We start from the raw sequence: 50172 nt of genomic DNA, 5'->3' as shown, positions 1-50172 counted from the left end.
GAATGCATTGATCGCCATGAGTTCACCAGCAAAGCTCACGCGTGGTCAATTATCTTTGATTACATTGAAGGATGGTACAACACTAACCGCATTCATACTACACTAAAAGGACTAACTGTCCGCCAAGAGTATGAACGAAAGACGAAAACTAAAGTGCCAACTTGATCAGAAGTAACTGTCCACTTTTGTGAGGAGGTGCAACCCAACTTCCACCATTATGGGATGGAAATGTATTCAATCCTTCCATCATTCAATCCTTCCATCATTCAATCCTTCGCTCCTTTCGTCCTGTACATGGCACCTGCGCGCTAGCGCCCTCGTGCTCTGCCGGGGTCCGCGACAAAAGGTCGGTGCTCTACCGGGAAATACACCAACGAATGCGTTACACGTAATCCACCATCACCTTGTAGGTCGGGTCTTCGATCACGTTCACGTCGATGATCTCATCGGCCTTGTTGAGCAGCTTGCGGCAATCCGGAGAAAGATGCTTCAGGTGGACTTTCTTACCCACCTTTGCGTAGCGCTCGGTGAGGCGGTTAACGGCTTCGATGGCCGACATGTCCACCAGGCGACTCTCGTAAAAGTCAATCACCACTTCATTGGGGTCATTAAGCACGTCAAACTTCTCGTTGAAGACCTGCACGGAGCCAAAAAACAGCGGACCGTAGATTTCGTAGTGCTTCACGCCGTTTTCGTCGATGCGCTTCCGGGCCCGGATCCGCTTGGCGTTTTCGTAGGCAAAGACCAGGGCGGAAATGATGACGCCGATGAGGACGGCCAGCGCCAGATTGTGCAGGAAGATGGTGACCAGGGTCACGAGAACCAGGACAAACAGGTCCCACTTGGGCATCTTACCGAAGGCCTTCAGGCTGGCCCATTCGAAGGTGCCGATGGAGACCATGATCATGATGCCGGTCAGGGCCGCCATGGGCAGCTGTTCGATGACCGGAGCCCCGAACATGATGAAGACGAGCAGCATCACGGCGGCCACGATCCCCGACAGTCGGGCCCGCGCGCCCGATGAGATATTAATCAGACTCTGACCGATCATGGCGCATCCCCCCATGCCGCTGAAGAAACCGGAACAGACATTGGCTACTCCCTGGGCGACGGCTTCCTTGTTGCCCCGGCCCCGGGTTTCGGTAATTTCGTCGACGATGTTCAGCGTCAGCAGGCTTTCGATGAGCCCGACGCCCGCCATGATGCCCGCATAGGGGAAGATGATCTGCAAGGTTTCCCAGCTGAAGGGAACTTTGGGGATGTTGAAGGGAGGGAATCCACCGGAAATGGAGGCGATGTCCCCCACGGTTTTGGTCTCAATGCCGAAGGCCACCACGAGGCCGAAAACCGCCAGGATACCCACCAGGCCGGCGGGCACGGCCTTGGAAATTTTGGGTAGTCCCCACATGATGAGCATGGTCAGGGCCACCAGCCCCAGCATGGTAAACAGGGGCGTACCCACCAACCAGTTACCGGATGCATCCTGAAACTGGGTCAGCTGGGCCATGAAGATGATGATGGCCAGCCCGTTTACAAAGCCAAATACGACGGGGTGGGGGACCAGCCGCATCAGCTTCCCTAGTCGGAACACCCCGGCCAGGATTTGGATCAGTCCGGCCAGAATGACGGTGGCGAAGATGTATTCCGGTCCGTGGGAAAGGGCGAGGGCCGCGATCACCACGGCCACGGCGCCGGTGGCGCCGGAGATCATGCCCGGCCGGCCGCCGAGCAGAGAGGTGACCAGTCCCATCACGAAGGCCGCGTAAAGCCCCGTCAGGGGCGAAAGCCCGGCAATCAGCGCGAAGGCAACGGCTTCGGGAATCAGCGCCAGGGCTACCGTCAGTCCGGAAAGGATTTCCGTGCGGTAATCGACGGGTTGGCTGAGGTCAAAGAGGTTGAACATCTTTTTCATCTGGGGAAGCAGTGGGGTGATGCATCCGGCGCGGGAAAGCCGGAAGCAGTGAGGAATAATGATCGACGGTAAGTGAAAGGGGCCGGTAAATGGCCTGGTCAGGGATACCCTCTGGCGAAAAAAGGTGCAAAGGTACCGCGGACGGCGGACCCGTACAAGCTTATGGCTAAAGCATTTAGCCAGTACCGAAAGGTGAGGGAGATTATTGCCGCGAGGGCGTCCGCCTTATGGATAGGGTATCCTTGGGAATAACCCGACGCTCGGGCTCCAGTTGGGGTACAATTCTGATGCCTTCGCGGTTCGGGTCAGCGTCCACCGGCTTGACGGAGCGCGTACTCCACCGAAAACTTCCCGCGCGGAGGGACTCCTGCTTTTCCGGAACCTTACCACGCTGCAGTTGCGCCGAAGTAGTGATTTTATCTTCGGGAATATCCTTGATGAGCAGGTCCTTGATTTTCTCGGCCCGGTATTGCCCCATGTTCTCGTATCCGGCGGGTGCGCTTTCCGTAGCAAAATAGTTGCCGTAAATGATCAGTTGCTGCTCCGGATTTTCGCGGTACTGCCGCAGGAGGTCCTCCCGGACGCTTTGCCACTGCTGCCCGGTTTGTACCTCGGTGGACTGCAGGCGGGTAGAGACGGGGTAACTGCTGCTGACGTCACCGGGGGTAACGGGATTATTCTTCCAGTTCTCGTTCGGGAGCAAAAGAAAGGTAGCCACGATCAGGAACAGCAGGGCACCGGCGATTTTCAGCCAGGGGCGGGAACTTCGTCTGGGCGGAGTTGCGGTTGGTGCGGGAGCCGGCACCGGCCGTGGTGGGGGAACCCTTCCGGGCGCCTTGGTGTCCACCCGGCCCATAATGGGTGGGATGGGTTCGTAATCTCCTTCCTCCTCCCAGATTTCTTCTCCGGCCCCCGCACCGGGAGGCGTTGTCTGCACCCGCCGGAGGGGCGTTATGCTTGCGGATTCTGCCCCTACCTCGATGGAGCGGGTAAACACCAGGTTTTTGGTCCGCTCCTTTTCGTTGACCGTAATGAGCACGGAGACCTTAAGGATCAGCTCCTGCGCACCGGTCCGCAGCGGACGGACGTAGAAGACCCATTCGGTATAGCTGTATTCGTCCACCAGTTGTTCTCCGTCCGAAACCAGTAGAATGTCAAAGGCTGGATCATCCGCCGCGCTGGGGTCGATGATCTCCACTTCCATGACTTCGGCCACCGGGACGGCTTCAATTTCGTGGTGGATGGCCGGGTCCAGGTTTTCCAGCAGCTGGCTGAGCCGGTGCGCGATGCGCACCCGGCAGGCGTAGCGTTCCCGGACCTTCATTTTGTCGGGGATCTGGTAGAGGAGATGACCGGGTCTCAGTTCGGGGCGTCCGGCCGGGGCAGCCGCAAAATCGGAGAGCGAAAGGTGGTCCGTAAACAGTAGAATGTCCTGCCGCAGCTCATTTTCGAGGACGAGCAGCTGGTCTACGGCCAGGGTGTTATTGGTCTTGTATCCCACCAGGTTGTGGTAGCGGCCCCGCAGGACGAGCAGTTGCCGGTGCTTCGGCCGGTCCGCGGGCAGCGCGGCAAGCAAGCGGGAGAGCCCTTCGTCCAGGGAGGTGACGGTGGCTTCCCGCACGTTTTGCTTGAGATTCTCCAGGGCAGTTGCGTCCATGGTTGGTATGGGTAAGGGGCACCGAAGCCCACTTGGTGAATAACAAGTTTACAAAAATCCGGCTACAAAAAGGAGTGGAGCTCCGTAGTGCCCGGCACCCGAATAGTGGATAAATCACCGGATAACGATATATTGCAGGAGAATTCCCTCGAGATTTTACTGGTCTGGACCACCCGCTAGGCGGCGAAAATTCAGGTCAAGGATAGCACATAAGTTTTTCCAACACACTTTCTGATACGCAAACCTACCATGAATTTTCTGCTCTATTCCCTTAAGCCGGAATATGAAAGTACTGTCTGTTACTTCAGGATGGATAGCCAGCTGGCGTCCGTATACAGTCCTTTCTACGCCGACCGGGCAGCCGCCCTGGCGGCCATGCGTGGGTTAATCCTCCGGTTTCGCTCCTCTAATGATTCCGTGGAGTCCGTACTGGAGGAGGAGGAAGACCAATGGTTGATTCAGCTGTTCAACGGCCAGGCCCCGGCGGTGGGCAACGGCCTGCTGGTGGAAAGTGAGGAACTGGCCGCGAAGATTTACGGTGATTGGGAACATGACGCCAAGGCCGATACCTTCCCGGTAGCCTTCTGGGAATCCGCCGAAGATATCCCGGAAGACGGTAGCCTGAAGGACCTGGATCTCAGCGTCTCCGATGATCAGTACGCCTGGGAGGCCGCCGGAAGCACCGTGCTGACCTTTGAAAAGAAGAAGGGTGGTCTTTTCGGAGAGTTGCCCAACCTGGGCCTTCAGGCCAACCCCATCCGCAAGCCCTGCGAACCCGTCTTTAACGCCCTTTCTCCCTTCGTTTCCGCAGATCTTCCCTTCTACCACGGACGGCAAACAGAAGTAGACGAAATCTACGATCTGCTCCATCACAAATCCGTGTTGCTGCTCTACGGCGACGATCGGGTGGGGAAAACCAGCCTGCTGCAGTGTGGACTGGCCAACCGGCTGGAGTCCGACGCGGAAAGACTGATTATGGTCCGGCGGGAAGAAGAAAGCCTGCTTACGGCCCTCTCGCATCAGTTGGGCCGCATCCTGGCGGAGGAATACGGCGAAGAAGTATCCGGCGCCGAAGACCCCGTCACGCTGGCCCGCCACCTGGAGTTACTCGACGATACGCTGACCTTCCTGGTCTTTGACCAATTGGAACTCCTCTTTTCCGAAGACATCACCCACGAAGAACGAACGGCTACCTTCCGCTTCGTCCGGGACCTGGTGGCGCCCGAGAAGAACCGGTTTCGGGTCGTCCTGTCCGTCCGGGAATCCTTCCTGGCGGCGGCCGCCGACTACGAAGACCAGCTACCGGTGCTGCTCGAGAACCGCTTCCGCCTCCTACCCCTGAAGCAAAACTCGATGGTGGATGCCTCGGTGAACCTGCTGGATATCCTCAATCTCCGCGGACTCCTCGCGGTAGACGACTCCGAGGGGTTGGCGGAGCGCATTTGTGCGGAGCTGGCGGACGAAAATGGCAACGTCCCGGCGCACTGTCTCCAGATTTATTTGCACCAACTGCACCAGAAAAGCTGTGGGGAAACTACGCCGGGTAACCCCGTGCCCCTCAACCAGGAAGTCGTCGACAAATTCGGGCCGGCGACCATGCTCATCGATGAGTATTATACCGAGAAGCTGGAGGTCCTGGAGGCCAGGAAAAGGGAAGACGACGACGGACCGGTAAATCCCGTGCTGGCGAAAGAACTCAACGAACTCAAGACGGGGAGAACCGACTGTGGTTGCGAAGAGAAGAAGAACCAAAAGGCCGTTGCGGCGGCGGCCGTGGCTCCGGTACCGGCGCCGATGGTGCCCTGGTGGCTGACGGGCTTGTTCATCGTCACCCCGCTGGCGCTGTTTGGCTACTGGTGGATGAATCAGAACGGAAGTGAGTCGCCTTCGGTGTCGGCCTGTGAAATCACGCTGGCCGCCGGCAACTGCGAGGCCTTTCTGGATTACCTGTGTATCTACGGAGAAGAGGGCGTCTGTACGGCGGCCTTCCGCGACAGCATGGACGCCCAGAATTGTGCGATCTGGCGGGACTATAAACTCCTGCGGCGCAGCCAAAACTGTGCTTCCTACGAGGCATTCTACCGGAAATACCGCGACAGTGGTGCCTGTATGGACGACGTCCGGGCCAGCCTGGTGGATTGGGGTTGCGCCCTGGTGCGCGATACAGTACAACTCACCGTGCGGGATACGATTATCCAGGAAAAACCGGTGCCGTCAACCTACGGAAGCCCTCCGGCTACTCCGGCCCCGGGGCCGGACGGTCCGCCCTGCCAGACCTTCGGAACCACCAACTTCAAGCGGATCGGCCCACTCTGGGTAATGACCGACGCGCTGGCCGGTGGACCCTACCGCTGGGAGGACGCCCTTGATGCCTGCGTGATGCGGGGCTGGCGCCTGCCCTGTGTGGGGGAGATCGACTTCCTGATCGAAAAAATATACCGCGATGACCCCCAGCGCGCCTACGCGATGCTCACCGGCACGAGCGATTGCTACCTGGTCAATCCGGCCGAGGCGCCCTCGGGAAAAATTGAATTCTGGACGGCCACCGAAGCCAACGACGCTAATGCCTGGACCTACGTCTTTGACGTTCAGGCGAAGACCATTGATCGGGAGTCGGCTACCCCAAAGTCGGCTCGCCTGCCCTGCCTGTGCGTGCAGAAGGACCCGGTACAACAGGGGTCGGGGGTACCTCCCTGTTACCAGAAGCGCGTGGATCGCCGACCGGGAAAGTAATTTATTCCGTCCCCTCTAGGGTTTCCAACTGGGCCAATTCCTCTTCGGTTAGGAGCCGCGATTCGATCACGAACCGTAGGCCCAGTGGTATTTCTGCGGAAAAGCTGGCACCCCTGCCGGGCACTACGTGGAGGGTCAGATGGGTGTGTTTCCAGTATTCAAACTGGAAGCGGGACATGTAAAAGGGACAGTCATGGACGGTGCCGAGCAAGACATCATTGTCGTCGATGAAAAACTCGTCCTTGGGGAAACACATGGGGGCCGACCCATCACAACAGCCTCCGCTCTGGTGGAAAATCAGTTCGCCGTGCGTCTCGCGTAACTGATCGATGACTGTGATGGCTTCCGGACTAATGGCAACTCTTGGCATAATCGGTTGGTTTTGGGCGCGTCGCGCGGGTGCAATGGATAAGGAATGAAGGAAAGAATGATTGAATGATGGAATGGCGGAATAGCCGAATTATTCAATCCCTCAATCATTCAATCCTTTGCTCCTTCAGCTATTTCATGGCACCTGCGGTGACGCCAAAGCGAAAAAAGGCCGGCACCTTAAAAAGACGCCGGCCCGTAGTATACAAGCTAAAAGTGATTACTTCATCTTAGCAGGGGGGAACTAGAAGAAGCCAAGTGCCTTCTTATCGTAGGAAATGAGCATGTTCTTCGTCTGGCGGTAGTGGGCGAGCATCATCTTGTGATTTTCGCGGCCGATGCCCGACTTTTTGTATCCTCCGAAGGGGGCGTGCGCGGGGTAGAGGTGGTAGCAGTTTACCCAGACGCGTCCGGCCTCGATTTCGCGGCTCATCTGGTAGGCCTGGTGCATGTCGCGGGTCCAGACGCCGGCGCCCAGTCCGTAGAGCGTGTCGTTGGCGATTTCCAGGGCCTCGGCTTCATCCTTGAAGGTGGTGACGCACACCACGGGACCAAAAATTTCCTCCTGGAATACGCGCATTTTGTTGTTTCCCTTCAGGATGGTGGGCTGGATGTAGTATCCTCCCTCCAGGCCTTCGATGAAGGCGGCTTCGCCGCCGGCCAGGACCTCACAACCTTCTTCCTTGCCGATCTTGATGTAATTCAGGATCTTCTCGAACTGGTCACTGGAAGCCTGGGCGCCCATCATGGTATCGGGAGACATGGGGTGGCCCAGCTTGATGGCCTTCACCCGCTCAATAACGCGCGCAATGAAGGCTTCGTAGATGTCTTCCTGTACGAGCATGCGGGAGGGACAGGTGCACACTTCCCCCTGATTTAGGGCAAACATGGCGGCACCCTCGAGGCACTTGTCGAAGAACTCATCGTCGGCGTCCATCACGCTGCTGAAGAAGACGTTGGGGCTCTTACCGCCAAGTTCCAGCGTCACGGGAACGATGTTCTTGGAGGCGTACTGCATGATGAGCTGACCGGTGGTGGTTTCACCGGTGAAGGCTACCTTCCGGACGTCGGGGTGGCTGGCCAGCGGTTTACCCGCCTCGACGCCAAAGCCATTGACGATGTTGAGCACACCGGCGGGAAGCAGGTCCTGAATCATTTCCATGAGGATGAGGATACCTACCGGCGTCTGTTCGGCGGGCTTCAGCACCACGCAGTTGCCCGCGGCCAGTGCGGGAGCAATCTTCCAGGCGGCCATCAGGATGGGGAAATTCCAGGGGATGATCTGGGCCACTACGCCCAGCGGTTCGGGGACGTTGATGCAAACGGTGGTCGCATCGTGCTCGCTCATGGAGCCTTCCTCGGCGCGGATGACGCCGGCGAAGTAGCGGAAGTGGTCCACGGCCAGGGGAAGATCCGCCGCGCGGGTTTCCCGGATGGCCTTACCGTTGTCCCAGGTCTCGGCCCGGGCCAGGGCCTCCAGGTTCTCTTCGATACGGTCGGCAATCTTGTTGAGGATGTTGGCCCGTTCTGCGGCGCCGGTCCGGTTCCAGGTTTTGGCGGCCTTCCAGGCGGCCGCTACGGCCTTGTCGATATCCTCCTTGGTGGAGCGGGGGATGCGCGTAAAGCTCGCGCCGTCGACGGGACTGATGTTGTCGAAGTATTGTCCGTTGGTGGGGGCGACCCATTCGCCGCCGATGAAGTTTTCGTATTGGGCCTTAAAGTCGGGGCGGCTGACAACCTCAGCTGCATTACTAATGGTAGTTGGCATGATCTAAAAATTAGATGATTTATGTTGTTTTTCTAATGCTTGGTAAAATTATATTCGGTCAATGAGGGTTATTTGCACAATTCTGCACGAATTGTGAACTATTCTCCCGAAGCGGGACTATTTTGTTGTAGCCAGTTTATAATTAAGGAATTTCGACGCTACTTACCGTATGCAATTACCCCGTCAGCCCCTTCGTGGCCGTGATTTACAGACTCTGGTGGAGAACCAAACCACCTACGGGCTCCGCGATGCGGAGCTTCATCTCTTTGAAACCCACACGGTGGCGGCTGGCGTGAAACTGGATTTTGACCACCCCGTTTTGGCTACGATGCTTCGGGGCAAAAAGGTGATGCATCTGCGGCAGCGACCGGGCTTTGAGTTCGTTCCCGGCGAATCCATTATGCTGCCCGCCGAAGAACTGATGACCATTGACTTTCCCGAGGCTACGATGGAGGACCCCACCAAATGCCTCGCCCTGACGATTGACGATGAGCGGATTCGGCGGGTGGTGGCCCTCATGAACGAGCGTCGCCCCAAAACGGATAATGGGGAATGGACCTTCACCGACTACAATTTCCACTTCCTCAACAATGTGGCGATCCATCAGATCATCCAACGGCTGATCTTTCTTTGTGCCGAAGACCACGAGTCTAAGGACATCTTTGTGGACATGATGCTGCAGGAATTGCTGATCCGGATACTGGAGACGGAATCCCGGGAAATGAAGCTCATTACCGCCCAGACCAACGCTGGTCACGATCGTTTGGCCTACGTACTGACCTTCATCCGGAATCACCTATCGGCCAAACTATCGGTCAGGGAGCTCAGCAAGCGGGCTTATATGAGTGAGACCCAGTTTTACCAGGCGTTCAAAAACGAAATGGGCTGCTCTCCGGTCGAGTTTATCAACCAGGAACGGCTGAAACTGGCGGCCAACCTGCTACAGAACAGTCCGGCCTCCATCGGGGAAATTTCGGCTCGCTGTGGCTTCAACAGCGTCTCCTACTTCACCCGCATTTTTAAGCGGCATTTTCGGCAGTCGCCCAGTAGTTACCGGCACAAGCGGCTGGGGTGAGGTAGTGTTTGGTTGGGGTGGGATTTTTCCAAATTCCGTCGACAGAGTCTACATGTAGACTCTGTCGACGAAGCTAAATTTTTCCCAAAAAAAATCCCCCCAAATCACCCCCTACTCATGCCCGATCGAACTACAAATATGGTCGGGTATCACCCCCGTCGACTCAATTTCCCGCAGCGCGCTGTTCCGGGGGGTATTTCCGGAAAGTACCAGGGCGGTGTGGATCCCAAATTTATTCCCTCCCAGGATGTCCGTATGTAGCGTATCCCCCACCATCAGCACGTCACGTCGGAGAAAATCCCCCTCCTCCTGAATGGACGTGAAGGCGTAGTTAAACATCTGGGTATCGGGTTTGCCAAAGTGGATAAACCGCCGGCCCAGAATGCTTTCCACCACCCGGGCTAAGCCCCCCGTGGCTACCGCCACGTCGTTCTTGGCCACGGGATACAGTTTGTCGCTGTTGGCGACAATGGCCGGGATACTCTTCTTGCGCAAGAGGTTGATCGTCTTGTTGATGTCCGTATTCCAGTCGTACCCCTCGTCGTCCAGAAATACCATGGCCGATATATCGTCGATATCGTCCAGGTCCAGGTCACTGATCGAAATGGGCTGCAGTTTTGCCTGGACGATGTATTCGGCGGCATCCTCCGTTCCCAGGTAGGCCGCCCGCCCGCCCGGTGCTTTTTCCTCCAGGTACTGCCGGGCCATCATGCCCGAAGTGATGATCTCTTCGGGAGCAAAACCAGGCAAGCCCAGACTGGCCAGCCGCCGGGCGGCCCCTTCCTGGCTGCGGGCCGCATTGTTGGTCAGTACCCGGATGGTCTTGCCGGCCTGACGCAGCGACTCAATGGTCTCCCGCGCTCCCGGAATCATCCCCCGGTGATTTCTCAGCACGCCGTAGGAGTCAAAAAATATCACCCGGTAGTCCGCAGCGACTTCCCGGAAATCTTTAATGTTCAGCTCACTCATAGTTGGAGGGCATTTAGCAGTTTTTCGGTATCGAACCGGCGATCGATGGAATCAAAGTGGTAATTCAGCGTGTCCTCCCGGAGTTTGGCCCCGATATCGGGCCGGAAAAAGTACTGCCCGAGACGGAAGACGTAATTCAGTAGGAAAAAGCGGTAGGCCTCCCGGATAAACTGAATTTCTGATCGCTGCAGCGGGAAAACCTCATGGTAGGACTGCAAGAATAAAATAAAGCGGTCCTCCATCAGCCGGTCAATTTCGTAGGTGAAGTCGGTCCGGTCGCCTACGTCCGACACCACCCGGCTGAGGAAGTAGAAATCTACCACTCGCGTCGTCATCCTGAACCAGTCATAATCCCAGCGGGAGGCCAGTTTACCGTCACCATCGACCGAGAAGTTCCCGATGTTCCAGTCGACGAAAACCGGGATTTTATCAAAGCCGTAGGCGTTGATGGCGTGGGTATTGTCCAGGAATTTCTTGCACTGCTCTTCAAGAATTTCGTGGCAGTCCGGAAAGTCCTTGCGGGCGACCTGCATCAGGGCGCTCACGTCGTCGGTCATGTCCCGACTGGGTTGGGGGAGGGTGTTTTTCACTGTGGCACAAGCACGGTGGAATTCGGCCATCTCCCGGCCGAGGAGCCTCACCCCTTCCTGATCAAAGCGCTTCGGAGGCGGTTGGTCGATGTGGATTGGACGGTAGAATATTACCCAGGCATCGTCCGTGTCGTCAATGTATCGGTGGAAGAAGATGTTGGAACCCTTCATGAGGGCCCGCGAAAGAAAATTGGAATACCGTACGGGCAGGTTATTCGCCAATACATTGATGATGGTGTGGTCCTCTACGAAGGTCTCGTAGGAGCCGAAGACGGTCAGCTTGGCGATGATCTCGTAACCATCCTCGAAGGACACCAGGTACACCCGGTTGGTGGACACGTTGGCGCTAACGTTCTTTATTCCAACGATTTTTCGACTGTGGTCGAAGGCCCGCCAGGCGTAGTTGATGATCTTTTCGTAATTCATGAAACACGGTTAGGGATTCCTCGGGCTAAATGTAGCCTTAAATTATTTCCAGGTACCGCCGCAACTCCCAGTCCGTTACGGCCACTTCATGCTGTCGGACCTCCCATTCCCGCGTAGCGATGAAGTGACGGCAAAACGCATCTCCCAACAGCTGGCCCGGAAGCTCGCTGGCCTTCATCCGGCCCACGGCTTCGGCCAGGGTGCGGGGAAGTGATGGTTGATCCTGATCTGCGTACGCATTGCCCTGGATGGCTTCGGTGGTCAGGGGAAGCTCCCGCTCAATACCGTAAAGGCCCGCCGCCAGGGCGGCGGCGATGCTCAGGTACGGATTGGCGTCCGCCCCGGGAAGCCGGGTCTCCAGTCTGGTGCTGCCCGGGTCTGCGGCGATTACCCGCAGGGCCGTCGTCCGGTTGCCGATTCCCCAGTTCATGCCCGTAGCGGCCCAGCTTCCCGCCACGTAGCGCTTGTAACTGTTGATGGTCGGGGCCAGTAGGGGCATCAGTTCGGGAAGGCAGTGCAGCTGTCCGGCCACATAATGCTCCATCAGTTTACTCATTCCTCGCGGATGCTCGGCCGATCCGAACTGGTTTTCTCCGTCCCGCCACAGGCTCTGGTGCAGGTGCCCGCTGCAGCCCGGCAGGTCCTCCCGCCACTTGGCCATGAAGGTGGCCAGGAAGCCGTGGCGGTAGGCGATTTCCTTAACGGCCGTCTTGAACAGCACCGCCCGGTCCGCGGCGGACAGCACGTCATCGTAGCGGATGGCAGCTTCCAGCACTCCCGGTCCGGTCTCGGTGTGTAAGCCCTCCAGGGGAATTCGGAAGGCCCGGAGCTGATGAAGCAAATCCCGGAAAAAGGGAGCGTTCAGGGTGGTACGCAGAATGGAGTACCCAAACATGCTCGGAGAAATGGGTAGTGGCCGATGGTAGCCCTTTTCGACGAGGCTGTCGGGCGTTTCCCGTAGCGTAAACCACTCAAATTCCGGACCGAATTTTGGGGTGAAGCCCATACTTTCGGCTTTGGCGACGACCCGCTTCAGCAGCGTTCTCGGACAGGCATCGGCCAGACCGGACTGGTCGTGAGCAAAATCGGCCAGGCAAAAGGGAGTGCCATCTTCCCAGGGGATTTCCCGCAGGGTCGTTGGGTCAAGGCGCGCCAGGCCATCGGCGTAACCCGTATGCCATCCGCTCAGCGTAGCGTTGTCGTACACCTGATCGTTGCTGTCCCAGCCGAAAACAACGTTACAAAAACCGAATCCCCGTTTGGCGGCCTCCACTACTTTTTCCCGGGCCATATATTTTCCCCGCAGGATACCATCAATGTCGGTGATGGCCACTTTCACGAAGGGCTGATCGAGCTCCTCCAGGCGTTCAATAAATTCAGTCATGATCTTGGCTTGTCGTCACGGTAAATGACGTGGTCAGGGTAGGGCGAAGGTAAGACTTCTTGTGGCCCTTCTCGATCCGTGTTTACGGAAGCAGACCGATTTTTGCCTTTCTTCCCTGGGGCGCAAGCGCAGGTGCCCACTCATGGGTTTGAGGGCCATGTTGCCGCGAATCTACTTGCCGCTTCTGGCCCAGATGGTTTGACTGGACTGCCCCAGGTATCCGCTGCCCAGGTATCGCTCAAGCTTACGCTGGGCGGCCTCACCCGGTAATTGGCTCCCCGAATCCAGCGATACGTAGGATCCGGTGGGTAAGAAAACGCGCAGCGGACCGCTGTTCTGGGCGGCCACGATTCTGGGCCCCTCGGGACTGCTGGCCAGCACCAAAGACCGCCCCTCACCGGGAACGAAGAATCCGCTGTTTTCGGGCACCACGGGTTCGAAGTATCCGTTCCCCTGACCCAGTAGCAGCAGGCCATTTCCGCCGTTCAGGTGGCCCTGGCTGGTTTCCCCACCGTGGTCATTCCCGATGACCAACAGGTCGAGAAAGGCATCGTCGTTGAGGTCCAGCGGCAGCATCCCGAATACGGGGAATGCCTGAGCCGCCGGGGGGAGGGGGTGCATCATCAAACCATCCTCGGTCCGTTCCAGGTACACGGAGCGCAGTTCATCCACCCGAAACTGGTAGGCTTCCCGCCCCTCCGGAGGAAGGTAGTTGCTGGCGGGAGCCGCGGCAAACGACTTATGGGTGTTGTGCTGGGCCTTGATCTTGGTTAGCTGCTTGGCAAAATCATTCCGGTTAAAGAAGGGATAGGCCTCGTAGCTGCCGTCCGGCTCCCGGAAGTAGGTGAAGGGTACGAAATCAAGCGTTCCGTTATTGTCAAAATCGGCGAGGGTAGCCGTGACGGGCCGGTCTTCCCGGGGACGGAGAATGGTGTTTTCTCCGTAGTTCCCGACCACGTAATCCGTATCGCCGTCGTTATCAAAATCTCCGGCGACCAGGCTGTTCCACCAGCCGTGGGGTAGGCTAGGATCGGAGTCCACCGGATCGTAAAAGAGCCTGTCCGAGTGGTCTTCCCAACCCGCGGCCTGATTGATGAATAGTTTCGGGGCAGCCCATTCTCCCACCAGCAGGAGGTCCGGACGGCCATCATCGTTGTAGTCGGTAAAGAGGGCATCGCAGACGTTGGTCACCTCGGCCAGCACCTGACCGCCCAGTTCGTCGGGCACGAAGCGGGGTACGCCATCGACCAGCTCGTTTTTCAGTAGTCGGCTCTGTACGGGTTTGGGGTAGGCATAGGGTTCCACCCTGGCGCCTACGAACAGGTCGAGGTCCCCGTCCTGGTCGTAGTCGGCGGCACGTACACAGGAGGCCGAGAAGGGCGGAATCCCCTCCGTCGCAGCTGGCACCTGCGCGTAGCGCCCCCCTTCGTTGAGGAAAAACCGGTCGGCGTAATCGCCCTGGGCCAGTGGGAATTCGTAGCTCCCCGCGGCAATGTAGAGGTCGTCATCTCCGTCGCCGTCGGCATCAAAGAACAGGCACCCCAGTTCTTCGCTATTCACCGGTGGGTCTTCGGTGAAGCGGGATTCAACTTCCCGGAAGCCCTCCGGGCCTCCCTCCAGCCACCGCCCCCGATGGTCAAAGCTGCCACTCAGGTAGATATCGTCGTAACCATCTTTATTCCAGTCGGTTACGGCCACTCCCGGGCCCTGTTCACTTAGCTTCCGTAGCAGCATCGGCTGTACGTTGAAGTCGATGTAATCCCGCTCTTTATGGACAATCCCCGTTTCCAGCGGGGAAACGAAAGGTAAGCGGGAGCGCGCAAAATCTTCTCGTTCTTCCCCTTCTTCGGGAGAAAGGCTGATCGTCTCCCCGGCCATGAACGGCCCGTATAATCTTTTTGCTCCACCGACCCAGTCAACCTCCAGGAGGATATCCCCCTGGCCGGCCGCCGCGTGAATCTGGGGGCTGTGACTCGACAAGTACCCACGGTGCGGGTGCCAGTAATAGGTCTGCGTTGGCAGTCCGTCGGCCATCACCCGCACTTCGGTTCCCCAGTATTCCGCGGCCTTCATGCCTTCCGCGGGCCGGATCACGAGCGCCTGGTTTCCTTCTTGATTATTCCGGTACAAATGCGCCGGATCATCGATGTTGTTGACCACGTAGTCGAGGTCTCCGTCATTGTCCAGATCCGCGTAGGCAGCTCCGTTGCTGAAGCTGGTCACGTCGATGCCCCACAGTTCACTGACGTCATCGTAACGGGGAATGCCATCTTCGTTGGGCACGGCCCGGTAGGCCACGTTGGCCAGTTTGACGGAGGGGATTTTGGCCAGCATTTTATCCACCGCGAAGTAGCGGCTGTTGGCGGAATTATAGTCGCCAAAATCTTTATCCGTAATGTCCCGCGGGAAGCCATTCGTGATGATAACGTCCTTGTGGCCATCCAGATTGAAGTCCGCTACCACCGGCGTCCAGCTCCAGTCGGTCGCGGGTAAGCCCGCCTGCATGGCCACCTCGGAATAGAGGGGAAGATCCGTCAGCGTATCGGGCCGACTCCCCTGGCTGACCTGCAGCGTATTCCGCACAAACTGCGGCTGGTAGCCGTAGCGCTCCAGGTTGAGCAGGTAGGTGTAATTATTGGCGGGCAACATCATTTTACGCCGGTAATTATCCGCCGGTAGCATGTCCACGGCCAGGATGTCGGGCAGGCCGTCGTTGTTGAGATCCGCCACGTCGTTGCCCATGGCACTGTAGCTGGTGTGCTTCATGAGGGTAGGGGCGATGTCGACGAAATACCGCGATCCGTCCTCCCGTTCGGTGTTCAGGTAGGCCAGATCGTTGCTCAGGTAGTCATTGCTCACGTAGATGTCCGGCGCACCGTCCCGGTTCAGGTCGCAAATCGTGGCCCCCAGGGCAAAGCCCTGGTACAGAATCCCGGTTTCCTTACCCACTTCGGTAAAGCGTATTTCGCCGTTGACCTGATCCTGCCGGTAGAGTTTATCGGTACGGCTCCCCGTGCCGTCAACGATCTTCCGGCTAAAATCGTTGGGCCGCTTGTTGTTCACCATCTTGTTGACCAGGAGGAAGAGGTCCAGGTCACCGTCCAGGTCGTAGTCCAGCCAGGCGGCCTGGGTGTTGTGGTTGGTGTCGGCAATTCCGTAGGCCGGAGCGACGTCCTCAAAACGCGGAACGCCGTCTTCCCCAGGCCCCCGATTCAGATAGAGTTGGTTCGCCCGCTCGGCGGGATTCTCCCGGATGGACGCACACACGTAGATGTCGTCCAAACCGTCGGCGTTGACGTCGACAATGGTAACTCCGCCATTCCAGCGGCCCGTACCACCGATGCCGGCCACCTGCCCCACTTCTTCAAACTGCCAGTCGCCCCGATTCAGGTAAAGTTGGTTGTCGACGGCGTTTCCGCTGAAGAAAATGTCCTGCCGTCCGTCCTGATCGAAGTCCCCGATGCCTACGCCCCCACCATTGTAGATGTACTCGTTGGTCAGGATGTTGAAGCTGTCGCTTTCTCCCGTGCGGTTGACGAAGTCCACTCCGGTCTGTGCGGGATCCAGGCGGGTAAAGACACGTGGAGGCTCCTCGACGCAGGCCGTCAGGAAGAAGGCAGCCACGAGGGCAGTGGCAAAATATGGGAGTGTATACTTCATGTTCAGATAGGCAACAAGTCAACAAAAACGAATACTTGGGGGGGCTATTTACTCGACGAAGCGCGCAGGACGTAGGTTTGTACGGGTTCGTTATTGCACCCTACGATGAGGGACAGATCTCCGGTAGCCAGCCGTAAAAACTGGGCGTCACGCACCTGGCCACGGACCGATATTCCACTGGCCTCGTTGGACACGTAGGACCACTGCCGGTCGCCCTCGTTGAGCAGTAGGGTGCCGCGGCCGGCGTCAGACCGGCCCACCTGGGGAGAAAGCCCGTGCAGGTTGCCGCCTAGCCACAGGTCCGGCCGGGAATCCCCGTTAACGTCGGCTACCGCGGCGGTGAACTGGGTGGTGAGCTGGGCCTGCCAGGGTAGTGGGGTCAGTTTCACCCGGCCTTCTCCCTCGTTCCAGATGATGCAGTTGCTCAGCTGTTCGGCCTTGCGACTGAAGGTCATTTGTCGTTCCTCTTCGGTAAACAGCGTTTCGTAGGTGGACCTGGCGTAGTCTTCGTACTTCAGCGTCTTCTTCCGTAGGTGGGGCAGTTGCCCGTGCATGGTCCGCTTACTGGCGAAGGGATAGGGTCGGTCGTCCGCCGGCGGGTACCAGTTGATGATAAATTCCGTTTTTCCGTTACCGTCGAAGTCCTTGGCGTGCATCTCCAGCGGGCGGTCAACGGAGGCCTTGAACTTGCTGTTTTCGCCCCAGTTGGTGGCAATGAGGTCCTCCCGACCGTCGCCGTCCAGGTCCGCTGCCCGCAGCCCCGTCCACCATCCCCGTGAATTGGGAACCTCAAAGAGGGAACTGATGGTCGCGCCCTGCAGGGTGAAGGCCACCGTGATGGGCATCCAGTCGCCGACCAGTACCAGGTCCGGCCGCTGATCGTTGTTGAGATCCGTCCAGGCGCCACCGGTAACCATCCCGACCGTAGCGAGTTCCTCCGGCGTCTGGTTCACCCACTGACCGTTTTCCCGAACGAAGAGGAAAGATTGTGGGGTAAGCCCGTAGTTGCCGGGAATGGCCCTGGCCCCGAGGAAGAGGTCCATGTCTCCGTCGAAGTCGATGTCCGCCGGCAGAATGCAGCTCAGCTCACCACCGGCCAGGGGAGCCTGGGTCTGGTTATAGACGAGATTCCCGTCAATGTTTTCGTAGTAGCGTACCGCATAGGCGGAAAATCCGCGGGAGAATTCATTGCCTCCGGAGCCCAGCATCAGGTCCTCGTCACCGTCGCCGTCGGCGTCGAAAAAGGCACCACAGCTGCTCTCGTAGGAGGCCGTGAAGGTAAACGAAGAATTCTCTGCGCGCTCAAACGTACCCTCTGCGGTCTGGAGGAACAGTTGGTCGGCCTGTCCGGCCGAACCCAGGAGCACAAAGTCTTCCCGGCCGTCACCGTTAGGGTCTCCCTTAACCACTTTTGGCCCCGGATCTGACAGTACCCGGTGCAGCAGACTCTCGTGGTCGAAGTCGTTAAAGAAAGGTTCTTCGTGAGTGGCTACCGGATTCAGCGTCTGGTCGGCTTCGGCAAAGATGGGGTTCGCACTGCCCTCGGAAGACGGGGTAGCGGGAGACGCCTCCTCGTACCTGAACTCCACGGTAGTGTTCGCGTCTCCCCCGGAAAGGCTTTGCTTTCGGCCGTCGGGCCAGGTGACCGTCAGTTCGTCGTAAGCCTCCGCCTGGTCCAGCCCGAACACGAGTTCCGGTCCCACCGTGCTCAGGAAGCCGCGGGTGGGATATTGCTCCAGGGTCTGGGTTTCATCTCCGTGGCGCAGGGATACTTTGGCCCCGACGCCCTGGGGGTTACGCTGGGTTCCGATGAGCTTTACCGTCACGGTGCGCTGTCCCCGCTCCCGGCTGTTGTTCTGGTAGATAAACGCTGGTTGGTTGACGTTGTTAACGACGAGGTCCAGGTCACCGTCGCCGTCCAGGTCGCCGTAGGCGGCACCGTTGGAGTAGCTGGGTGCCCCGAGGCCCAGGTCTTCCGCCCGGCTCTCAAACCGTAGGTTTCCCTGATTGAGAAAGGCGTAATTGGGTTGCTGATTATGGGGCAGCAGGGTGACGAAATCCCGCCAGTCATAACGACCCTTGGCCTCCACCATTTCTTTAACCTTCTCCTTGTCGGCCAGGAAGTCGGCAAAATCCAGGTTCATGATGTCGCGGTAAATGCCGTTGGCGACGAAGATGTCCTTCCGACCATCGCTGTTCATGTCAAAGATCAATGCTCCCCAACTCCAGTCGGTGGCGCTCACCCCGGAATAATGCGCCGTTTCGATGAAATTACCGTTGCCGTCGTTCACCTGCAGGCAATTTTGCAGAATCTGGTGGTGGTAATCGGCCTGATACTTGATGCCCTCGGTGGTATAGGTGTCGAAGAGGGTGGCGGCCTGCAGTCGGTAGTTGTCTGAAGCCAGCATGTCGGTGGAGAAAATCTCCGGATCCCCGTCATTGTCCAGGTCCGCTACGTCGGATCCCATACTGGAAATGGATACGTGATCAACCCGGTCGATCAGTTGTTCTTTAAAGGTGCCGTCTTGTTGGTTGATGTAGAGGTAGTCTCGCTCCCAGAAATCATTGGAGATGTAGATGTCCGTCCAGCCGTCCATGTTTACGTCCCCGAGTCCGGATCCCAGGCCGAAACCAATGCGGGAACCAAAGATGCCGGCTTCTTCCGATACGTCGCTGAAGCGTGGACTGGCCTCCGGCCCATCGTTGCGGAGCAATTTGTCGCCCCCGGCGGCATCCCGCACCCCGCGGTTTTCGCCGTTGGGATTGATGCGGTCGGGACTGAGGTAGGAATTATTCAGCAGGTAGACGTCCAGATCACCATCCTTGTCGTAGTCAAACCAGGCGGCCTGGGTGGAAAAGCCTTCGTCCGCCAGGCCGTATTCCTGGCTCTTTTCGACAAACTTGGGGTTACCCGCCTCGTCGTTGCCCTGATTGATGAACAACTCATTGGCCCGCTTGCTGCCGTCGACCTCACCACTGTTGCAGACGTAGATGTCCATCCGGCCGTCGGCATTTACGTCGACGGTCGTTACGCCCGTAGCCCAGGCCATGGCACCTGCGGCACCGCCCGCTTCCGACACTTCCCGAAACTGAAGATCTCCCTCGTTGACGTAGAGGCGATTGGGCCCCTGATTGGCCGCGAAATAGAGGTCGTTCATGCCGTCTCCGTTGAGGTCGGCAATGGCAACACCCCCGCCATTGTAGAAATTTCGGTAGGAAAGCACGTTGAAGTTCTCTCCGTCTTCCACCGAATTGATGAAGTTAACGCCCGTTTGCCGGGGGCTCAGGGTGGTAAACAAGGCGTTGCGCGGGGCCTGGTAACCCCGCTCGTTTCCGCATCCGGCAATGATGACGAAGAGGGACAGTAGAAGGGTGAGTCGACTAAGCTTTGGCATGTAAATAAGTTGTTGGGCGAATTTACGAAAAAGCATCCCCCCGGGGACCTACTTAATGGGTTAATTATGGGGGGCTGCGGGCCGGCGGACAATGATTTTTTTGGCTAAAGCAGGTGCCAGGTGGTGGGTCCGGAGCCGTGGATTAACGATGGCGGTTTTCCAATAAAAGGTAGGCGGGTTGACCGGGAGTCCGGGCGTTCTCCCCGGGCATGCCGTCGGGAAGGTAACCCGCGAAATTGCCCAGCAATAGGTCCTGATCTCCATCGCCATCAATGTCCCCCCGGGTCATGCACATGTAGTATTGATCCCTTGGTTTGCGGAAGCTCTGTCCCCGGAATTCGGGAAAGTTCAGCTGCTCGAGGTAGACAAAACTGCGCAGACTCCGTTCGGCGGGAGGTACGTAGTAGGCCACGGCGGCGATATCCTGATCGCCGTCTCCGTCAAAGTCGGCTACTTCCAGACCGTATACTCCGTCCATGGGGTAGAAAAATTCTTCCCGATACTGCCCCTGACGGTGCAAGAAAACCCGAATGCCGTGATAGATTTTGGGCACGGGCTGATAATCAAAATTATCCCCGTTGGCGTAAACCAGATCAAGCTTCCCGTCATCGTCCACGTCCACAATCTCGAGGTCCGAAGAGCCATAGGATGGCGGAAAGCGGAGTAATTGCTCGTGTTTTGGCCCCGCCGCATGGCTGTACCAAACGTCAATCCTTTCGTCCCCCTGTGCGAAGAGTACGACGAGGTCATCATGTCCGTCCGCGTTCAGATCAGCCCGGCGGAGCCGGATCGCTCCGGGAGTGGCGGCCAGCGGAGTAAGGGGCAAAAACTTGCCCGGTGTACTTTCTTCAAAGCGGGAAAGCCGACCGATGAGGTTGCCGTATTCGGCTACGATGAGCTCCTCTTGTCCGTCCAGGTCAAGATCGATCCGTAGTACGTCTACGGGGCGGGCCAGATTGTCCAGCAGAGTGGAAGAGTCGCGCAACTGCGTCAGGCTCCCCCGGGCGAAATCTGAGGGCAGTAAGCTGCCCATTTCCAGGACCATCTCGTGCTGTGCGCCCACGGCACTGGGGGCCGAACCAAGCTCCCGACGATCAATCCATTGGCTCCCGTTGGTGAACCGATCCAGACTTCCACCACTGCGTTTGGGGCCACCCACCAGGATCTCCCCGCTTTCCTCATGGAAACTGATGAGGGTAGTCAGGGGGGCTAGTTTCTGGTGCAGGGGAGCACTTATCTCCCGCACCGCAAACTGCTCCAGTTCCCACAGTGGTGGTGCTTCGGCGGCGTCTTCTTCGAGCCGGTCCGGCGCGGCGTTGATAAAATACTCGCGAATGGCCCGCCAGTCTGCAGTGTCCATCGTCGTTTCCAGCGGATACAGGTGCTGAATGTTGGCCTTTTCCTGGTCCGGACCGAGGTAAAATGCCCGGTCGTAGGGAGCATAATGCCCGAAATAGGCCCCCATCTTGGGTAAAACTTCACTGATCCAGAGGCTGCGGTTGAGCTGGTCCGGTTCCGGAACCAGATGGCAACTACCACAGTACTGATCGGCCAGCAGACGGCCCTTTCGAATGCCGGGATCTTCCTCCGCACAGGTAAGCAGGAGGAGGAAAAGGGATAGCACGAAAAAAGGGAGGAGGAGGCGTAGCATGCTATTCAATGATTGACGTACAGTTAGGCCCCATGTAGTTCCCGAGAAAGATGGCGTCCGGAGCTTCCGGAAGCTCCCGCCTTTCCACCTTGAGTTTTTTAAAGGAGTAGAAGTTTTTCGGGTCACTCATGTAAGAGAAAATGATGTCCATGCGCTGGTCATGGTCGAGGTCGGTAATCAGTGGCGTACTTCCTAAATTGGAGCCCAGGCTGGCGTTGAAGAGCTCCCGTGAGGGCGCTCGTCCTTCTTCGAATAAGTACAGACTCGTACCCAGGAACTCATCGACCCCCTCCCCAAATTGAATTTCCAAATCTTTATTGACGGCCAGCAGTACATCGTGTTTCCCGTTGCCCGTAAAGTCGGCCACCACCGGAGAGGCATACTGGAAGGTCCCCAGAGTGTCCGAGAAAATGATGTCCCCCGTCGCTCCGTCGACCAGCGTATGCAGGCTGTATTCGGTGTCCGGCCAGGCGCCCTTGCCGAAGGAATTAAAGAAGTCCGGGACGGCATCATTCCCCACGAAGAAACCCGGGCCGGGCATGGTGTAGTTGTCAAAGACGCCGGGAGGCTGCACGGTCCAGATGGTTTCATTGTTGCTGCCGTTGAGGCAGCGCAGCCGTCCGTCGACGCTATTGATCACGATGTCTTTGGTACCGTCCAGGTTGACGTCGATGAGCACGGGCGGTGCGATAAAACCCTTGTCGTTGCCGTCCATAATCACTTTTGCCCTGGTCAGCCCTTCGTTCATCAGAACATTGAGTTCAATGCGGTAAAGCTTTCCGGCAAGGTTTTCTCCGCCCGTACCAAAGATGACTTCCAGCTTGCCTTCGCCGTTGAAGTCATGTACGACGGGAGAGAGGTAAGTCTCCTGCCCGTCGGGGACGGGAAGTTTCCGGAGGGTTTTGCCGGTTAAACCGCTGATGACCATCAGGTAACCGACGGGGCGATCGGTCACTTCGGGACCAGCCTTGACGAAGCCTCCGTAGGCGGTCAGGATATCCCGGTAGCCGTCGGCGTCGACGTCGGGAACCCACTGCGGATTGAAGAAATTGAGGATGCTGGTGTCTTCGTAATAGGCCACCGCCGGATCGTCCGGGAGGAACTCCCAGAGCAACTGCCCGTCCTTGCCGGACAGTGCACAGAATACCGCCGACCGTCCTCCGATAAACACATCGGGAATACTGTCGGAGTCAATGTCCTGAAAAATGGCCGACCCCACTATCTGGTTACGGGCCGGATGCTGCCAGATAACCTGACCGGTCGCGCCGTCCAGGGCAACCACGGCCGCATCCGTGGCGGTGAACTCCTTACCGCCACCCCCGAAGACAATGTCGTCAATTCCGTCTCCGGTGAGGTCCACGGCCATGGGGGAGGAGGAGGAGCCAATCTGGGGAATTTCCGTTACCCATTCATCCGGGGTGAAGGAAGTACAGGCGGCAAGGGAACTGAGGAGCAGCAGTGAGAATAGTGTGCGAATCAAGACGTAAATACTTGGCGAACAAATATGGGGAAGCGCGGGCAAAAAGAAGCCCCCCGGTCGGATAATCCGCCGGGGGGCTTCGGGTCTACGGCCCCTTACGGGCGTTAGAGGAATACCTTAGTATCCTTCGTTTTGGCGTAGGGTGGGGTTACCGTCAACCTGACTCTGGTCGATGGCAGCCGTGGGAATGGGGAACAGCATGTTGACTGAAGTAGGACCTTCGGCCTGCTGCAGGAATTCCCGACGCGTCTCCTCAACGGCGAGGTAATCGCGCATGGTCTGCAGCATGTAGCTTTCGCCGTAGCGACGCAGGTCAAACCAACGGTGGCCCTCCAGCGCTAGCTCCAGACGACGCTCCAGGCGTACGGCCTCACGAGCGGCCGCCTGGTCGGTCCAGGGATCGTCGTAGGTACCAACGCTGTACGTAGCGTGGCTGGTGCTGGGGTCATCCAGAGGAACGGGGTTCTGGTCTGCGCCCTGGGCGCAGTTTCCGGCCCGCTCACGGATCATGTTCACTTTGGCGCGAGCGTCTTCGAGACGGTTGTTCTCCACGTCGATCTCCGCCTGCATCAGCAGTACGTCAGCGTAGCGGATGATGGGCACGTTGATGGGGGTCAGCTGATTCTGTACCCAACCTACGTTGGAAGCCTCATCGGGCGTATGGGTGAACTTCTTCGGGCTGTATTCGCTGGACCAGGCACGGTCACGAATCCAGCTGGGCTCATGGAAGCCCCAGTTCAGGTAGGGAACACCGTCGCGACCAACCGTCCAGTCAAGACGGGGGTCAACGGGCTCGTCGGCCGCCGGGTTGCTGTCGGAGGAGTTGTCCATCAGCGGCAGTCCGTTCTCGTCTACGCGGAAAGCGTTTACGAGGTTCTGCGTGGGCTGGTGGAAACCACAACAACCGATGGGAGAACCAGCGTGGGGGAAGTTCAGGCGGTCGCCGAAGTTGGCGTTGTCCGAACCACCGGATCCGTCGTTTACGGAAGCCTGGATGGAGAAGATCATTTCCGGACCGTTCTCACCGGAGGTGGTGAACATGTCGTGGAAGCAATCAGCCAGGCTACGGCCCGTTACCTGATTCAGGGCAGCGGAGGCAGAAGCCATGTCACCGTTGAGCATGTGCAGACGACCAAGCATGGCGTTTGCGGCGGTGCTGGTTGCGCGACCAACTTCTGCCTGGGTGGCGGGCAGTAGGCTGGCGGCAGCCTCAAAGTCAGCAACAATTAGGGGGAAAATGTCCTGATCGTTGGGCTTGCGGAAATCGGTGTCCTCTTCGGAGAAGTAGGGAACGTTTTCCCACATTTTCCAGGCCTCCATGTGGTAGTGGCCCCGCAGGAAGCGGGCCTCACCGGTGAGGCGGTCGCGGTCGGCCTGAGAAAGGTTCTCGTTGGCGTTGATCAGCGACAGCGTCTCGTTGGCCCGACGGATACCGTCGTAGACCACCAGGAATTTGGACTGGAATTCCGGCAGCGAAGGACGCCACTGGAAGAGTTCAATCTGACCCATGGTCACCCCGTCAGCGGGTTCGGAACCCTTGTGGGTATCGTCACTGGGAACGCTACCGAAGAGCCAGTTGGAGCCGGAAGTACCCCAGGCGCTTTGACCCCAGTCGTTGGCCCAACCGTCTACCCGGGAGTAAGCGGAAATCAGGGCCGCATCAATACCTTCCTGAGCCGAAAGGTTAGAGGCAGAGAGCGAGCCCTGGGGGGGAGTATCCAGGAAGTCCTCGCTACACGTCCAGATGAGGACGCTGAGCCCAAGAAGGGCGAATGTTCTGATAAGTATTTTCATCATGTGATAGTTTAAGGTTAAAATGCAGCATTTACCCCGACCATAAAGATACGAGTGGTGGGATAGTTACCGTAATCAACCCCCATGAATAAGTCGTCGGCGTCCTGACCACTTAGGCCAAAACTAGACAGTGCGGGGTCCAAACCAGTGTAATCGGTGATGGTAAACAGGTTCTGGCCCTGAATGTAGACGCGCAGATTGCTCAGCACATCGCCACCGAAGGAGTTGGGGAAGTTGTAGCCCAACTGCAGCTGGTTCAGACGGATGAAGGAACCGTCTTCGACGTAGAAGGAAGAAGGCAGACGGCTTTCCGTATCGTTGATGTCCAGGGCGGGTAGCGTTCCGGTAGGATTGCTGGGAGACCAGGACTCGGTCAGGATACGCCGGTCGGCGTTCGTGTTGAACTGACGGAAAATCGTGAACTGCTTGGTAGAGTTGAAGATATCATTGCCGAAGCTACCGAAGAAGAAGGCCGTGAGGTCAAAGTTCTTGTAGCTGACGCCGATGTTCAGACCCGCCGTGAAGTCGGGGTGAGGATTACCGATGATGGTCCGGTCAGCATCGTCAATGATACCGTCGGGTACACCGGTGCGCTCGCCGGTTTCGGGATCGAAACCGTCTACGTCACGCCAGCGGAAACGACCGGGGGCGGCGTTGGGCTGGAAGGTAGTGGAAGCATCACCGTCGATGGCGTCGGCGGCGTCAATCTCGGCCTGGTTCTGCCAGATACCGTCCTGGATGAATCCGAAGAAAGTACCGATGGGGTTACCGAGGCGGTTGATGGTGGTGTTACCCACCCGCGTGCCGGGACCACCACGACCGAAGAATTCGTCGAGCTCACCGTCAATGGCAACAATTTCGTTGCGGTAAGCAGAAATATTTGCACTGATGTCAAACTTGAACTGTCCGGCGTTGGGGCGCCAGTTGAGGGCCAGGTCAAAACCGTTGTTCTCCATGGAACCAATGTTCACGAAGGGAGGTGCGGGCGTACCGGCGGTCAGGGGCAGGGCGGGGTTGAAGAGCAGTCCGTCTACGGTAGACTGGTAAACGTCCAGTACGAAGTTGAACTTACCGTCAAGAACGGTCAGGTCAACACCGAAGTTGGTCGTCGTCTTCTCTTCCCATCCCGTGGTGGGGTCACCGAGGGAGGTCGCCGTAAATCCAGTAGCAATGGTGTTACCACCGCCGATGGCGTAGAAGGTACTGGCCGTACCACCACCAAACTGGTTGACGAAGCGGTAGTTACCGATGTTGTCGTTACCAACCACACCGTAACCTACGCGCAGTTTCAGGTCAGAAATCCACTCGAGGTTCTCCATGAAGGGCTCGGCGGACATCCGCCATCCCAGGCTGAAGGCCGGGAAGACACCGAAGCGGTTCTCCGGACCGAAACGGCTGGAACCGTCGCGGCGCAGCGTAGCGCTCAGCAGGTACTTGTTGTCGAGGGTGTAGTCTACCCGTCCGAATACGGACTGAAGGGTGTACTCACTACCGAAGCTGGATACCTGACGGGTATCGGGATTGGCCAGGGCACCGTTAAGGTAACGGGCGGAGGGGTCCGTGAGGAAGAACTGAGCAAAAGATCCGTTCATGCCCCGGAAGCGCTCGCGTAGGGCCTCGTAGCCCACCAGGACGTTCAGGTCATGACGCTCGTTGAAGCTCTTGTTGTAGTTCAGCGTATTGGTCCATACCCAGTTGTAAGAACGGTTCAGGCTCTCGTTGAAGCTGTTGATCGTCGTCGGCTCGGAGTTCTCGAAGGTGGGGAAGTTGAACTGCTGCTGACCACCGACGGAGTAGTTCAGACCAGCGGTGGTCTTGTACTTCAGTCCGTCAATGAGCTCAATTTCGGCGAATACACTACCGATTACGGCGTCAAATTCTCCCACGTTGTCCCGGCTGCGAACCAGCTGGGCTACGGGGTTGGTACCGTTAGAAAGGCCGTTGGCCTTACCACCCGCAAAGTTTACGCCGCTAACGTCGTATACGGGAATGATGGGTTGGTGCTTGATGATCTGGATGATGTTACCACCTTCCCGCTGGTTACCACCGGGAACACCGTTGGAGTAAACCCGGGAAATGTTCAGGCTCTCACCAATGGTTACCTTACCGAGGCTCCACTGAGAGTTGGCGCGTACGGCCAGGCGCGTGAAGTAGGTTTCGCGCATCGTACCCGTCTGATCCTGGTAGTTGGCAGAAATACGGTAGGTACCGTTATCCGTACCACCGGAAATGGCCAGCGTGTGGTCCGTAATGGGGGCCGTGCCGCCAAAGACCTCATCCCACCAGTTGGTACCCTGCTGGTTGGCCCGCATGATCAGGTTGTCGGGGTAGCTGTAGGTGCTTTCGTCCACGGCAACACCTCCGTCGGGGAAGATGTACTCGGGAAGCACCGGACGAGTTCCCGAACCGTACAGGTTGCTGGGAGGCGTAGCGCCTACGTTAGCGTAGGTATCCCAGAATACGTCGGCGTAATCCTGAGAACTCTGAATGAGGATGTCATCATAGCCACGCTCGTGATCCTGTACACCGTAGTAGGCGTCGTAGGTGATGCGGGGGCGACCAGACTTACCCTTCTTCGTCGTAATAATGATTACCCCGTTCAATGCGCGCGTACCGTAGATAGAGGCCGCCGAGGCGTCCTTCAGAATCTGCAGACTGGCAATGTCGTTGGGGTTGATGTTGTTCAGGAAGTTGTTCAACTGCGGTACACCATCAACGATAATCAGCGGGTCATTACTGGTGAAGGAAGAAATACCACGAATCCGGATGTTCGTTCCGTCACCGGCAGCACCGGAGGTGGAGGTTTGAACACCCGTGGCCCGTCCTTCCAGCTGCTGGTTTACCGAGGTAGCCGCAACGGAGCTCAACTCATCGGCGTCCAGAACGGCAACCGCACCGGTGATGTCACCCTTACGCTGCTGGTTGTATCCCGTAACGACGATTTGTTCGAGAACCGCCACGTCAGGCTCCAGATTAACGTCAATGACGGACTGGGAACCCACCGTAATTCGCTGGGTGGTATAACCGGTGAATGAAAAAATAAGAACGTCTCCCTCATTGGCTTCTACGGAATAATTACCATCGAGGTCGGTAACGGTACCCGTGGAAGTTCCGTCGACCAGGATCGTGGCTCCGACGAGCCCGAAACCGGTCTCATCGTATACCGTACCAGTAATGGTACGTGCCATCACCCAGCCAGAAGAAACCAGTAAAACCATCACCGCGAAAAAGCTGCGGCTCAGGTTGCTACTGCTTCCCTTGGGGAGGTAGTGCATGAACACTTTCATATGTTAGTGAATTGTATGATTGAATGTAATATTTTTCGTGGGGGTGTTGCCTGATTCATTTAGGGCGGCACCCTTACGTTTTTGTGAGCAGAAATTGTGTGGTTACACATGAGTGTTATTTTAACAACGAGCTTCCCCTAACCCACAAAGGCCCTTGCCGTGTGGCAGGGGCGAATCGTCTCCAAAAACATCCTCAACGGAGGGATCTTTTTGGCAAAGACCAGGTACAAAAGAGAAATCGACGTAAAGCTTCATTACTAGCGAAAAAATCCAAGTATAGCCCCTAACCAGAAGTAAGGTGGTATACTCAAATGTGCAACATCCGATGGAATACGCCAAATCTGCGATAGATTATTTTTGTTCTCTACCACTTCGCTAAAGAAAAATTTTTTGAGCAGGGGGTTTGGCCTAGCTTCTTTTTAGACTGCTTCCGGCAGCGAAAAAATGAATCCTGAGACCAAACGCGGGGTGAAAAACCTAATAATTACGGGGCCTTGCGGGGAATGCCCCGTCAAGACGGCTTTTCCGGAGTAACCTCACTTTTATCCGATTTCCAACCGACGGAGAAGCACCAGAGAAATGTGAAATTTATTGCCCGATTGGCACCCGGAAATGATCCGAATTTTTGCACCCGACGAACCGTGCATTGACTGCAAACGATTGCATTGAAGGGGGTGCCCCGGAAGCCCATTGTTTTAGCATGTTTTCTCTCCAACGAATTACAATCGATTGCATTTGGTCATTTGACGCTCATCTTTCCCGCGCGCGGCGACCATCTTTTCTTTCCAATTTAGCCGTATTACTCTTAGAGGAATCCGTGTTAATCGACTGATCCGTGCTCGCTACGGGTGAGCTTCGAAGGCTCGACTCAGGGTAAAGGCTTCCGGCCCCGGTCCGTGCTTTTGCAAAAGTTCAAGTTTCTTCCGGGCCGTGACCAGGGTAGGGGTTTGTCCCTCCTCAATCCACCAAAGCGCGACGTGGGGATGATCCAAACCGGTGAACCACCGCTTGCGTTTCTGGACGAAGTAGGCGTGGACGGTTTTGTAGGTAAATTCCCGGAGGGTTTCCAAGTCTTGCCACACCGACATGTTGACGATCATCATGTCATCGTCCCAGGGGTTGTCCATTCCCGAGGAACGGTCAGTTTCCTCGTCCTTCAATCGCCAGATAAAGCCCGGGCTACCTTCCGCCAGTTGGTTGATGGGGTCGATGAAGTCCCGGAATTCTTTCATGGTATCCGATTCGAAGGGAGCAAGCATGCGGGCAATATTGATTTGGGCAAGATGCATGGCGGGTAGGTTTTGTCGGTAAATGCTGCGGATGGAGGCTAAAGTTGCCGGAAGGGATCAATCGGTGGAGGTCAGCCCTTCCGCCGGCGGATCCATAAAAACGGGATTCAACTTTGGGGCGCGGAGCGCGGGTGCCGGGTACGTCCGCGGGGCTATCTCTACTGGAAGGATCGGGCGTTTCGTCCCGAAAGCCCACAATGATGGCGTCTTGTCTGGGCCTTGCACCTGCGCTCCGTCGGCCAAAATAAGTCACCCATCGAACGAGGTGGCTACTCCCGTAGAGTTCGGCAAGCCGAAAGACCTAACTTTCCTACCTTTGCGAAATGAAGCAACTAGTAACTTTTGCCCTGCTTTTATGCGGTGGCATTTCCTTCCTTTCCGCTCAGGCTGATGCCCCCGACGGCATTGACCGGAGCCTTCCAGAATTTTCCTTCAGCGAACTGGATCTTGCCGGTGAAATGCATTTCCTGGCTTCCGATTACCTGGCCGGTCGCCGGACCGGCAGCGTGGGTAATGAGATTGCCTCCGAATACATCGCGGCCCAGCTGAGAGCCTACGGTTACGCGCCGATTAACGGAGACAGTTACTTTCAACCCGTTCCGCTGCGGCGCATCGCCGCTCCGGAAGAGGGAATGTTGATGGTGGGGGAAACGAAAATGACCCACGGAGCAGATCTGCTCATCATGCGTGGCCCCGCCGCGGAGCTTTCCACCAACGTGGTTTTTGCCAACTACGGCTGGGTGGACCCCGAGACCGGACACGACGATTACGAGAAGCTTGACGTCAAGGGTAAGATCGTGATCACCCGTCCCGGCATCCCCGGAGACGTCACCCAACAGGGCATCTTCAAGGGCGTTTCGGATAAGCCTGCCCTGGCCGCCGAGCGTGGTGCCGTGGCCATTTTTGAACTCTATCAGCTTCCCTTTCCCTGGGGTGCCTTCAAGGGCTACTTCGGCGGAGAGCGGATGGGACTCGACGAAGGCAATGAATCTGCCGAAATCCCCTACGGATTCATTAAGGTAGACGATGATTTCCTGGAAAAGCTGCAGGAAAAGAAAAAAGGACTTCCCGGCAAAGCCATGAGTACCGGTATGCGCTCGGAAATCATCATGAGCCAAAACGTGGGCGGTATCCTCGAGGGTGCCGACGCGACGCTCAAGGACGAGTACATGATCATGACCGCCCACTTCGACCACGTTGGTGTTGGCAAACAGGGTGGTGGCGCCTACACGGAACAGGACAGCATCTTCAACGGTGCGCGTGATAATGCCTTTGGCACCATTTCTCTGCTGGCGGCCGCCCGGGCCTTTGCCGAAGAGAAGCCCCGCCGTTCCATTATCGTCCTGGCGGTTACCGGAGAAGAAATGGGCCTGCTGGGTTCCAAATACTATGCGGAAAACCCGCTGGTTCCCCTGGAGAAAACCATTTACAACTTTAATACCGACGGTGCGGGCTACAACGATACCGGCGCAATCTCACTGTTCGGCATGGGCCGTACCGGGATTGACGAGCAAATCGAACGGGCCGCCGCGGCCTTCGATACCCGCGTGATCGGTAACCCGGCTCCCGAGCAGGGGCTTTACGACCGTTCCGACAACGTTTCCTTTGCCGCCAAGGGAGTTCCGGCCCTGACCTTCAGCCCCGGGTTCGCCGATTTCGACGACGCCATCTTCAAGTACTACCACCAGGTTACGGACAATCCCGAAACCATCGATATGGCCTACCTGAAGAAGTACTGCCAGATCTTTACCCTGGCCGCACGCCTGATCGCGGATCGCGACGTTCGCCCCATCTGGGTAGAAGGCGACAAGTACCAGGAAGCTGGTAAAAAACTGTACGGTACGCGTAAATAATCTGCCTTATTTACGTTCTTGATCAGGAGTGACCACTGGTGTTTTTGTTCCGGCTTCCGGCAAAAACACCAGTGGTCACTTTTATATTTGCCTCATCACTGACCTTCGTCCCCTATGTCAAAGCCGTACTACAGCTATGAAGACATTCTTGCGCTGGATTTCCCTCCCGTGATCGTCTATGCCGTCCCCGTAATGGTGACGCTGACGGTACTGGAATGGTTCTTGCGGCGCAGAGAGTACAAGCATGAGCTTGCGGAGTTGCGGGCACGGGGGGGAGACGAAAGCATCGCCGAGAAGCACAAGTATGACGTCAAGGATGGGGTGGCGGCCGCCGGGGTTGGCGTGGGCAATCTCGTCAGCACCGCCATGGTCAAGGCCCTTACCTTTGGCTGTATCCTCTTTTTTTACAACCTGACGCCACTTTACGTACCCGTAACCTGGTGGAGTTTCGCGGCCTGTTTTGTGGTCGTTGATTTCTGCCGATACTGGGCGCACCGGGTGGGCCACGAACAGCGGTTTTGGTGGGCTACTCACGTCACGCATCACAGCTCGGAGCAATATAACTTCTCGGTAGCCTTCCGGTTATCCTGGACCCAGCACATCAAGGTGATCTTCTTCATCCCCGCCGCCCTGCTGGGGTTTGACCCCTTCGTATTCTTTATCTGCATGCAGTTGGGGGTACTCTATCAGTTCTGGATCCATACGGAGCTCATTGGAAAACTCTGGTGGCCAGTGGAGTTCCTGCTGGTGACACCCAGCCATCACCGGGTGCACCACGGAAGAGAGGACAAATACCTCGATAAGAATTACGGCTCCACCTTTATCATCTGGGACCGGCTGTTTGGCACCTTTCAGGAGGAAGAAGAGACCCCGAATTACGGCATTCTCAAACCCGTGAACAGTTACAATCCCGTGAAACTGGTCTTCCACGAGCACGTAGACATCATACGTGACATGATGGAGTACCGTCACCCGAAGGCCTGGTGGAGGATTTTATTCCACGGTCCCGGGCTTACGCTCGACAAGGAAAAACACTACGGGTTTTACCGCAATAAAGGGGAAGAGCCTGCCCGCGAGCAGGAGCTGGCCGAGGTGGAAATCGGCAAGACTCCGGTAGAAATGAAATAGGGCCTAGCTGGTTTTCGCCAGCGCCGGGGTGAGGTTCCTTCGGTGGCGATAGAGGTCCTCCGCCAGTACTTTACGGTCAATCGGATTGCTTACCGTCTGGTTTACGTCCGCCAGGACCGCCTGAATCTCCCGGTTGATGATTCGAAGGTGATTGGGAGAGTCTGCGGCCAGGGCCTTCAGCTGAAACAGTAGGATAAATAATTTGCGACAGACCAGAACGTCCTCCCGGGCATAATTACGAATGGCCTGTAGGCAGGCATTCAGGATTTCCCCGAAGGAAAAGGTGGCTTTCCAGACATCACTGCCGTCCGGAGATTTGTAGTGGTTATTCACGGGTAGCAGCATGACCTGGTGCAGGCAGGAGGTCAGTCGGTCAAGGGCGTCCAGCGCGGTGCCGGGATCGTTAATTCCTGGCGACATGGCCTTGACGGCAATTTCGGTCAGGAGTTTTATTTGTGGCAGGTACCAATCGTCAAAGCGCACGGTTACGGGAGCGACGGCATCCAGAACCGCTTCCCGCTGCTCCGCCGCGAGATCTTTCTCGGAAAGGATGATCGGTAGCCCCCGGGTAATGTACTTGCCCCGGGGAAGGCAGAGGAAAAAACGGGTGTCGGTGGCTTTGGCCAACTCCGATAGCTGGGTGAAATTTACGGTCCCGACGAAGCCATTGATGGGCGCGGCAATGGGCGTCCATTGCGCCAGCGTTTCCGGAGGAGGCAGGTGACTGAAATTTTCTTTGTTCTTCTCATTTTCCAGTAGCTGTTCGCAGCGATCCCCCAGGTAGTTGATGATGTTGGTTACCTGAATCTTGTCGGAAATATTGGTCACGAAATATACGAAGAGCACCAGGCAGACGATCCCGAGGATGATGCAGGCCAGCACCGAGATATTGGGCACGTAGGTTCCCTCGTCGCTGCGGATACTCAGCAGTACCATCACCGAAAGGATAATCACCGAAAGGTAGGTGCCCATGACCAGTTGCAGGGACCGGTCACTGGTGAACCTGGGGAGCAGGCGGGGACTGTAGATGCTGGCCACCTGATTGAACAGGGACATCATCTGGGTGAACGTAAAAACCGTCAGGGTGATCAAGCCGCCGATGAGCACGCTCAGTACGGCGCGTGCCGTCGTCTGAGAACCTACCACCAGGGAGGGGATTTCCGACTCCAGAGATTGGCTCCAGTTGGTGTTGACCTCCAGATTGAACAGGATGACGCCCAGTAGAATGGCGGATGCGATCATGGGAACCGGCAGAAATGCCAGGCTCCTCAGGGCATGTTTGAGTATCGTCCTAAGTTGATACAGCAGGGAAGACATCAGCGTAGTCTTTACCCTAAAGCGTCAGGGCAGAAAGAGATGTTCGGTGCTGCCTGGTAAGCAGCCTTACGATCGTCGGGATTTCTTACTGGGTGTTGGTGGGTTTTTGGCCACAAAGCGGTGATTTTCCACCAGTTGCATCAGGTCAAAGGCGCTGATGATGCCACTGACTTTCCCCTCGTGGGTAACAATGAGATGGTGGATACGATGGTTGCGCATTATTCTGGCGGCAATGTGCACGTCGGCGTATTCCGGGACGGTGTACACCTTAGTGATCATGACGTCCGAAAGCGGCGTATTAAGATTCTTTTGTTTCAGTACGTCGGCGGAAGTTACCAGTCCCAGTAAGTCACGCTCATTGTTAATGATCGGGATCGACTTGATGTGGTGTTTCTGCATGAGGTCTCTGGCGTGGCCAACGGATTTGTGAGGAACGGTGGTGATGACCTGATCGACCATCAGGTCATGTACTTTGGCATTCATAATTAAGGCACTTAAGCGACGGCTGTCGCGGTGAAGTGCAGCCAAGATCGTACCGGAATATTCTCCGGGAGCTGATGAAGGTCAGCGGTAAAACTGATGCTGGTCACGTCTAATACCGGCCAGAATCACGGGCCACATTGATCAGCGCGTCGTATCGATAAAGATGCCCAGGGAGAATGCCGGAGCGGCGGCGATGATTCGCCCGCTGATGGCGGTGGCGGCCCCCGCACTGAGGCCCAGCCGGTCCGTCAGGTAATAGTTTATCTCACCACCGAGGCTCAGGTATTCAGCGTTATTACTGAAAATGCTGGTGGAAGTCGTGGTTTCGGCGGTTTCTCCGTTGAAGAAGGATTCACTGCCCTGCAGACGCCCAATGATCCAGAGCTTACTTCCGGACAGCCCAACGCCCACGTCCATGCCGTACCGGAATTCATCACTGAATCCTCCCGACCGGTTGTTCACACCCAGCATAACGCTGCTGTAGAGCTGGGTGGATTTGCTGAGCTGAACGCTGGTACCGGTCTCGGCGTAAATTAACTGGTTGAATTCACCGTCTCCGGTTTGGAGGTTTCCTAATTCGCCACCGGCAGCTTCGCCCAGCGGAAGCCCCAGGGTCAGGCCTACCGCAACCGGCCATTTGGCACCGGGGGAAGACAGGGCATAGCGTATTCCGAGTTCAGCGTCTCCGATGGTGTTGATCTCGTCCCCGGGGACAATAATGTTTCCCCGGGTGCCGGATACCTGATTGTTGATGGTACTGCGACTGAACAGGGGGAGGTTCATTACCCCCGTAAGTCGATCCGAGAATCCGTGGGTGGCAAAGATGGTGGTGTTGTAAAGGCCAATGGTGGCGTTCGGGTCCAGTTCTCCCGTGCTGCTGTAGTGTTCGTCAAACCGAATCCACCATTCATACAACTTATAATAACCCTTTCCCTTCCCCGGCGGCCAGGGGCCGGCGGAAAGTGCGGGGGAGGTCAGCAGAAAGGCGAAAAGGAGCAGCCAGCCGGGTTGAAGTTGCCGCATGCTAGAGTGAGGATAGGTTGGATGGATTCTTGTCCTAAAGGTAATTCGTTCTTCGGTTTTCCCCGGAAAACCCTCCGCTTTCGCTGGTGGGGCGACAGTTCGGCCCTTTTTCCCTACCGGCCCGCCGTCCGTAGCCTACGGACAACCTCGCCTACGGCCGGGCAAACGAGGGTATTTCGCAGGGTGAGGGGAAGAATCTGAAGCATGTTTTTGCGATCCGTGTGGGGATATTCCCGACAGGCCCGGGGCCGGGCCGCATAGACGGAGCAGTAATTATCCGGGCCCAAAAATGGGCAGGGGGCCACGTTGAGCACGTAATCGCCCTCGGCGTCCAGATGCAGGTGTCTTTCCACCAGTTCGGCTGGTCGGATACCAAGGTGCCGGGCCAGTCGGTCAATGTCGACGTCCCGGAAAATCGGACTAGTCGTCTTACAACAGTTAGCGCACTCCAAACAATCCAGTTCGGCAAACACCTCCTCGTGATTTTGGTGGAACTGCTCGTCGAGATCCCTGGGAGGGCGGGCCTTTAGCCGGGAAAAGAATTTCTTATTGGCCTTGTGTTCCTGCCGCGCCAGTTCGAGTCGTTTGTCCACCATCATACGGCTACCGGTGCTGGAATTCTGGGCCACGGATCGTAACCTTCCAGGATGATGTCCTCGAAGGAGAGATCGAAAATTCCCGGGGCGCCTTCACGTACCCGTACGGTGGGTAAGGGGCGTTCTTCGCGACTCAATTGAAGCGCTACCTGGTCCATGTGGTTGTTGTAGAGGTGAGCGTCCCCGAAGGAGTGGACAAAATCACCGAGGCCAAGACCACACTCCCGAGCCACCAGCAGGGTCAGCAGCGCATAACTACCGATATTAAAGGGTACACCCAGAAAAACGTCAGCCGAGCGCTGGTAGAGATGGCAGCTCAATTTGCCTTCCGCTACGTAAAACTGGAAGAGCGTATGGCAGGGGGGAAGGCCGGATTTAACCATTTCGGGGATGTCCACCGGGTTCCAGGCCGTAATGATGTGCCGCCGGGAGTTCGGATTCTTTTTGATGGCTTCAATGGTGTCCCGGAGTTGATCCACCCCATTAAAATCCCGCCACTGCTTGCCGTAGACCGGACCAAGATTTCCCCATTGACGGGCAAAATCTTCGTCTTCCTTGATCCGCTGAACGAAGTTTTTTAATCCTTCCTTCCATGCGTGAGTATGCTTACGGGGAGCATCGACTCCTTTGGTGACTTCCAGGTAGTGTTGGTAAGGCCACTCATTCCAGATCTTCACCTTATTCTGTACGAGATAGCGAATGTTGGTTTCTCCGCGGATGAACCAGAGCAATTCGTGCACCACCCCTTTCCAGTAAACCTCCTTGGTCGTCATCAGTGGGAAGTCTTCGGTGAGGTCGAAGCGCATTTGGTACCCGAAAACGGAAATCGTGCCCGTTCCGGTACGGTCTTCTTTTTTGACGCCTTTCTCAAGAATGTGTTCCAGCAGATCGTGGTATTGCTTCATGTCGGATCAGTCACGGGGATGAAATATTCGCGGCCCAAAGCTAAGGGATGATGAACTAAATTTCAGTTTGGCCTATTTACGGTGTACTAATCCAAATGAGTGCAGCAGACATGAACTATTTACCCTTCGCCGGAAAAACGGCAATCGTTACCGGTGCCGGCACCGGCATTGGCTTTGAAATTGCGAAACACCTTGTTCTTGATGGCGCCGCCGTAGTGATCAATGATCTGGACCCCGACCTGGCCCACTACGCCGCGGACCAACTAAATACCGAAGAAGACCAGCGGGCTTTCGCCCTTCCCGGCGATGCCGGAAACGTGGATTTTATTCGGGAAATGGTGGAATTCGCCAGTGATATACCGGACCATCGTCTTGAAATGGTGGTCGCCAATGCGGGACTGACCGAATTCGGCGATTTTTTTGATTTTGCTCCCGAGAGCTTTGAGAAGGTCGTTAACCTGAACCTTCGGGGTTCCTTCTTCCTGGCACAGACGGCGGCCCGGAAAATGAAGGACGGGGGGCACGGCGGTAATATTGTCCTGATTGGCTCCAACGTGGGCGAGCGGGCCTATCCGAATCTGGCCGCCTACGGGATGTCCAAGGCCGGTATCTCCATGTTGGTCAAGCAGTTAACCCTTCCTTTGGGACCTCTGGGCATCAGCGTAAACTGCGTTTCTCCCGGGGCTACCTTAACGGAACGGACGGCGCTGGAAGAGGACGACTACGCCGGAATCTGGGCCAAGCTCAATCCCAACCAACGGGTCGGTCGCCCGGAAGACGTAGCGCACACCGTCTCCTTTATTCTCAACCCGGCCTCTCGCCACATTACCGGTCAGACGCTGTTGGTGGACGGCGGCTGGACGGCCACCGGGCCAACCCCGGACCTCATTCAGCGGGCCGAAAAAGGGTTTCCCGAACTGGGCAAAAAACTGAATGGCAACAAAGCGCCATCGATCAACGGCCACCGGATGGCCGCGCGATAAAGACTAGCGATTTTCTTAAGCATTGATGGGCCGCGGAAGTTTTTCCGGGCCCATTTTTTATGTAGGGTCAGGAGGCCAGCACCGTAGCACCCGATCCCGAACCTGATTTGCCCGGCTTTTTGGCAATACGCTTCCCTTGGCGGTATTTTCCGGCCGCAACACTTCAATTATGAGAAAATTAGCGCTCCACTGGCAAATTTTGCTCGGCATGCTCGCCGGGGTACTCTTCGGTATCCTGGCCGCCCAGTTCGGCTGGGACCAGTTCGTCAAGGACTGGATCAAACCCTTCGGTACGATTTTCATCAACTCCCTGAAACTGATCGCCATCCCCCTGATCGTGGCCAGCCTCATCAAGGGCATCAGTGACCTGAAGGACATCTCCAAGTTATCCGCCATGGGCGGTAGGACCATCGGCATCTACATCCTGACCACCGTGGTGGCCATCGTCGTAGGGTTGCTGTTGGTAAACATCGTCGGTCCGGGTAAGGGGCTGGACGAAAGCACCCGGGATAGCCTGTTGAACGATTTTGCGGCTGACGCAGGTGCCAGGATCGAAGCGGCGGCCAAGCAACAGGAAGCCGGACCACTACAGGCGCTGGTAGACCTGGTGCCCGACAACATCATCGCCGCCGGATCCAGTAACGGCAATATGCTGCAGGTGATCTTCTTCGTGATCTTTTTTGGGGTTGGCCTGATCCTCATTGATCCCAAGAAATCCAAGCCCGTAAAGGACTTTTTTGACGGCGTGAATGAGGTGGTTCTTAAGCTTATTGACCTCATCATGCTGGCGGCGCCCTACGGGGTATTTGCCCTTTTGGCCGCGCTGGTAGTGGAGGCCCCCAGCGCCGACCTCTTCGTCGCGTTGCTGTATTACAGCCTCTGCGTGCTTGCGGGACTGGCAATCATGATTGGCATTATCTATCCCACTTTGGTGAAGGTTTTCACCGGGAAAAGTCCGGGTTTCTTTTTCAGCGGTATCAGCCCGGCTCAGTTGCTCGCCTTTAGTACCAGTAGTAGCGCGGCCACCCTGCCCGTAACCATGGAAAGGGTAGAGGAGCACCTTGGGGTAGACGAGGAGGTGACCAGCTTTGTGCTGCCCATCGGTGCGACCATCAATATGGATGGCACCAGCCTCTACCAGGCCGTTGCCGCCGTATTCATCGCCCAGGCCTACGGAATGGACCTGACCCTGATGCAGCAACTGGGCATCATCACTACGGCCCTGGCGGCCAGCATCGGTTCGGCGGCGGTTCCCGGCGCCGGCATGGTTATGTTGGTCATCGTTTTGGGACAGGCGGGAATTCCCGAAGCCGGTCTGGCGCTCATTTTTGCCGTAGATCGACCGCTCGATATGTGCCGTACGGTAGCCAACGTTACCGGTGATGCCACCGTGGCGATGCTGGTCGGAAAATCGGTGGGTAAGCTCGGGACGCCGGAAGAGCGGAAACTCGACGACTACTACCAGCCGGAACCGGAAGAATAGGTTTCCACGCCAGTTGGCTGCGCTCCGGGGTGGCCGGTGTCTTTAACCAAAGGCACCGGCCACTGATTCCATGGCTCATCCTCTCTAGCCAGCCCTAAACGCCAAATTTTTTCCCGTGTGGACGTGTCCCCGATGTAATCGCCAGTTCAAGATCACGAACCAGTCACACATGTGTAGTGACCGGACGATTGATGACATCTTTGCCGGGAAGCCGGATAATTTATTGCTGGCCTTCGATGCACTCCTGACGGCCGTCATGCCCTGGGAACCCCAGACCGTCGGTGCGGCGGTGCACGCCATCGTATTTACCAATCGGAATGCCTGGCTCGTGGTCAAACCCATGTCCAAAGTACTCGATCTGAAGTTTTACTACGACAAACCGCTACAAAGTCCCTATCTGCACAAGGTCGGCCCGATGTACGGTAAAAAATACCCCCACCATATTCGGATCGCCAGCGAAGAAGACCTCAACGACGACATCGTCGATCTGCTTCGGTGGGGCTTCGATTTTGGGCTACGGTAAGTCTTCGCAACACCTATAAAACAACCCATCTGTAACAATTTCCCGGTACGAGTCGTGTTCCCGATAAAGCTGGTTCCCATGCAACACCCCGCGCTGATCCTATTTCTTCTTTGCTTTCCATACTGCTTATCCGGGCAGTCTCAAGCCGACCGGATTATTGATTCTCTTGACCGGGAATTGGTGGCGTTGGCGAAACAGCAACAGGTAGTTGGATTTGGTATTGCCCTGGTGAACGATGAGGGAGTACAGTTTGCCCGGGGATACGGATACGCCGATTGGGAGACCGACCGACCCTACACGGCCAATACCATCCAGAACATTGGTTCCGTATCCAAGACCTTTATTGGTACTGCCCTTCAACGCGCCGTGAACGATGGCCTGCTCAACTGGGAGGACCCCATCAATGATTACCTTCCCTTTGCGGTAAGCCATCCTCGCCACCCGGATCAGCCCATCCTGCTCCATCACCTGGCCAGCCATACGGCGGGTATCCGCGACGGAAAACAGTACGAATTGGCCTACACCCTCAATGAGCCCCTTAGTCTGGAGCGGGGGGCCGTCCGGGGACGAGAATTCCGAACGGCGAAAAAGTATGCCAGCCACGAAAAGATGTCACTGGAAGCTTTTTGCCGGGCATTCTTAAGCCCTACGGGGAAGTACTTTAAGAAAAAGAATTTTCGTAAAGCGGCTCCCGGAGCGTCCTACGCCTACAGTAACGTCGGTGCGGCCCTGGCGGCCCTCGTCCTGCAGGGGGCTACGGGTGTATCCTTTGAGGAATACACCCGTAAATACATCTTTGACGCCATCGGCATGGAAAATACCGGATGGCAGCCGGAGTCAGTAGACATGACGACCCACATCCAACACTACTTCAGCAATCGCCAACCCATGCCGCACTACGGCCTCAATACCTTTCCCGACGGCGGTTTGATGACCAGCGTCACGGACCTGGGAATTTATCTTTCCGCCACCAGCGCGGGGATGCAGGGAAGGGGAGACCTCCTGGCCGAAAGGGATTACGCCGACCTGATGCAGCGGTCGGTGCAAATCGAAGAAGGTGGAGATCGGTACGGAGGGTTCTGGGAAATGACGGACTCCGGCTTCGTTGGTCATACCGGGGGAGACCCCGGGATCGTGACGGTGATGTACCTGGAAAAGAAAACGGGATGGGGACAGATTGTCTTCTTTAACGGAGAAGCCAAAGATCAGGATTTTTATATGCAGGTATTTTTGAAACTTATTGAAACCAGTAGAAAACTGGCGCAGTTGAATACCCGTTGAATGGCAAAATTTCACCATTAACCCAATTTCATGCGGATTCTTTTTACCCTCCTCATCACCTTTACCCTTACAACCTTTTCCCTGGCACAGGAGTACGACACCTTCATTAGCGGAGATTTTTCGGCCTTCCTGCGTGGCGAAGACGATACGGATTCGAAAAACAGCTTCTTTCAATTCCGACCCGGCATCGGCAAGCAACTCAACCCCTCCTGGGCGGTAGGAGCAACCCTGAACCTGACGCACAGCCAAACGGTTTTTGACGGCATCAGTACGCAGGTCGGCAGCCGCCGCTTTCAGTGGGGCTTCGGCGTCTGGGCGCGCCGGAGTCTGAATCCTGATAATCAGTTTGTTGTTTTTTTGGAGCCGACCGTCTTCTTCGGGTCTTCTCGACTAAGTAATCTGCAGAGCAACGGAGATTGGGAAGCGGACGAAAACGCTCAAACGCAGGCTGGCGTAGGTTCCTCCCTGGGCTTGTTTTATCACGTATCCCCACGATTTCGACTCCTGACCCGCCTCGGTGGTCTTTCCGTGGAAAGATTTTTCGAAAATGGCCCCATTAACGCCTCCACTTCCCTTAACCTTAACTTCGGAATTCGCTCCGTTTCCTTCGGGGCGGAATACCTGTGGTAGAAAGTCGGATTTAGTGAATATATTGGTCACCCGTCAGGTCGAGCCCGGCGAGCATCCTTATAATCAAACCCTATCGTTAAGGCTTTTTGGTGCAACACTAAGGAGCCCTTAGCTAAAGTTCAAGTAAAAAACACCCAAGATGCACCGTATACTTCTACTCATGGCCTGCTGTGGCCTATTGCTCCCGTTAACTGCCCAGGAGGCTCCAACTATTACCTTCCAACACGCGGTATACTTTGCCACCGACGTGGATGAGCTGGATACGGAGGCCCGCGTCGCCATCGACGAACTGGCCGAACAATTGCGTTCCTACGCTACGTATTCGCTGGTACTGGAAGCGCACGCCGATGAGCGTGGGGCTACGGACTACAACGCCCGGCTGGCCGAACGCCGGGCGGGTAGCGTACAAGCATACCTCCAAACGCAGGGACTGACCTCCGAAGGCTGGGAAGTTCGATCCTTTGGCGAGCAGCAGGCCCGGCGGGGAAGCTGGGCGGAAGCGGATTTGCGGCAGGATCGTCGGGTAGACATTCGGGTATCCTACACCCCCTGGGAAAGCACCGCGGCCGCCATGACAACCGTCCGGGAAGCTCAGAAGCAGCGGATGGAGATCGATCCTACGGTACTCCAAACGATCAGTGGGGAGCAGGGAGGATTTTTCCTGCTGGAACCCAATGCTTTCGTTGATGAAAACGGTAACGCTCCTGCGGGTCCGGTTACCCTGGAACTGGTGGAAACCTACGCGATGGAGGATTTCCTCATTGCGGGCCTGACCACTACGGCCGGTGACCGCCTGTTGGAATCCGGAGGGATGGTAAAAATTACGGCGATCGACGAGAATGGGCGCGCCCTGCGTCTGGCCGAGGGCCAGACCATCCGGGCCATGACGCCCACCGATAACTTCAACGAACAAATGCGCATCTTCTCCGGGCGCAATCATGATGAGGCTACCGGAGCACCCACTGATTGGGAAGAAACACCTAACGGAGTACGCTCGGCCTTTGATGACCTTTTTTCCTTCCGGCTACCCCCTCCGGTAGTGTCCGTAGATGATCTCGTTCGTCCACTGATGAAGCCCTGGAAGGTTGCTAATCCCAAGCCCGAACAACCCGTGCTGCAGCTTCCGGGGCGCCGGGCCATGCCGGAGGCTCCGGACCCCGATAAGGTGTATTATCGGCCCCGGGGACTGGCCAAAATCTTCGGTAACAAAAAGAAAATTGCGGCAAAAAATGCGGAAAAATCCGCCATGCGGCAGGATACTTACCGTAAGCAGGTAAAGGCCTACCAGGATTGGAAAGTACGCACGGAAAAAGCGCGGGCGGAGTACGCCGTCAAAATGGAAGTGTATGAGGCGGACCTGGAGGTCTACGAGGTCGCCTTCCGGACGGAGTGGGAGCGCATCGCCAAAAAGGTGGAAGACAGCAACGCCGAACGCATTGCCGAACAGAAAGCTGCCCGGAAGGCGTGGGCCGATGAGCGCAAGGCGGCGTACACGGCTCATTTGGAGCGCGTTATGGCCAGTAACCTGAACGCCGGAACGGCCTCCCGTTACTTCTTTGCCATCACGGAACTGGGGTGGACCAACATCGACATCTACACCAGCGAGGACGACCCCATTGAGGTGCTGGCCCGCGCGGGTGGATCAGGTCGGGAAACTAACCTCATGCTGATTCCCGACGGCAGAAATTCCGTGCTGGCCTACAACGCGGGTGACGATGATCTCTGGAACCGTGGGGGCATCCCCCGCGGTCTGGGCTACCGGGTGGTGGCCATTCGGGTCTCCGAAGGGCAACTTCAGCTCGCCGAGCAGTACGTGGCAATCGCCGATGAGGACATCGTGGATCTTGAATTTCAGCCCGTTGCGGTTACTGAGCTTCGGGAAACGCTGGCGGGCATCATGGATTAGGGGCCCGGTGGGTTGTCAATACCACTTGCGGTAGCGCCGGATTTATCCGGCGAAGATGGAAGCATTCCAACGCTGGGTTTTGGCTCGATGCGGAGCATCTCGACCGGAGATGGGTGGATCAACATTTTGGCCGGTGGCAGGTGCAAAGCTTTTTGGAGCAGAGCCGGGTGTTTCAGAAATTCAGTTTGACGGGATTTTGTGCCCGGAAAAGGTAGGAGTATCCGATGCTGTAATGGCTCGGTGCGGAGCATCTCGACCGGAATTTCCGGTGAATGTGTACTTTGGCGCCATGAAAAATACCCTCTGCTTTCTGCTGTTGATGGCACTCCTGGCGGTACCCGGCACCTGCGTCCTCGCCCAATCTGAAATGCCCAAAATTCTATCTCTGGAGCAACAGGGAGCCCTGGAGGATGCCTGGCTGCAACGACGGGCGGAAACGGTATTGCCCGCCCTGATGCGGCGCGAAGGCATTGATATGTGGCTGCTCATCAGCCGGGAATACAACGAGGATCCCGTGCTGGAAACCATGCTGCCCAGCAAGTGGATGGGCGCGCGCCGCACGACCATGCTAGTGATTTACGACGACGGGGAAGGCCCCGTGGAGACGCTGGCCTGCGCCCGCTACGACGTCGGCGATGTATTCAAAAAGGCATGGGACAAGGAGGCCCAGCCCGATCAGTGGGCCCGGCTGGCGGAAATCATCGCGGAACGGGATCCGGGAAAAATTGCCGTTAACCGTAGCGTAGACTTTGGCCTGGCCGACGGCATCAGCGCCTACCACTACGAAAAGCTGCGGGAAAGCCTTCCCGCGAAATACGCCGACCGCATCGTTTCGGGAGAACGCCTGGCCATCGGCTGGCTGGAAACCCGCATCCCCGAGGAAATGGAGGTCTACCAGCACGTGATGCAAGTAGCCCACACCATCATCGAGGAAGCCTTCAGCGAGAAAGTGATCGTGCCCGGAGTGACCAGCACGGACGAAGTGGTCTGGTACATGCGGGAGCGGGTTCGTGCCCTGGGGCTCGGCATCTGGTTTCACCCCACCGTGGACGTACAGCGGGCCGAATCCGGTGAACTGTACGCCTTCAGTGGCCGGCCGGGAGCTACCGTCATTCACCACGGTGACCTGCTGCACTGTGATTTTGGCATCACCTACTGCGGCCTGAATACGGATACCCAGCACAACGCCTACGTCCTGCGCCCCGGGGAAACGGAGCTACCCGATTATCTGAAGGAGGCCCAGCGACAGGGGATGCAGATTATGGACATCCTGACCGACCAGTACGCCAACGGCCGTAGTGGTAACGACATTCTCAAACGAGCGCTGGCCGCCGGCAAGGCCGCGGGGCTACGCCCCACGATCTATACGCACCCGATCGGTTACCACGGCCACGCCGCGGGCCCCACGATCGGTCTGTGGGACCAACAGGGTGGGGTGTCCGGAAAGGGAGACTATCCGCTTTTCCCGAACACGGCCTACAGCATCGAACTCAATACCCGGGTGTACATCGAAGAATGGGGGAAAGATATTCGCATGATGATGGAAGAAGACGGTTTCTGGGACGGAGAAAGCTTCCGCTACATCGATGGCCGGCAGGAAACTCTTTACCTGATTCCGAGGCAGTAGGTTTTGCCATTAATTGCTGTAAGTCATTAGGTTAGCGAATTTTGTTAGGAGGCTGTTAAGGGTCTTAACCCTAGTTAAACTCCCACTAAATAGGCGGTTTGCTTAGGCCGAAACGGTGGTTGGTCCTGTCCTTTAGGGTAACAAACCAACCCTCATGCGTTATTCCCTATTGATCCTTTTCCTCCTCCTGTTTACGGACACCGCCGAGGCGCAGCGCGCCCGGGCACCCCGCCTGGCGGGGGTATGGCTGGAGACCAGCATTGGCCGAAGTGGCGGATTGATCGATCCCAGTCGCCAACCGAGAAGAAGTACCCTGATCCTGGATCGGGACGGATATTTTGAAGAAGTTCGGGCCGGGCGGTCCCGCAGATCCCAGGATCTGTTGTTCAGTGGCCGGTGGGACGTCGATTATCGCCGGGGTTGGCTTAACCTGTCCCTCGACCGGGGCGTTGCCCGGGGCAACGGCTACGGCCGTAACCGCAACACCTGCCCGCCTCCCGGACGGGGCCTTGGCCGGGGCCGCGGCCAGGACGTCGTGCGCTACGAGATTGTCTACAATGATCGGGATGAACTGGTGCTGCGGGACCGCCGCACGGGACGTAAGCGCGCCTTTGTCCGGGAGCGTGCCCGCAGGAATGAATACTATCGCCGATAATGGGAAGGAGGCTTGGGAGTTGCCGGCCGGCAACTCCCAAGCCTTTCATTTCCGCGCCGGACCCGCCGGGAGAAGTGTGATCGTCATCAGATGGTCTTTTTCTACGGCCCGGCGCTTTTTTGTGGTGGACCATGGGGTCAACCCTCCCATCCCCGGTGACGTTAATGTCGCGTTGTTTGGGCTATCTTCGCCCGCAAAATGCTGAAATCATGACCGAAGACGGTAACGTTATCATCACCGTGGTGGATCGTCAGGGAGAAGCCCACGAACTGGAGGCACCGACCGACATGAACATGAACCTGATGGAAGTTTGTAAGTCCTACGAACTGCCGGTGAAGGGAACCTGTGGTGGGATGGCGCTGTGCAGCACCTGCCACTGCTACGTACTGTCGGATAACGAGCTCCCCGAAATGGGCGACGACGAGGAAGACATGCTGGACCAGGCCTTTTTTGTGGAAGATAATTCCCGGTTGGGCTGCCAGCTTCGGATCACCGAGCATCTCGACGGACTGAAAGTTCAGCTGGCACCGGAGGCGGAAGATTAATTTTTGCCTTTTTTCAACAGAACTTTTGCGGTTTCAGAATTGTATATATCTTTGCAGCCCCTCAACGGAGGGTCACAAAAAATTAACATCGCGGGGTGGAGCAGTTGGTAGCTCGTCGGGCTCATAACCCGAAGGTCGTAGGTTCGAGTCCTACCCCCGCTACTATTAAAGCCGTCACTGGGTTTCCCGGTGGCGGCTTTCTATTTTGTGGAATGACGGATACTAAGTTTGGGCCTGGCCAAAAGGGCATTGTGCATCCCTCCCTCAACCAATTCCCCCCTTCGTGCATTTGCAATGCAAGACCCCCTAATTCAAGCAAAAAATGGCAACTGTCAAGTTTACCTTTGAAGACAAGAATATTGCCCCCAAGACGGTGGAAGACGTCCCGGTGGACATGAGTATTCTGGAGGTGACCGAGGAAAACGGTATTCACCTGAACCACAACTGTGGGGAGGTGTGCGCCTGCAGTACCTGTCACGTATACGTCCTCAGCGGCGATGACTCACTGGAGGAAATCAGTGACAAGGAAGAAGACTTCATCGACCGGGCCATCAACCCCACCATCGAAAGCCGCCTGGGCTGTCAGGCCGTCATCCTGGACGAGGATGCGGTCATTGAAGTAAAAATTCCCGACCAACGACAGATCATTGGTCACGAACACTAATGCGGTAGGGGCGGCCCCGCCCCGGTTCCGATAATCTGATCGCTACCTTATACTTTCAGCATGAGCTTTAAAGATTTCGACGATTTTCCCATCAACTGGGCCGACCATGAAGACATCGCCATGGCGCTCTACGACCGGTTCGGTGATGAGTTCACCGAAGGGAAAATTTACCGCATCCGGTTTACGGATTTACTGGAATGGATTCTGGAAATCCCCAACTTCCAGGGAACCCGCGAAGGTTCCACCGAAGAACACCTGGAGCAAATTCAGGCCAAGTGGGTCTACGAATGGCGGGATAACCAGTAAGGAACCCTTTACGCCATGAACGAACTCGAACGCTTCGCCGAAATCTCCACCTTCATTCTGGACGTCGATGGCGTGCTGACCAACTCCCAACTCCTGATTATGGAGAACGGCCAGTTATTGCGCCAGATGAACGTTCGGGATGGATACGCCATCAAACGCGCCCTGGATACGGGCTACCGGGTGTGCATCATCACCGGCGGCAAGAGTCAGGGAGTCGTCTCCCGCCTGCGCGGCCTGGGCGTTACCGATGTCTATTACGGTATTCACGACAAGGTGGAAGCCTATCAGGAATACCTGATGATCCACGACCTGAAGGACGAGGAGGTGCTGTACATGGGCGACGATATGCCCGACTACGAACTGATGCGCCTCGTGGGCTTTCCTACCTGTCCCAAGGATGCCTGTCCGGAGATTCTTTCCCTGTCGGCCTACATCAGTGGGGCCCGGGGTGGAGAAGGCTGCGTGCGCGACGTCATCGAGAAAACCCTGCGGCTCAACGGGGACTGGCGGCCCGTTGACCCCGAGGAAGATCTCCCCACCAGCGAATAATCGGGACTCCCACCAACGTAATGGTCCCGGGTTTCCGTCTAATAGTAAACCCCGATCACCATGCGTTACCTGCTTTTGCTAGCTCTCTTTGCTTTCGGTTATGGCCAGGCCATGGCCTGTAGCTGTTTTGGTCCGAGAACTTTCTGTGAAACCCTGTCGGGCTTCCGGGACTGGGATCCCGACCGGGGGGTAAATCTGGTGGAGGTTACCTCCTTCAACTACCGGGTGATCAACAACGACCAACTCCGGAACCAGCCCATGATTGACATCCGGATTGAGAAGGTCTTTTTCGGAACCATGCTGCCGGGACAACGATTCACCCTGCCGCTCCAGGACGGCGCAAACTGCCGCGACTGGGAAGGAAACTACCGGGGCGCCGATTCCTACATCCTTATTCTGGACAACACGGATTCCCCGCCCTGGGGGCGGGAGGGATCCGTGGAGGGTGCCTTTCCCTTTCGGAGCGTTACCTTTTGCGCCGTTCAGTCGGTTAAGGTGAACGGAAACCGGGTCAGCGGCGCCATCAGCGAAGGAGTGGAGGAAATGCCCTACGACCGCTTCTTCCTCAAGCTCAACGAATGCCTGGAGGGGGGCATCACCCCCGCCATTGATTTTACGCTCTTTCCCAACCCCAGTCCGGGGATACTGCGGATCAACCCGGGAAGCCTCGAGGTTGACGGGGTGAGCGTTTTTGACATTACCGGCAGGCTTATTTATCACGCTCCGGAATTTGAGATGATCAATTCCTCCCCGGGCATCGACCTGAGCGACCAGGCCCCCGGCATCTATCTGGTTCGCCTGCTGGTGGGGGAAGATCAGGTGACCCGGCGGGTGATCCTGCGGTAGCCCCTGGTGTTCCCAGGACAAGATACGGGGCGTAGCAGCAGAAGCAGGAGGGCACGGCGTGCGGGTGCCAAGCGGGCACCGGGTGCAAACGTGGCACCTGCACTCCGTTGCCCAATACCTGAAAATAAGCGTTAAGCTCATCCCGTTAGCCGCAGTACATTTTTGGGGATAAGAAAAAAAATGAAATATTTTGTGGTTTTTCGGGGCTAATCTTGCCTTCGGTAGTATCTTGGCAGCTAGTCAATTTTAGTACTTCATGTCCCATTCTTCCGCGCCCCGGCCACCGCACTACCTCGATGAACTCAATGACGTTCAGCGGGCCGCGGTGAAGGCAACGGAAGGCCCCGTCCTGGTGGTGGCCGGGCCTGGTTCCGGAAAAACCAGGGTCCTCACCTACCGGATTGCGCACCTCATCGAACAGGGGGCTGCTCCCTGGGAGATTCTGGCGCTGACCTTCACCAACAAGGCCGCCCGGGAGATGAAGGAACGGATCGAAAAGGTAGTGGGACCCCGGGCAACCCGCATCTGGGCCGGCACTTTTCACTCCCTGTTTGCCAGAATTCTGCGGGTAGAGGCCGAGCACATCGGCTACCCCAGCAATTTCACGATTTACGACTCCGACGACTCCAAAAGCCTGGTGGGGCAAATCATCCGGGAGATGTCCCTGGACAAAAACGTCTATCAGGCCAACGCCATCAAGAACCGCATCTCTTCGGCCAAGAGCAGCCTGATCACGCCCAAGGTCTACGAGAAAAACGAAGAGTTGCTCGCCCAGGATAAGCAGGCCAAGATGCCGCTGGTGCACCGGATCTACACCACCTACGTGGCCAGGTGCAAGCAGGCGGGCGCCATGGATTTTGATGACCTGCTCTTTCGCCTCTACGAACTCTTCCAGAACCATCCTGAAGTGGTGGACAAGTACCGGAAAAAATTCCGCTACGTTCTGGTGGATGAGTTTCAGGACACCAACACGCTGCAGTACGCCATCGTCAAGCGATTGGTCATGTATCCCAACAGCCCCCGCAACATCTGCGTGGTGGGCGACGACGCCCAGTCGATCTACGCCTTCCGCGGGGCCACGATCCAGAACATCCTGGATTTCGAGCAGGACTTTGCGGAATTCGGTATTCAGACCTTCAAACTGGAACAGAACTACCGGAGTACGGAGAACATTGTTTCGGCCGCGAACGCCGTGATCAGCCACAACCGGCGGCAAATTCAGAAGAAGATCTGGAGCGACCGGGGAGACGGGCAGAAAATCAAGGTCATCCGCTGCGTGGATGATAACGAGGAGGGTAGGAGAGTAGCCGATACTATTCTGGAACAGAAGAACCGCTACCACCTACAGAACGGTGAAATTGCCATTCTCTACCGGACCAACGCCCAGTCGCGGATTTTTGAGGAACGGCTCCGGCATCACGGCATTCCTT

General features: G+C 56.8%; 38 protein-coding genes and 1 tRNA gene (1 of these 39 only partly in view). 20 read left to right on the top strand and 19 right to left on the bottom strand.

The window, feature by feature from the left end:
- The first annotated feature begins 6 nt into the window (after positions 1–6).
- Positions 7–165 (top strand): IS3 family transposase, encoded by a 159-nt coding sequence (locus E1J53_RS24640; protein ID WP_134272259.1) that lies wholly within the window; start codon positions 7–9, stop codon positions 163–165.
- Between the two features lie 217 nt (positions 166–382).
- On the opposite strand, the gene E1J53_RS08305 is transcribed toward E1J53_RS24640, so the two are convergent.
- Positions 383–1912, bottom strand: coding sequence for a SulP family inorganic anion transporter (locus tag E1J53_RS08305; protein WP_134272260.1), 1530 nt, complete (start codon positions 1910–1912; stop codon positions 383–385).
- Between the two features lie 202 nt (positions 1913–2114).
- Positions 2115–3569, bottom strand: coding sequence for a hypothetical protein (locus E1J53_RS08300; protein WP_134272261.1), 1455 nt, complete (start codon positions 3567–3569; stop codon positions 2115–2117).
- A gap of 249 nt (positions 3570–3818) precedes the next feature.
- On the opposite strand from E1J53_RS08300, the gene E1J53_RS08295 reads away from it, so the two are divergent.
- On the top strand, positions 3819–6302 hold the full coding sequence (locus tag E1J53_RS08295; protein ID WP_134272262.1) for an ATP-binding protein: 2484 nt from the start codon (positions 3819–3821) through the stop codon (positions 6300–6302).
- 1 nt (position 6303) lies between these two features.
- Here the strand turns inward: E1J53_RS08295 and E1J53_RS08290 are convergent, their stop codons facing one another.
- Positions 6304–6672, bottom strand: a complete 369-nt coding sequence (locus E1J53_RS08290; protein ID WP_134272263.1) for a DUF779 domain-containing protein — start codon at positions 6670–6672, stop codon at positions 6304–6306.
- 243 nt (positions 6673–6915) lie between these two features.
- Positions 6916–8439, bottom strand: coding sequence for an aldehyde dehydrogenase family protein (locus E1J53_RS08285; protein WP_134272264.1), 1524 nt, complete (start codon positions 8437–8439; stop codon positions 6916–6918).
- A gap of 169 nt (positions 8440–8608) precedes the next feature.
- Between E1J53_RS08285 and E1J53_RS08280 the strand changes: the two genes are divergently transcribed.
- On the top strand, positions 8609–9514 hold the full coding sequence (locus E1J53_RS08280) for an AraC family transcriptional regulator (RefSeq protein ID WP_134272265.1): 906 nt from the start codon (positions 8609–8611) through the stop codon (positions 9512–9514).
- 111 nt (positions 9515–9625) lie between these two features.
- On the opposite strand, the gene E1J53_RS08275 is transcribed toward E1J53_RS08280, so the two are convergent.
- The 10 genes from E1J53_RS08275 to E1J53_RS08230 all read right to left on the bottom strand — a co-directional run bounded on the left by E1J53_RS08275 (position 9626) and on the right by E1J53_RS08230 (position 29439).
- Positions 9626–10483: a TIGR01459 family HAD-type hydrolase gene (locus tag E1J53_RS08275; RefSeq protein ID WP_253931061.1), complete on the bottom strand. Its 858-nt coding sequence runs from the start codon at positions 10481–10483 to the stop codon at positions 9626–9628.
- A complete protein-coding gene (locus E1J53_RS08270; protein WP_134272266.1) occupies positions 10480–11499 on the bottom strand; it encodes a hypothetical protein in 1020 nt (339 codons plus the stop codon). Before E1J53_RS08270 ends, E1J53_RS08275 begins: the two co-directional genes overlap by 4 nt.
- Positions 11500–11536: 37 nt before the next feature.
- Complete coding sequence (locus E1J53_RS08265; protein WP_134272267.1) at positions 11537–12883, bottom strand: glutamine synthetase family protein; 1347 nt, start codon at positions 12881–12883, stop codon at positions 11537–11539.
- 171 nt (positions 12884–13054) lie between these two features.
- Complete coding sequence (locus E1J53_RS08260; RefSeq protein WP_134272268.1) at positions 13055–16543, bottom strand: VCBS repeat-containing protein; 3489 nt, start codon at positions 16541–16543, stop codon at positions 13055–13057.
- 44 nt (positions 16544–16587) lie between these two features.
- Positions 16588–19938: a VCBS repeat-containing protein gene (locus E1J53_RS08255; RefSeq protein WP_173021406.1), complete on the bottom strand. Its 3351-nt coding sequence runs from the start codon at positions 19936–19938 to the stop codon at positions 16588–16590.
- A gap of 142 nt (positions 19939–20080) precedes the next feature.
- Positions 20081–21589 (bottom strand): VCBS repeat-containing protein, encoded by a 1509-nt coding sequence (locus tag E1J53_RS08250; protein WP_134272270.1) that lies wholly within the window; start codon positions 21587–21589, stop codon positions 20081–20083.
- 1 nt (position 21590) lies between these two features.
- A complete protein-coding gene (locus tag E1J53_RS08245; protein ID WP_134272271.1) occupies positions 21591–23069 on the bottom strand; it encodes a PQQ-binding-like beta-propeller repeat protein in 1479 nt (492 codons plus the stop codon).
- A 117-nt stretch (positions 23070–23186) separates the two neighbouring features.
- Complete coding sequence (locus E1J53_RS08240) at positions 23187–24866, bottom strand: RagB/SusD family nutrient uptake outer membrane protein (RefSeq protein WP_134272272.1); 1680 nt, start codon at positions 24864–24866, stop codon at positions 23187–23189.
- Between the two features lie 14 nt (positions 24867–24880).
- Positions 24881–28150 carry a TonB-dependent receptor gene (locus E1J53_RS08235; protein ID WP_134272273.1) on the bottom strand — a complete coding sequence of 1090 codons (3270 nt, stop codon included), beginning with the start codon at positions 28148–28150 and terminating at the stop codon, positions 24881–24883.
- 842 nt (positions 28151–28992) lie between these two features.
- Positions 28993–29439 (bottom strand): DUF3291 domain-containing protein, encoded by a 447-nt coding sequence (locus E1J53_RS08230; RefSeq protein ID WP_134272274.1) that lies wholly within the window; start codon positions 29437–29439, stop codon positions 28993–28995.
- 323 nt (positions 29440–29762) lie between these two features.
- Between E1J53_RS08230 and E1J53_RS08225 the strand changes: the two genes are divergently transcribed.
- Both E1J53_RS08225 and E1J53_RS08220 read left to right on the top strand, forming a co-directional pair.
- Positions 29763–31292, top strand: coding sequence for a M28 family peptidase (locus E1J53_RS08225; RefSeq protein ID WP_134272275.1), 1530 nt, complete (start codon positions 29763–29765; stop codon positions 31290–31292).
- A gap of 114 nt (positions 31293–31406) precedes the next feature.
- Positions 31407–32420, top strand: a complete 1014-nt coding sequence (locus tag E1J53_RS08220) for a sterol desaturase family protein (RefSeq protein WP_134272276.1) — start codon at positions 31407–31409, stop codon at positions 32418–32420.
- Between the two features lie 3 nt (positions 32421–32423).
- On the opposite strand, the gene E1J53_RS08215 is transcribed toward E1J53_RS08220, so the two are convergent.
- The 5 genes from E1J53_RS08215 to E1J53_RS08195 all read right to left on the bottom strand — a co-directional run bounded on the left by E1J53_RS08215 (position 32424) and on the right by E1J53_RS08195 (position 36744).
- Positions 32424–33737, bottom strand: a complete 1314-nt coding sequence (locus E1J53_RS08215; protein WP_134272277.1) for a DUF2254 domain-containing protein — start codon at positions 33735–33737, stop codon at positions 32424–32426.
- Positions 33738–33803: 66 nt separating this feature from the next.
- Positions 33804–34220, bottom strand: a complete 417-nt coding sequence (locus E1J53_RS08210; RefSeq protein WP_134272278.1) for an HPP family protein — start codon at positions 34218–34220, stop codon at positions 33804–33806.
- Positions 34221–34361: 141 nt separating this feature from the next.
- Entirely contained in the window at positions 34362–35243 is an 882-nt protein-coding gene (locus tag E1J53_RS08205) for a hypothetical protein (protein WP_134272279.1), read from the bottom strand.
- A gap of 113 nt (positions 35244–35356) precedes the next feature.
- Positions 35357–35842, bottom strand: coding sequence for a YkgJ family cysteine cluster protein (locus E1J53_RS08200; RefSeq protein WP_134272469.1), 486 nt, complete (start codon positions 35840–35842; stop codon positions 35357–35359).
- Positions 35839–36744 carry a thymidylate synthase gene (locus E1J53_RS08195; RefSeq protein ID WP_134272280.1) on the bottom strand — a complete coding sequence of 302 codons (906 nt, stop codon included), beginning with the start codon at positions 36742–36744 and terminating at the stop codon, positions 35839–35841. Before E1J53_RS08195 ends, E1J53_RS08200 begins: the two co-directional genes overlap by 4 nt.
- A gap of 110 nt (positions 36745–36854) precedes the next feature.
- On the opposite strand from E1J53_RS08195, the gene E1J53_RS08190 reads away from it, so the two are divergent.
- The 15 genes from E1J53_RS08190 to E1J53_RS08120 all read left to right on the top strand — a co-directional run.
- Positions 36855–37727 (top strand): SDR family NAD(P)-dependent oxidoreductase, encoded by an 873-nt coding sequence (locus E1J53_RS08190; protein WP_134272281.1) that lies wholly within the window; start codon positions 36855–36857, stop codon positions 37725–37727.
- Positions 37728–37896: 169 nt separating this feature from the next.
- Positions 37897–39210 carry a dicarboxylate/amino acid:cation symporter gene (locus tag E1J53_RS08185; protein ID WP_134272282.1) on the top strand — a complete coding sequence of 438 codons (1314 nt, stop codon included), beginning with the start codon at positions 37897–37899 and terminating at the stop codon, positions 39208–39210.
- Positions 39211–39379: 169 nt separating this feature from the next.
- Positions 39380–39733 (top strand): DUF5655 domain-containing protein, encoded by a 354-nt coding sequence (locus E1J53_RS08180; protein ID WP_134272283.1) that lies wholly within the window; start codon positions 39380–39382, stop codon positions 39731–39733.
- Positions 39734–39811: 78 nt separating this feature from the next.
- Positions 39812–41014: a serine hydrolase gene (locus tag E1J53_RS08175; protein WP_134272284.1), complete on the top strand. Its 1203-nt coding sequence runs from the start codon at positions 39812–39814 to the stop codon at positions 41012–41014.
- A 30-nt stretch (positions 41015–41044) separates the two neighbouring features.
- The gene (locus E1J53_RS08170) at positions 41045–41644 is read left to right on the top strand and encodes a hypothetical protein (protein WP_134272285.1); all 600 of its coding nucleotides are present in this window, start codon (positions 41045–41047) and stop codon (positions 41642–41644) included.
- Positions 41645–41783: 139 nt separating this feature from the next.
- Positions 41784–43550, top strand: coding sequence for an OmpA family protein (locus tag E1J53_RS08165; protein ID WP_134272286.1), 1767 nt, complete (start codon positions 41784–41786; stop codon positions 43548–43550).
- Positions 43551–43839: 289 nt separating this feature from the next.
- Entirely contained in the window at positions 43840–45177 is a 1338-nt protein-coding gene (locus E1J53_RS08160; protein ID WP_134272287.1) for a M24 family metallopeptidase, read from the top strand.
- Positions 45178–45331: 154 nt separating this feature from the next.
- On the top strand, positions 45332–45832 hold the full coding sequence (locus E1J53_RS08155) for a hypothetical protein (protein WP_134272288.1): 501 nt from the start codon (positions 45332–45334) through the stop codon (positions 45830–45832).
- A gap of 209 nt (positions 45833–46041) precedes the next feature.
- Positions 46042–46377 (top strand): 2Fe-2S iron-sulfur cluster-binding protein, encoded by a 336-nt coding sequence (locus E1J53_RS08150; RefSeq protein WP_134272289.1) that lies wholly within the window; start codon positions 46042–46044, stop codon positions 46375–46377.
- 89 nt (positions 46378–46466) lie between these two features.
- A tRNA-Met gene (locus tag E1J53_RS08145) sits at positions 46467–46539 on the top strand.
- A gap of 160 nt (positions 46540–46699) precedes the next feature.
- On the top strand, positions 46700–47041 hold the full coding sequence (locus E1J53_RS08140; protein ID WP_134272290.1) for a 2Fe-2S iron-sulfur cluster-binding protein: 342 nt from the start codon (positions 46700–46702) through the stop codon (positions 47039–47041).
- Positions 47042–47101: 60 nt separating this feature from the next.
- Entirely contained in the window at positions 47102–47347 is a 246-nt protein-coding gene (gene iscX / locus E1J53_RS08135) for a Fe-S cluster assembly protein IscX (protein WP_134272291.1), read from the top strand.
- 15 nt (positions 47348–47362) lie between these two features.
- On the top strand, positions 47363–47896 hold the full coding sequence (locus E1J53_RS08130) for an HAD family hydrolase (RefSeq protein ID WP_134272292.1): 534 nt from the start codon (positions 47363–47365) through the stop codon (positions 47894–47896).
- A gap of 60 nt (positions 47897–47956) precedes the next feature.
- Entirely contained in the window at positions 47957–48742 is a 786-nt protein-coding gene (locus E1J53_RS08125; RefSeq protein WP_134272293.1) for a T9SS type A sorting domain-containing protein, read from the top strand.
- A 256-nt stretch (positions 48743–48998) separates the two neighbouring features.
- On the top strand, positions 48999–50172 hold the 5' portion of the coding sequence (locus E1J53_RS08120) for an ATP-dependent helicase (protein WP_134272294.1). It continues 1139 nt past the right edge of the window; the window shows 1174 of its 2313 coding nt (coding positions 1–1174); it begins with the start codon at positions 48999–49001; its stop codon lies off the right edge, out of view.

Source organism: Lewinella sp. W8 (genome assembly GCF_004375085.3).
Lineage (GTDB): Bacteria > Bacteroidota > Bacteroidia > Chitinophagales > Saprospiraceae > Neolewinella.
The sequence above is the reverse complement of the archived record's forward strand: the minus strand, read 5'-3'. Positions and strand labels throughout refer to the sequence as shown.

Coding starts and splice junctions, on each gene's coding strand:
- E1J53_RS08305 (WP_134272260.1), bottom strand. CDS start 1,912: ATGAAAAAGATGTTCAACCTCTTTGACCTCAGCCAACCCGTCGATTAC.
- E1J53_RS08300 (WP_134272261.1), bottom strand. CDS start 3,569: ATGGACGCAACTGCCCTGGAGAATCTCAAGCAAAACGTGCGGGAAGCC.
- E1J53_RS08295 (WP_134272262.1), top strand. CDS start 3,819: ATGAATTTTCTGCTCTATTCCCTTAAGCCGGAATATGAAAGTACTGTC.
- E1J53_RS08290 (WP_134272263.1), bottom strand. CDS start 6,672: ATGCCAAGAGTTGCCATTAGTCCGGAAGCCATCACAGTCATCGATCAG.
- E1J53_RS08285 (WP_134272264.1), bottom strand. CDS start 8,439: ATGCCAACTACCATTAGTAATGCAGCTGAGGTTGTCAGCCGCCCCGAC.
- E1J53_RS08280 (WP_134272265.1), top strand. CDS start 8,609: ATGCAATTACCCCGTCAGCCCCTTCGTGGCCGTGATTTACAGACTCTG.
- E1J53_RS08275 (WP_253931061.1), bottom strand. CDS start 10,483: ATGAGTGAGCTGAACATTAAAGATTTCCGGGAAGTCGCTGCGGACTAC.
- E1J53_RS08270 (WP_134272266.1), bottom strand. CDS start 11,499: ATGAATTACGAAAAGATCATCAACTACGCCTGGCGGGCCTTCGACCAC.
- E1J53_RS08265 (WP_134272267.1), bottom strand. CDS start 12,883: ATGACTGAATTTATTGAACGCCTGGAGGAGCTCGATCAGCCCTTCGTG.
- E1J53_RS08260 (WP_134272268.1), bottom strand. CDS start 16,543: ATGAAGTATACACTCCCATATTTTGCCACTGCCCTCGTGGCTGCCTTC.
- E1J53_RS08255 (WP_173021406.1), bottom strand. CDS start 19,938: ATGCCAAAGCTTAGTCGACTCACCCTTCTACTGTCCCTCTTCGTCATC.
- E1J53_RS08250 (WP_134272270.1), bottom strand. CDS start 21,589: ATGCTACGCCTCCTCCTCCCTTTTTTCGTGCTATCCCTTTTCCTCCTC.
- E1J53_RS08240 (WP_134272272.1), bottom strand. CDS start 24,866: ATGATGAAAATACTTATCAGAACATTCGCCCTTCTTGGGCTCAGCGTC.
- E1J53_RS08235 (WP_134272273.1), bottom strand. CDS start 28,150: ATGAAAGTGTTCATGCACTACCTCCCCAAGGGAAGCAGTAGCAACCTG.
- E1J53_RS08230 (WP_134272274.1), bottom strand. CDS start 29,439: ATGCATCTTGCCCAAATCAATATTGCCCGCATGCTTGCTCCCTTCGAA.
- E1J53_RS08225 (WP_134272275.1), top strand. CDS start 29,763: ATGAAGCAACTAGTAACTTTTGCCCTGCTTTTATGCGGTGGCATTTCC.
- E1J53_RS08220 (WP_134272276.1), top strand. CDS start 31,407: ATGTCAAAGCCGTACTACAGCTATGAAGACATTCTTGCGCTGGATTTC.
- E1J53_RS08215 (WP_134272277.1), bottom strand. CDS start 33,737: ATGTCTTCCCTGCTGTATCAACTTAGGACGATACTCAAACATGCCCTG.
- E1J53_RS08210 (WP_134272278.1), bottom strand. CDS start 34,220: ATGAATGCCAAAGTACATGACCTGATGGTCGATCAGGTCATCACCACC.
- E1J53_RS08205 (WP_134272279.1), bottom strand. CDS start 35,243: ATGCGGCAACTTCAACCCGGCTGGCTGCTCCTTTTCGCCTTTCTGCTG.
- E1J53_RS08200 (WP_134272469.1), bottom strand. CDS start 35,842: ATGATGGTGGACAAACGACTCGAACTGGCGCGGCAGGAACACAAGGCC.
- E1J53_RS08195 (WP_134272280.1), bottom strand. CDS start 36,744: ATGAAGCAATACCACGATCTGCTGGAACACATTCTTGAGAAAGGCGTC.
- E1J53_RS08190 (WP_134272281.1), top strand. CDS start 36,855: ATGAACTATTTACCCTTCGCCGGAAAAACGGCAATCGTTACCGGTGCC.
- E1J53_RS08185 (WP_134272282.1), top strand. CDS start 37,897: ATGAGAAAATTAGCGCTCCACTGGCAAATTTTGCTCGGCATGCTCGCC.
- E1J53_RS08180 (WP_134272283.1), top strand. CDS start 39,380: ATGTGTAGTGACCGGACGATTGATGACATCTTTGCCGGGAAGCCGGAT.
- E1J53_RS08175 (WP_134272284.1), top strand. CDS start 39,812: ATGCAACACCCCGCGCTGATCCTATTTCTTCTTTGCTTTCCATACTGC.
- E1J53_RS08170 (WP_134272285.1), top strand. CDS start 41,045: ATGCGGATTCTTTTTACCCTCCTCATCACCTTTACCCTTACAACCTTT.
- E1J53_RS08165 (WP_134272286.1), top strand. CDS start 41,784: ATGCACCGTATACTTCTACTCATGGCCTGCTGTGGCCTATTGCTCCCG.
- E1J53_RS08160 (WP_134272287.1), top strand. CDS start 43,840: ATGAAAAATACCCTCTGCTTTCTGCTGTTGATGGCACTCCTGGCGGTA.
- E1J53_RS08155 (WP_134272288.1), top strand. CDS start 45,332: ATGCGTTATTCCCTATTGATCCTTTTCCTCCTCCTGTTTACGGACACC.
- E1J53_RS08150 (WP_134272289.1), top strand. CDS start 46,042: ATGACCGAAGACGGTAACGTTATCATCACCGTGGTGGATCGTCAGGGA.
- E1J53_RS08140 (WP_134272290.1), top strand. CDS start 46,700: ATGGCAACTGTCAAGTTTACCTTTGAAGACAAGAATATTGCCCCCAAG.
- iscX (WP_134272291.1), top strand. CDS start 47,102: ATGAGCTTTAAAGATTTCGACGATTTTCCCATCAACTGGGCCGACCAT.
- E1J53_RS08130 (WP_134272292.1), top strand. CDS start 47,363: ATGAACGAACTCGAACGCTTCGCCGAAATCTCCACCTTCATTCTGGAC.
- E1J53_RS08125 (WP_134272293.1), top strand. CDS start 47,957: ATGCGTTACCTGCTTTTGCTAGCTCTCTTTGCTTTCGGTTATGGCCAG.